This is a genomic window from Flammeovirga sp. AWQ4_249, from assembly GCF_056161045.1.
Map to the genome: position 1 here is coordinate 1 of NZ_JBSWYJ010000023.1, position 57,671 is coordinate 57,671.

The following is a 57,671-nucleotide window of genomic DNA, read 5'->3' on the forward strand; positions in this document are numbered from 1 at the left end:
TTGATCTCAAAAAATGGTTAGATAAACCTTTTGAAGATCCTCCGAAACCTAGGCCAATATATGTGCAAGGGGTTTTATTTTAAAATTGGATAATTATATACACTGACAATAGCTAAAACGAGCATTTTTTTGGGAAATGAAAACGTTTAGGACACTATTGGTTTTATATCTATTTTCGGCAGATTCCATTTGAAGCATAAAAACATAATCCTCTAATTTTATATATGCTTTTTCAGTAAGTTCTCTAAAAAACTGATCCCACTTTTGATTTGATTTACGTAACCTTATTAGATCATTTTTTGAACAAACTAACATTTCAACATCAGTGATAGCATGTATATTTTCCTTCGTTGGTTTTTCAGTAATAAAAGATGAAAAAGCATTTACAAAATAATTAGGAAAGGTTAAGCAATAAGTTATTTCTTCACCTTTTGCGGATAAAAAATAGTTTCTAATTATCCCAGTTTTGATAAAACCTGCTTTATAACAAATTTCACCTTGAGTGATAAAATGTTCATTCTTTTTTAGTTTTAGAAGTGTTAATATAGAATTAAACTCTTCAATTTCACTCTTTGCAAAACCCTCTGAAGAAAGATACTTTTTAATTTCTGAATTCATATTTAATCTAAAAAGAGTTAGCTTCTTAAGATCTTCTCCATCTTTTTTCCTTTTGTCAGTTCATCCACAAGCTTGTCTAAATACCTTACTTGTTGCGTTAAAGGATTTTCAATTTCTTGAACTTTATACCCACAGATTGATCCAGTAATTAGATTAGCATTCGGATTCAAAGTAGCCTCATTGAAAAAAACTTCAAAAGTAGATTTATTATCTAGATGAACTTGAATAGCTTTATCATCAAAACCTGTTAACCATTCTATCACCTCATATAATTCCTCTATTGTCCTCCCTTTCTTTTCTACTTTCGTGATATAATGTGGGTAGACAGAAGCAAAAGTCATTTCAGCTATTCTTTGATCATGTTCAGGAGTAGTTGTCGCCATAATAATGGTTATTTTAAAAGTTCATTGTGTAATATTACATTTTAAATTTAACTAAAAAGCTAACAATCACAACCTCCACATCCGTCGCAACCATCGCAACAACAACTGTCACAAGCACATTCAGAACAAGGTTCTAAAAAATTTAATCCTTGTAATTTTTCGAAAAAACCTTCTTTTCTACCTGGCTTATCACCATAGTAATTTAAACTTGAAATTGTCTTTGAATACCTGTTTAAAAGTATTGGTGAAATATTTAATAAAGTGAGATTATTTAATAGAGCCTGCTTAGCCGTATTTATTTCAGTTTGTAAATCTGTTTCACAAACTTTATTGCTCACTATAACAGGATTGAAATGATTCTCTATACTATCTTTTGCTAAATCAAGATGCATATCCATAAGGTAAACTAACTTACCTAAAGCATCACCTATATTTTTCATTGTATTTAATACTTCCTCAGACTGATGAATTAATTTAGCACCAAATTGAAAACATAAACCTGTTATATGAGCTGTAGGGGAATAATACTTTTCTAAAGGTAGATTTTTTTGTAATTCTAATTCATTGTTTAAAATTAATAATGAGTTGATTTTTTGCAGTGGAAAATCTAATTGAGATAGTTTATGCTTAGCCCTTTTAAAAGAGGATGTAAATAATAACTTACCACTCTTCCCCACATATTTTTTATATCCGGAATGATCATTAATTGTATCCTTAAACTTTACTTCAGTTAAAAATACATTTAATGATGAAGTGTAATAAAACACAGGGTGGATCATGTCTTTTTGAGGTAATGAAAAACAGGAATGATGTATTATTTTCTCATCCGTCGTACTTCTTGCTAAATCATTCAATAACGAAGACAGAAATACAACATCATTGTTTAAAAAAAATCGAGTAGATTGACCAAAAGTAGCTCCTATTGTTTTACAAGTTCCACAATAATTATAATGATGACTTTGAGTAGTTGTTGCTTTTTTACAGAGGTTTTGTTTGAGTAGTCCGAACATTTTTAGAATTAATTTAACTTGTAGTTTATCAAATCTATATTAAAAAGACCCTATTAGTTTATTATGTATAAGTTCAATTATAAAAGATATGTATTGATTATTGTTGAAATTTCAAAAGCATTATCTACAATCATGAAATGTCCACCACCTTCTACAAGATAGTTTGTTGATTTTCCGTGCAAGACTAAATCCTTATTTCCATTAATTTTAATTGCATTAATTACTTTTTCTTCATTATGCCAAGACAAAAGAGCATTAACAGCCCACTTTACAAAAGATAAATCAGTCTCAATAAGTATTTGTTTGAGTAATACATTTTTAGTTCTGAAAAGTAATTTAGCAATGGAGTAAGGAATAGAAAAGAAAGGAAGTGGTAAATATTGCAAAAAGTGAGTTTTACCCATTAAACGATAAAGAACAGGTAGTTCATTTGACAATTCAATAGTAGAGATAAGGAATGTCTTTTTAGGTTTTAAAAGTTTTGCTATTTCTACAGCGATCACACCTCCAAAACTGACTCCTATAATTATGAATTCTTCAGTCGTATCAATTACTTTAGAAAGTCTATACGCATAAGTTCTTAAACTTTCCTTTTTATGAGGAGAGATCCAAGCTAAGTCAACTTTTTCGCAATGAATATCCAAAGTCGAATATACTCTGAAGTCTGCTCCCAGTCCACTTATACAATATGCTTTCATCCTTATCTAATTTTCTCTTTTTTAAAGATAAGAAATTCACACTATACTAAAATTGATATACAGAATTACTTTTTAATATAAACTTCCTGCCAAGATGTTATTAAATCATTTTCATCAAACTTTAATAAAAGCATTGTTTCAAAAGTTTCCACAGACTTATCTAGACGAGTAATAGCCGGGTGCATGATGATAACCACACTATCATCGTTGCAAACATATTCTTGAACATTGTAATCTATTGCATCAATATTGGACTTAAAACCTACTAAATATTGAAGGTACACTTCATGATTCGCGTGGTACTCTCGACCGTTCACCTTCACCAAAAATTCGGGTGCAAAACAAATGGCTATATCATAAGATGTCAGCTTAGATGATGATATCAAATGTTTGATATTCCATGCTAGTAATTTCCTCGCAAGTAGTTCCTTTTTTTTCATTTTCAATGAGTTTAAAAAGCTAAATTATAGGGATGAAATTACGAAATAATCCAATAAGCTAGGTTTAATGAATCTTAAGAATCAATTATGCAATAAAAACAACAACACAAACAAATTAATATACTGAATATCAATATTTTAATGTGTATTTTAATTTAAATATAGAAAGACAATTACACAAATTATATACATAACACTCATTACCAATTAATTAATAATCAAATTGAAATAATATTTAAATACTAAATATTGATTTTTATTAATAAAAAAGTAACAAATAGTAGACTTTCATCATCAAAATGAAAATTTTGTATACTTAGATTTACGCGGAAATTTCTCAGTTAACTTTGATTATGGAAAATAAAACGCTTGTCAGAAAATATAATGTCCCAGGTCCTAGATACACAAGTTATCCAACTGTACCATATTGGGATAATGATCCAACAATAGAACAATGGAGTCAGCATGTTTCAGATGCTTTCAAAACGAGTAATTCTAAAGATGGAATTAGCGTTTATATCCATCTTCCATATTGTGAGAAATTATGCACTTTCTGTGGATGTAACAAAAGAATCACGATTAACCATAGTGTTGAAGATTCTTATATTGATGCTTTACTAAAAGAATGGCAAATGTACATTGCTATCTTTGGAGAAGAACGTCCACGTATCAAAGAAATTCACTTAGGTGGTGGAACACCTACTTTCTTTAGTCCAGAGAACCTTCAGCGTTTGATCAATGGAATATTTGAATTTGCAGACAAATGTGAAGATGCTGAATTAGGTTTTGAAGCAAATCCTGTAAATACAACTGATGAGCACTTAGAAGCCTTATTTGAAGTAGGATTTACTAGATTAAGTTTAGGTATACAAGATTTTGATCCAATCGTTCAAAAAGCAATTAATCGTGTCCAATCTTTTGAACAAGTTGAACACGTTACGAATAAAGCAAGAGAAATCGGTTATAGTTCTATCAACTTTGACTTGGTATTTGGTTTACCTTTCCAAAAATTGGACTGTGTAAAAGAGACTATTGAGAAATCAAATTCATTACGTCCTGACCGAATTGCGTATTATTCCTATGCTCATGTGCCTTGGACTGCTCCAGGCCAAAGAGGCTTTTCTGAAGAAGACCTTCCTTCAAATGAAGAAAAAAGAGCTTTGTATGAAATAGGAAAAGAGATGTTTGAAGAAGCTGGATATGTAGAAATTGGGATGGATCATTTTGCATTACCAACAGATCCTTTGGCAATTGCTACTTCTAAAAAAGCACTGCATAGAAATTTTATGGGCTATGCTCCTACTTATACACAATTAATGGTTGGTTTGGGATGTTCTTCAATTTCTGACTCATGGACTTCTTTTGCTCAAAATATCAAAAAAGTCGAAGAATATAAGGCTGTCGTGAATGAAGGAAAGTTACCTATCTATAGAGGACATATTCTTTCTGAAGAGGATTTATTAGTCAGAAAACACATATTAAATGTCATGTGTCATTTTGAAACTACATGGGATGAACAAACTGCTCATTTCCCATTATTCCAGACTTTAGGAGAAAAACTTGAAGAAATGATCAATGATAAGTTAGTCATTCTTGAACAGCATAAATTAGAAGTAACAGAAAAAGGACGTCCTTTTGTAAGAAATATATGTATGACTTTGGATGCTAGAATGCTAGATGCTAAACCACAATCTAGAATTTTCTCATCAACAATTTAATACATTGAATAAAACATAAAAAAAAAGAGGGTTGAAATGAATCAACCCTCTTTTTTTTGAATAAAATAATTATTCAGCAGCTTTCTCCTCTTTTACTTCTTCTTTCACTTCAGCTACTTTAGTTTCTTCTGTAACTTCCACTTCTTCAGCAACAGTTGAATCTGCTTCAACAACTGCAGTAGAATCTGGAGCAGTTACTTCTACCACTTCTTCTTTGACTACTTCCACTACTTCTTCAGATTTTACTTCTTCAGCAGCTTCATCTTTTTTTTCTTCTTGAGCGCACGCAATGAATGAAAATGCGGCAATACTAGCAATGATTAAATGTCTAATTTTCATAGTAATATTAGATAAGTTAGATTGAAAAGTTGTTGAGGTTCCTTCTTAAAATTTAGTTAAAAAATGTATGTCCTGAAAAGTTACTTATTTAATAAAACTTTTTTAAAAAAACTTCCTCACATTAGATTATAACAATTATTTCTCCGAATTTCACAAAGTATGGCAAGTGCACAGTGTTAGTAACTTCAGAGGATTACAAGTGCATTTATTTTAATTTATTTTAACAAATTATTTATGGATTCACTTACGCAAGTTGTATTAGGAGCTTCAATTGGAGAAGCTGTTTTAGGTAGAAAAATAGGGTTCAAAGCTGCTATTTTTGGAGCGATTGCTGGTACAATACCTGATTTAGATGTACTTGCTTCTCCATGGTTTGATGCAGTTGAAAAATTAATGTACCATAGAAGTATCACCCATTCCTTTCTATTTTGTTTATTAGCCTCTCCATTGTTTGGTTTCCTCTCCTATAAATGGCAAGGAAAAAATGGTGACACTTGGAAAGATTGGACATTACTTTATTTTTTAGGTTTCCTTACTCATGCTTTATTAGATACTTGTACAACTTGGGGTACTCAATTGTTATTTCCTTTTACACCTTACGGATATGCCACATACACAGTTTTTGTAGTTGACCCACATTATACATTACCTTTTATGATATTGTTGATCTTTGCTTTATTCCAACCTAAAAACTCAAAGAAAAGACAAATATTGAATTACTGTGGTTTGGGGATAAGCACGCTTTATTTAGCGTTAGGATTTATATTACAAGACAAGGCAAATACTGTATTTAAAGAAAATATTGCAGATGAAAATATTGAGTATTCTGATTTTATAACAAAACCTACACCTTTAAACATCTGGCTTTGGGCAACTACTTTTGAAACCAAAGAAGGTTATTACACTGGTTTTTATTCTATTTTTGATGAAGATAAAAAGGTTGACTTTATCTATTATCCTCATCATCATGAGCTATTAGATGAGTTGCCTCAAGAACCTAAAATTGAGAAGCTTAAATACATTACAAAAGGTTTTTACACCGTAGATAAGAAAGATGGTGATTACATTATTAACGATCTTCGCTTTGGTACTTTTGATGGATGGAGAGGTAAAGAACAAGGAAAGTTTGTTTTTGAATACCATATCTCACAAAAAGAAGATGGTTCATTAGAATATACAGAACAGAATTACCGTTTTAAACCCACTAATGATTACCTAAAAGCCTATTTTAAAAGAGTTTTAGGACATAAATAAAACTTTAAGACAATTTGTCAGTTTATACCTTATAGTATAATAGTTGTTTAAACAGATAAAAGTGTCAAACAAAAAAATATACTATGAATAGCAGATTTTTAATTTTCCTTGGTATAGCTTTCGCAATCTTATTGGCGATCGATTTATATGCTTTCAAAGGAATACGTCTAATTACTGAGAATAGTAAAAACATTGTCAAACAAATTTCAACTATATTATTTTGGTTAGAAAGTGCAGGTATTTACATAGCATTAGGCTGGATGGTTTTAAACAGTGATAAGTTTAGAGACCCAGCCTTTACCAATACAATATTCACAATTAATGCCTTTATTTTAATGTCTTTAGCTACAAAATTGGTATTCAATATATTCCATGGTGCTGATGACATTACTTTTGCAATCAATAAGATGATTCACTTTTTTATTGGAGAAAAAGATAAAATAAACCCTAGTGGCACACCTATTTCAAGAACTAAGTTTTTGACATTTGTCGGAGCTGGATTAGCAACAATTCCTCTTGGAGCTTTTGCTTATGGATTAACAAAAGGACGATTTAACTTTAGGGTAATCAAAAAAACTTTGGCCTTTGATAACCTTCCTGATGCTTTTGATGGGTTAAAAGTGATTCATATTTCAGATATTCATATTGGGAGTTTTCCTAAGGGGCACGATTCTGTAGCAAAAGCAGTAAAAATGATTAATGACAGAGAACCTGATGTGATCTTTTTCACAGGTGATCTCGTCAATAATTATGCTTCAGAAACAGATGGATGGGTCGAAGTATTTAAACAATTGAAAGCTAAAAAAGGGATGTATTCAATATTAGGTAATCATGATTATGGTGATTATGTACAATGGAATTCGGCTACTGAAAAAATTCAAAACTTAGATACTGTCAAGCAAAGAAATCGTGATATGGGCTTTGACTTGTTGTTGAATGAAAATAGGACTTTAGAGATAGACGGAGAAAAAATTGGTATTGTAGGTGTCGAAAACTGGGGCTTAAAGCCTTTCCCTCAACTTGGAGATATTCAAAAAGCAAATGAGGGATTAGATGAAATTCCATTTAAAATCCTATTATCTCATGACCCTTCACATTGGGATGAACAAGTCTTAGATCATAAAGATATGGACTTAACTTTATCAGGTCATACGCATGGTATGCAATTTGGCATTGAGATTCCAGGTATTAAATGGAGTCCTGTTCAATATAAATATCCAAGATGGGCAGGTCTTTATGAAAAAGGAAAACAAAAACTTTATGTCAATCGTGGTTTTGGATACCATGCATACGCTGGTCGTATAGGAATGGATCCAGAAATCACTGAAATAACATTAAAAAAAGAAGCAAATGCTTAATTCTAAAGGTCACTTTTGTACGAAGGTGACCTTTATTATTTAATAAACCTCAACACAGGTAAACAACAACGAATGTCATCAGTGAATTGAAATAGAACTCTCTACTTTTGTGCAGTTTGTAGATACTTTAATTATTATCATGGATTCTATTTCAGGCAAAACAAAATATTTATTAGGCATTCAACATGTACTTGCCATGTTTGGTGCTACCGTTCTCGTTCCATTCCTTACTGGTTTAAACCCTGTATTAGCATTATTCGCAGCTGGTATAGGAACGTTGATATTTCATCAGGTTACCAATAAAATAGTCCCCGTTTTTCTTGGCTCATCGTTCGCATTCATTGGAGCAATTAGCTTAGTCTTAAAAAGTGAAGGATTGGGAGCTGTAAAAGCTGGTATTATTGGTGCAGGATTGGTTTATGTTCTAATGTCTTTTATCATAAAAACATTTGGTGTAAAAAGAGTTCAATCCTTCTTTCCTCCAATTGTCATTGGACCTACAATAATGGTAATCGGACTTCGACTTAGCCCAGTTGCTTTAAATATGGCGGGTTACAAAGACGGAGCTTTTGACAATCAAAGTCTTCTAATTTCTCTCTCAGTTATTGTAACTATGGTAATTTCTTCAATGTTGAAAAATTCTTTCTTCAGATTAATGCCCATATTGATTTCTGTAACTGTAGGTTATGGAGTTGCAGCATTAATGGGAGTTGTCGATTACACTGCTATTTATAATGCCAATTGGATCGGTTTTTCAAGTACTACTATTGATGAAATTTTAACTATCCCTCAATTTACATTGTCAGGATTTTTTGCAATTGCCCCTATTGCCCTTGTTGTTTTCATAGAACATATTGGAGATATTACTACCAATGGTGCTGTTGTAGGAAAGAACTTTTTCAAAAATCCTGGTATTCATAAAACGATGTTAGGTGATGGGTTAGCAACGATAGTAGCAGGTTTGATTGGTGGTCCAGCTAATACTACTTACGGGGAAAATACTGGAGTATTAGCCGTTACAAAAGTCTATGATCCAGCTGTTATTAGAATAGCTGCTGTATTTGCTATTGCTTTAAGTTTAATCGGAAAAGTAGGTGCAGTCCTGCAAACTATACCTGTTCCCGTTATGGGCGGAATATCAATTATTTTATTTGGGATGATTGCTGCTGTGGGAGTAAGAACATTAATTTCTGCCAAATTGGATTTTGGGCATTCAAGAAATTTAATCATTGCAGCATTGATATTTGTCCTTGGAATTGGAATTAAAGAGGTTACAATCTACAATTCTATTGCAGTTTCAGGATTAACAATTGCAGCATTAGGAGGCGTAATATTAAATAAACTCTTACCAAAAGACATTTAATCATTAAGATTTCATATTAAAACAGATATATCATTTCGATATTCATAAATAAAATATCCATCCTTGTATTTTGATAATAAAAGGATGGATATTTTGTTAAAACACAGATTATAAAGTGTTTATATTTAGAAATATTTAAATAAATGTAAATAATTTATTACATTAAAGACACAATATTATCTATCTCTCTTGCTAAATAAATCAATTATGCGATTACTAACTTTAATTGTTACTTTAACTATCAGTACTTTGTTATGTCAAGCTCAATCATCAACAGAATCTTACAAAGAAATTTCAGTAGATGAATTTGACGACTATTCTGCGTTTGTTGACTCTCCTCCTCCGCATATTATGGGTAGAGGAAGTAAAAGTGATTCCCTTTCAACTTCAAATTTAGTCTATGACTATTATGAGGCGCATGATCAATACTATGCGATTGAAAGTTGGGCTGACTACTATTATTGGCTTTCAAAAAAGTACACTTACTTATTCAACAAACCAGAGATTTTTGAACATTTTTATCAGATGAAAGACAATGTACAAATGATTAAGTATCTCTCATACAACTTTTCTGTATGGCACTTTCCTTCATCAATAAAAATCAAACCACATGAGGCGTTAGCTTCTCATGAGAATCGTTTCTCAATCTCTTATCATATTATCAAAAGTAATGATGATATTGAGTACATGTTTGGGCAACTCCAACTTAAAAAGAAACGTTTCGAAGCACTGAGTAAAAACTAGTTAAAAGACCATTGCTTTGATGTTTGGATCATTTAGACGAATCCTAATCCATTCTTCAGCTTTGAGTATCAATGCTTTCCCCTGTTTTGTTTTTGGATTGATTGTATTATCAAATTTCAAAAGTAAAACAGGTTTTTTTTTGACCATTAGGCTATCTCCTTTCCAAGATTGAACTTTAATTTCTGAAATCGAATACTTCTGAACTTGAGGGAATTGGAATTTTAATTCTTTTGAGATCTGTTGTAATGGTAATGTATCGGCCTGAGCTTTTGTAAGATTATAAATACGTTTTTCCAATAACTTTATCTTTAGATCTTTATCTCGAATAATTTCATCATTTTTCGTATAAATATCTTTGAGTAATTTTAAATGAAGGTCATTACTATATTTCTCAAACTTTTCATTGATATCAAAATCTTGCCCACCCTGTTGATGAATTCTCACTTCTGTACTTTGTGTCAGAGGTATCATTTCATCAGATTTAGAATTTAATCCATACCTTGGAATCATTTCATTTAAGAATACTGCTTGATTTTCAGTGATAGGTTCACCGATGTAATAAAGATCGATTACTGATAATGTATCATTAAAAGTGATCCTTGAGGTTACCAATTCACTATTTTCGAAATGCGTGTTATCTGCTATGAAATTTTCAACTGCAATTTTGAAACGTGTTTCTTGAATTACATTCCAAAAGATAACAGCACTAGGAGTTACTATAACGATTAGAAAAGCAATTAATAGCCCTCTATATTTTTTATAGCGATTGCGGTCAATGAACGTTTTCACAGGGAATTTCAAAAATTTAACCACCATAAAAGTGGAAAGACTAATGAAAACTGAATTGATAAAAAATAAGTAAAAAGCACCAAAGAAATAATTATAGTTTCCACTCGCTAATCCATACCCTGCTGTACATAACGGTGGCATTAGGGCTGTTGCAATTGCTACACCAGGAATTACATTACTTTTCTCTTTTCTCGAACCTGCAATAATCCCAGATAAACCACCTAGAAAAGCAACAAAAACATCAAGTATAGTAGGCTTAGTTCTCGCTAGTAATTCTGATTGTTCAAGATTAATAGGAGTCAACGCAAAATATAAAGTCGACGTTGCTAAACTGATAAAAACAGCTATTCCTAAGTTTTTTAAAGCTCGTTTCATCATGTCCACATCTTGGATGCCAATAGCTGTCCCAATACCTAAAATTGGCCCCATTAACGGTGAGATAAGCATGGCTCCAATAATAATCGCAGTAGAGTTTGAATTTAGTCCAATTGAGGCAATAAAAATTGAAAAAATTAAAATCCAGGCTGCATGTCCTTTGAAACTTATATCTTTTCGGATTCCTTCAATTGTCGCTTCAGGGTCAGATCCTTCACGAATACTCAATGTAGTTATTGCTAAACGTTTGAAGGATGTAAATAAATGTCTATTATTTTTATTGTTTTCACTCATAAGAGATGAACTTTGGTTAATCGCAATTAGAATTAGTGTTTTAAAACTTTATGTTTTGGGTAAAAATAGAGAGTTAGTCCACTTTAATAGATAAAGATAAAGTATAATACATATAAAAAATGGCTTTTTAAACATTTCATTATAAGGTAATTAATAAAATGATATTCCTTCTAAGAATTTCAGTTATTATTCTTTATTCTAATGACGATGTTTAGTATATTCCATGATTACTCAATCTTTTTCACCCAAAAAACAACACTTATGAAAAAAACATATACAAATGGAGATATCACAGTAGTTTGGGAACCTGATAAATGTACTCATTCTACAAAATGTTTTAACAGCTTACCTAATGTATTTGATCCACAAAAACGTCCTTGGGTCAATATGGAAGGAGGTACTACAGAAGATATTATTTTTACAGTAAAAAACTGCCCTTCACAAGCTTTGTCATTAAAAATTGAAGAAGATGCACCTCCTAATTCTGACGCATCTAATGTTACTGACACCGAAATCACCGTTTTACCAAATGGCCCTGTCTTAGTAAAAGGTAAAATGAAAATGACTTTAGCAGGAAAAACTAAAAACTTGGAACAGGAACAAATCGCTTTATGTAGATGTGGGGCATCAAACAATAAACCATATTGTGATGGAAGCCATGCAAATATTGACTTCACTGCTCCATAAAATAAAGCGCTCAACATTGATCACCACTCTTGATCATCAATGTAAAATCCAATTATTAACACTTGTTTAAATGTCTATAATATCTTACATTTGTGGGATTAAATAGCAGTATTAGCCTAGTTCTTCTATAAATAGCCTGAAAAGAAGGAAAACTACAATTCCTTTAAATCTTTATATTTATACACTCTAGCAACATCTATTCTGTATTATAGACTGATTAATAAACCTCATTATGGCCAATATCAAAAGCCTAACTTTAGAAAACTTCAGAGTTTTCAAAGACCGTACTACTTTTACATTTTCACCTTTGAATGTATTGACAGGTACAAACAGTAGTGGAAAAAGCTCACTGTTTAAAGCCTTGTTATTACTTCAAGATAATGGTATCAAAAATAGATTGGAAGAGCTCGACTTTAGAGGTCCTTACCATAACCTTGGTAACATTTCAAAGGCTAGAAATCACGATACGGATGAGAATAAACCAATCAAATTTACTTTAGAATTTGCTCCACAACCTGGTAATGCTCCTTTTAAAAGATTTGAGCTTGGGCAAAGAAGTATTTCAATTGCATATGCAGATTTGGAAAATGTAGAAAGTTTTCAAGACTTATTACAGATTCCAAACTGGAAAAACTGGATGTATTTTCTTCGTGGAGAATTGGTCCACAGAGCACAATTAATGATTCGTCATATTCAAAAATTGACAAGAAATAAAGAGATAGAAAGTACAGAAGAGGTAAAAAAATTACTGCATAAATTATTACATATCGCTTTTGAAGAAAGAATTACGGAAGGAAACATTGAGTCTCTTTTTGAATTGGCTTCAAAAATCATTTATAGAATTGAAGAATTAGAAATTCCTTTTGATGAAGGAATTAAGATACCCAATAATTTATCAGGTGCATTCTTTGCAGATCTTATCAAAAAAGCTTGGTACGAAAAACATCGTGAGCATGAATTAAGAGGTATCAAAAAACTGAAACATCTCACAGAAGCAAAGGTCACTCCTACTCGTAGTGAACAAGAAACGAAATTACATAATGATCGTTGGAAGGAAGTAATTGAAAAAAATGACATTACGGACGTTGAAGAATTACGTTCTGCTTTAGTCTCTTGGCTAGAAATGGATATTCCAATGTCATCTTTGGTAAAAGATATTTTAAATATCAGCTCAAAAGATATTGTGTATACATTCAAACCTGTTGGATTAAATACCACGGAAAGGTTATTTCTAGAATTACATTACGATAGTAAAGAAGGAAAACTTTGTCATATTGAACTGGCTTACAGCGAGCGCTTTACTGGTAAGAAAAAATTAATCTACACTCCACTTAGTAATGGTAGTTTACATTATGTAGGTAGTGAAAATGGCAATAGTTATTTGTTAGCTGCTGGACATAGAGGAGATTATATTAAAACAGACGGTGAGATTCCTGTATTTACAAGTTTCTTTGATCTTCAAAACCTATATGAATATGGAGCAGGCTTTAATACAGATGCTCCAGTTGAGAAAGTCTTTGCCATCAATAAAGATAAATTAAAGAAAGAATTAGGCATTAAGGATGAAAATCTAATTAATGCTATTGCAGAGATCACGCATAAAAAAGTCCTGTTATTGTTAGGCTCTAGAATGAATGCCTATATGACAGAACATCAATCTAAAATCAAAAAAATCAATAATTTCAAAAAGAATGATTTGGTTCGTCTTCTTGCGGAAAGAAAAGAAGATGGAAGTGGTTTTAAGATGGCATCAATTGGTTTCTTATTAAGAGATACTCCTCTTTTGGACAATGAAGATCGAAAGTTATTAGAATTAAATCCTGCTTACAATTCATTAGAAGAATTGGATCGTCTTCCTGAACTACCATTGACTAGTGAGCAATATGCAAAGCTTTTTGAGGTAAATATCGATAAAGTATTACAAAGTGGCTTCTTGAAAATGCTGGAAGATGGAGTAAAAGGAATTAAACATGTTTTCAAATCGTGTGGAAAACTTTTCAACTTTGGTCTATTAGAAGCACAAAGAGGTAGTACGAAGAGAATTTTATTACATACGGAAGGAAATGTATTAAGTGATCTTCTTTTTGAATTTGGAAAAAATGCTGATGAGAAAGCTAAAGAGTTTGTCAGACGATGGATCCAAGAATTTGAAATAGGACACGATATTCAAATCAATTCTGTAAAAGGAATTGCCTCCGATGTTATCATTACAAATAAAAAAGGGCAAGCTTTAGATCTTGCTGATTTAGGATATGGTATTTCTCAACTCTTACCTATTCTATTGAAAATTGCCCTTAATGATCATCGTTCTTTATTGATTGAAGAACCGGAGACAAATCTTCACCCTAGATTACAATCTAAACTAGCAGATTTAATCATTGATGCTTCATTGAGGTATCAAACTGACTTTTTAATTGAAACACACTCTGAATACCTAATCAGAAAACTACAGTATTGGACGGCAAAAAGAAAAATCACGCCTTACCAATCTAAAATATACTACTTATACAACCCAGAGCGAGTACCAGAAGGAAAATCTCAAGTGGCATTATTAAATATCCTAAAAGATGGAGAATTGGATAATGAATTTGGAGAGGGCTTCTTCGATGAAGCGGATAATATAGCGATTGAGCTTTTCCACTTAAAACAATTCTAGATACTCTGCTACTTTAATCATTCAAGACTATGGAACGTATTACAACATACGCGAATATAAATTCTCTTACTGAGTTCTTCAGAAAGCGACCGTCTCTAGAAGATGAGTTGGACGATATGGAATGGAGTAGAACTTGGTTAGATTTTTACTCATTTTTAAACAAACAGGCTGACTTGCGTTTGGATGTAGATCCTACGCAATTGTCTCAGATGAGTAAGACAAACCCTTACATTAAGAAGATGTTGAAAAATGCTTCTTCTGGTGGATCTTCTTTACGTTGTGAGGCGGAAGCTTTTGATCAACTTGAAGATGTAAGTAAGAAAACAATGCCTCAGACGATGTTCTTTTTAGATAAAAGTAGCTCTGAATGTGAGGAAATTGAAAAGAAATATGGACTAATGACATTGAATCCTAATCGTGTGAGAGCTAAAGCAGGATTTATGTTTAATTGGTCACTTTATAATGTCACAAAAGACAGAGGAGCGGTAAAACGTTTCGAAAAATGGAGTCAATTAGAACGTTTTAGACATCCACACAATTCAATGGTGATTATTGATAATTATCTTTTGAAAGATCTGGGTGAAATGGATGAAAACTTAATTCCCATGCTGGATGCATTATTACCAGAAGAATTAGAGGTTACTTTCCAATTGACATTAATCTCTGTGGACTTAAGAGATAAGCCTTCTTCAATGAAAAAATATATTGAATGGGAGTTGAATAAAAAGTTAAAACGTCCTTATCAAATTGATGTTTGTGTGATTCAAACAGAGAGTAATAAGAACCATGACCGTAATATTTTCACAAACTATTTGTGGATGCACTCTGGTCACTCATTTACGTATTTGAGAAGGCAACAGGTGAGTAAAAATACAAACTTAATGCTTTTCCCAATCTTTTATCAACAGAAAGATTTCCAATCGTATTATGAAGAAGAACCAACCTCTACTGAAAGTAAAAGTTCAGTTTGGGAAGCTGTACATCAACGCTTAAGAGAAGCACGTTACATTATTAAAACTGCTCAAAATTCTGGTGGAATTGGCGGAGAACTTACCAATTCTATTCTAGTCGGAAATAAGACAACTACAAAGTCATATCATATTTAAAAAAAATGTCACTTCTCAGTAATTTGAAAAGTGACATTTTTTTATGATTAAACTAAGCATCTGATTTCTCAAAAATTTTACGTTGTCGCCTTCTTGTAGATTCTGTTCTAGCTTCCTCAATTCTCTTTTTCTCTTCTAAAGAACAAGGATAGTCAAATAAACAATATTGTTTCACTTGTTCAACGACCACTTGAGGGACCATAACTTCCCATTCATTACTACCTGATTTGATTAATTCAAGTACTTTATCGGAGATGATATTAAGGTTATCCTTGTTACAATCTTTAAGATCTTCAATTTTTCCATTGTCTACCATTGCTTGGAAAAGTGCTTTTTGTGCTTCTCCTAGATGAATAGATTTACTTGTCATTAAATCATCATCACTTGCTCCTTCATGAATATGGTCTCTTTTTAGTGACGGATAAACATAAAGTTTAATATTACGACCAAATAAGAAACCGAACGCTTCTAATATTCCTCCTTTAAGGTGACTATAATATTCAGGGTTGAAGATATATTCTAAGTTGTAAATACCTACCGCTACACCAATTTTCTTACCTCTTGTAAAGCGAGATAAGTAGTTCGTTAAACGGTAATATTCTTGGTATTTTGAGATCATTACAGTGTAACCTAGAGAGCAAAGCATATCTACACGATCTAAGAAATCTTTCTCATCTTTCTTTCGATCTTCAGAAATCCTTAAGTTTTCTAAAGTTAACTCGGCTACTGTTACAATATTATTTTCATCTACCTCAGGATCATTCTTGAAGTGATCAAAAGAGCGTTCCATCATATCGATATTTACCTTTGTAATAGGTCTAAATCGACCTCTAAGAACAAGGATGTTCTTTTTGTAAAGGAAATCTTGAGGTAATGCAACTTGTCCATCAGGGCCGAACATTGTCGTTTTAGCTAGACCGTTTTTCACCAATAATAAACTCAACAGTCTATTATCAACATCTAAGAAATCTGGGCCACTTACACGTGCATAATTCACGATGATTTTGTGAATACTTAGACCATCCATTAAAGAACTTAAGAATTCGTCAACATCATCTGTTTTATAGAAACAAGCATAAATTAAGTTAACACCCAAAGTACCTATTGTTTCTTGCTGTAAAAGTGGATCATTATCTTTTAACTCAACATGTAATACAACTTCATTAGGTGCTGTATTCGGAGTTTTTTGAAATCTAATACCTAACCAACCGTGACCTTGATTAGTTCTGTTAAAGTTGATTTGTTCAACCGTATCAGCAAAAGCGAAGAATCTTGTTTCATCTTTTCGTTTTGGAAGACGCTCACCAAGTAAACGATATTCCTTTTTCAACATTCTTTCTACTCTACTTTGGCAAACGTAACGACCACCAGGTTCAGGACCATAGATTGCATCTGAAAAAGACATATCATAAGCAGAGATTGTCTTTGCAATAGTACCTGATGCTGCACCGGCTTTGAAAAAGTTAGCAGCAACATCTTGTCCTGCTCCAATTTCAGCTAAAGATCCATAAACGGATGGATCTAGATTAATTTTCAGCGCTTTCTCTTTTGTGGTTAATGTGTTGAAATGCATAATGAATTACAGTAATTCTACTTGCTGATTTTATGTTTAAAGTGTTTTTTTCTTTTCGAAAAGTGTAAATAAATTACAGTACAAAAGTAAATGAATACTTTAAATTACCTATGATTCCATTGGATTTAATGTAAAATTTACACCAAATAAATTTAAACAAATATTCGACCATTTATTTAAATATTTACCTTACAGAAATAACGTAAACAGATTAAATATTGTTTTAATATTTTGTTTAAAATCCTCCATGCATTTTTCGTAATACCCATTCTGCAATGAGTACTAATAACAATAGGCTCAAAATCCAATAGTTAGAACCTAACTCTTTATATTTTTCTTCGGAATGAATCCTCTGTGGTGATTTTTTATCCAATAATGGCTGTGGAAAACTACTCATTGAAGCTTGATCATAAAATTCTCCACCTGTTTTATCAGCTACGCCTCTTAAGAGTGAAAAATTTGCTGTTGGGTTTAAGGCTTCTAACTCCATTGCTCTCACCACAAAATTTCCAGAAGAATATTCTTTTTTACCATCCAATTCAGTGGAAGCAACATATTTATATGAACCTTCTTCCAAATCTGTAATGTGATATTTAAAATAAGGTGAAGAGTTGAGGTAGGTGTAAGACATCTTTTCACCATTTTCATTAGTAATTACCAAATCAATAGTCTGTCCATAAATAGATTCGTAGATATCATTGTAAACTTCTGTTTCAATGACCACATCTTCGATATCAGAATATTCAGCAGTAGTTGTATTGACTCTAAAACGTCGTTTATCTGTCTTTGTAGATAAATATTGAATGATCTTACTAATCATATCATCTACGGCCATTTCTTCTGATTGTAAAAGACCTTCTTGTAATCTCCATTTCCATAGACCTGTTCCGACGAAAACAGCTTCTTTTACTCCTGCTACCTCTCCCATCATCACCAAAGGTTTAGAAGATTTCACGCTACCAATTTGTTGATTTGCCAATACTTTACCGGCATTGATTTTATATTCACCAAAAGGCACTTCAATGGGAGCCATTTTATGAATCAATTCTTTCTTTTCCTTAGGGAAAGTAAACAGAGTGAATTTATCCTCAAAAGCTGCTGTTACTTTATCTTTTTGTCCTCTATAACCTTGAATTGTCAATAGAGAATTCATTTTATTAAAAGTATTAATATTTGTGTTATCTCCGATAATATACCAGAAAGGCATATTTTCTTTCTTTAGCTTTTGTAAAAAAAGTGCTGCATTTCTTTTGACATTTGGAAATTGATGAAGAATCACTAAGTCATACTTTGCTTTCTTATCATACCCTTTTCCGTCTTTCATTTTAAGACCAGGAATATAGATATGCAATTCATAGTTTTTGTTTTTCTCTACAGCAGAACGAATTGTTTTAATATCAGGGTGTGGTGCATTTGCGATCAACAACACTTTTTCTTTTCCTTCAATTACTTCTACATAAACAGACTTAGAATTGTTTTCCTTAGAGAATTCACCATCCAAAGGTTTTACATTTACAGAATATTTTTGATAACCATTTTTCTTGGCTTCTACTAAAAACTCTATCTGTTCAAATCCTTTTTCATTGCTAATTTTATATCTTTTTCTTTCCAGGATCTTTCCACGATTCACTAATTCTACTTCTACTTCTTTTCCTAAAAAGCCCTCATTGACAATTTCTGCTAGAATAGGGAATTTATTCCCCATATAAGCTACACGGTTGGTATAAAGATCTTTGACTTGAAGATCAATTTGAGGAATTGTATCCCCAATACCCAAGGTATAGATAGGCACAACTGAAGGTAAGTACAATGGAGAAAAACCTTGATTGAAAATACCGTCAGACACCAATGTGATGGCAGCTAGATTTTCATGTTCATTTAATTCTTCTAGTCGTTGAATAGACTTACTTAGGTTTGTTACTTTATAGTTAAAATCCAAAGAAGCTAGATCTTCACTTTCAACCTGCTCACCATCAATAGTATAGAATTTTGTTTTATAACCTTGGTCTTCTAATTTTTCTGCAGATGCGATAACTTCACTTAAAGATGCATTCAATTTTTCTTTAGGAATTGTTGCAGTCATTGATTCAGAATTATCAATGATATAGGATACGATCGGTTTTTCGAAATAGCGTTCAATACTTTTGAACATTGGATCAAGTAATAAGAACATTATGATCATCAACGCAGAGAAACGAAGAACAATCAATATTCTATTAATGTTTACTGTCCAAACTTGTTTTTTTGTATAAAGCAGATAGGTGGCACCTGCACAAAGCAGAATACTAAAAAACATCCACCACCAAGAGTATTCTATATAAAGTCCATTCATGGATTAAAAATTGTCTATCGAGTTAAGTAGTAATCAGATGACTCTGATAAAGGGTCTAATTTTCACTATTAAAAGTTAAAGTCTATGAAGTAGTAAAGCAATTAAAAGCTAGATTAATTTTATTAATCTTCAGTATTTTTTATTGGATGGATGTTTTTGACGATTTCTATGAGTTGGATCTACTTTATATTTTTCATGATCATGAAAATGAATTTCACGACATATGTAACAATAAAGGCAACGATCATTCCTTGAAAGAAATAAGCATATTTTGGTTCTTCTTGGATGACAAACATTACAAAGTAAAAGAATGGTATATATCCAATCACGAAAAATGTGAAGAACTTCAGTTCTCTAAGAATTAACTCTTTCATTATTTTTTTCTTTTCTTTTTACCTCTAGATTTTTTTGATGGAGAAGCTTTTTTGTCTTCTTCCGATTCTTCTTCCTCTCCCTTTTTGTTGATAAGCTGCAAACCTAAAAAACAAATTCCTGACAAAGTGAACAACCAATAACTTGCGGCAATGCCCACCATAAAAGATTGGTGTACCCCAATAATGAAAAAGGCAGCACCAAGTGCTACCAATATAGATTTTATCATTTTTCTTTTTTATTGCTTTATTTATTCAGGGTCAGCATAACCATCAATATCCTGGATATAATATTCTTCAGGGTTGTTTTGATTTGCTCTTAGACCTCTACCATAAATAATTTCTGTCTCAGTTGTCATTTTCACTTTTGCATCCGTAAAAATGTCACCAGATTCTTTATTGAAATGTAAAGTATCTGTTTCTAACTTTTGACCTTTTTGATAATCATCCAATACAACATTTCCATAAACAGTATATAAAGTACTGTCAGCTGTATAGATCGCACTATCTGCTACTAAATGTGATTCCTCCTTGCCATCTTCTTTCGAAAATGTTACAATATCAATTCCTTGAGGGTATCTCTCATTCCCGTTTTTATAACGCATTTGTACTTTTGCTTTCAAACGGTTTGAAGGAACTGCTTCTTCAGTATGTAAAGTTTCAATATTATAGGCAGTAAAATCTGGAACATCAGTTCCCATTTCAATTTTTTTCGCCTCTTTTTTCGTACGTGTTTTCTTTGTGCTACATGCAAAAAATGTAACTGAAGCAAGTGCGAATATGAATATCTTCTTAATCATCTTAATGTCTTAATTATTAGTCAACAACTCTTGACTTTACAAAAATATACAAATCATTGATCTTTAGGTGTAGATTAACAGTATTTTAGATTTCTATTAGTTTCTACGATCAATTGTGTGAATTTCTACCTTATTTTGATAGGAAGTAATGAAAATAAATTGCTGTATCGAAGAATCGTAGAACATTTTCACTTCTCTATTATTAATAAATGGTTTTTCTACAAAAGCTTTTCCATTTAAATAATAAATATACGTTTTCTTTGCTTTAGGGAATGTAATACAAATTAACTCTGCATCAATTCCAAAATCGAAATATTGTCCTATCGCTTTTTCTTCTTCTTCAAAACGATGTTTGAAAACTACTTTACCTGAACTATTTCTTACTTGAACTTTACCATAGATTTGCTCCATGACCATCCAAGATCTACTCCTTGCCTCATCTTTTAGTAAATCAAAAGATCTTCCATGTGCACGGTCACCTAATTTATCCCTTCGTAATACTTGCCCTTTACCATTCACTTGAACAATATCTCCAATACTTGTAATGAAGGTAATTTTTGATTTTTCAAGTGTGGCATCTTCTGTGACAAAAAGTTGAGGAGATACTGACTCCCTAAATAGCATTGGAAACCCTTTGGCATATTCTCCTTTTTCTGTAAAGACAATCAACTTACCTTTTTTAGATAAAGTAACCACATAATTTTTTCCATTAGACTGGAACGTTTGTGGCTCTAATGCTAGTCTTTCTAATGTTTTTTGAGGTTGCCACAAACCTTGAAGTTTACCTTTACGATCTAGACCATAGATATTTCCTAAAGTGTCAACAGACAACAATACGCCATCAGTATTTTGAATTAAATCACTACTGCCTCTTAGGTGCCAAGGTAACCATTTCGTAAATTCAACTTGAGAATAAATTGGAAGATCTACAGGGTACCCTTCTAAGTAGCTATCTTCTCTATTAATATGTAAAACCTTATTATTCTGCGTTAAGAATAAAGAAGGTGAATTTTGGTTCATTGGCCAAACTACAACAGGATCAGCTTTAATCACAGAATCAAATTCATGATAAAATACCGTATCTCCTTTAAGATTGTAACCTTCAACTATATGTTCTTTATCAATAATTAATACTCCTTCTTCTTTCCCCAACATATCTTTTAAGATAATCGGTGATTTTGCAAGATTTACACCCATTTCCAAGGATAAAATCTTTTTAGTTGTCTTGGGTTTATCATCTCTAAACTTTCCAACGAAAAGTGTATTGATTTCAAACGTACCTTTGTTTAAAGCCCAAACTTGATAGTTTAAACCAAGTATTAATTGTTTATGTTTTTCTAGATAACTTGCATGACTTTTAGAAAGTGCATGTGTCATTCCTACCCAAGATGCTTCAGTATTGAAAACTATATTTCCTTCTGATGGATTATCTTGTAATGATTTTATCAAGACATTATATCTTTTTTGAGAAGTCCATCTTCTTTTAATAAGCCAATCTTTTAACCATTGAGTTAGTGTAGGAAGGTCACCTGATACCATCATATAATTATTAACCCTTACCACATAAGAATACTTTTGAGGATCATTAAAGTGAACACCTGCTAAAGCACCAGATAGATTACCTGTAGGAAAGCCATAGATTGTAAATCCTTTTAAACCGATAAGTTTAACTTTATCAATTGATTTTTCTTCTGTACTTTTTCTAAGATCTTCAAGAACTACATCAAACTCAACCGTATTTTTTAAACCAAATCCATACAGATGTTTCCATTTACTTCCATCAACATTGATGAATGTCGCTTTTAAAACATCACCATTGATTTGATCAACTAATTCGCCTACATCAAAACCATTCTTTTTGAAAGTACGAATAGCACTACCTGATTTTTCATCACCAATAGCTTCTGAGTAGTCTAAAGACAAAGCTGCAAACTCAGTGAAGTTATCTGTATACCATTGCTCAAAGAAAGAGACATCATCTGTCATTAATTTATAAACAGATGTATTCTCACTTTTTAAAGAGGGTTGTATTTTATGGTAAAAGGAATCTGAAGGAACTCTATTGGTACTTTGTACTGAAAGTTCATTTTTATTTTCCTCCACTTTTTCGACCATCATTCCATCAGAATAATTTTCAATAGAAGGAAATGGATTTTCTGTACCAAGATCAGTAAGTCTATTAAACCAATGATACACTGAAGATGGTCTAATCCACATTTTTAAACCATCAGGTAGAGTTACTTTGTCATTTAATGGTGACAATTCTTGATCTAGCGTTCCAAAATAGAAGTTATCATAAAATTTTTCTCCATTATTTCTGATTGCTTCTTCAATCCAGAGTGCATCCGTAGATGCTACCAAAAAGTTTCGAATTTTAGCAATACTAAGTTGTTCATTTCCGAAAGAAAATTCGTGTACCTCTACCCCTTTGTATTCCCTTGTATATTGTTTTTCATCAAGAAATGCTAATTCTGAAAAGGGGTCTAAATATACCCTTTCGTCCATTGGAAGATAAACAGACATAGAAAATGATTTACTTCCAGTTGCATTTATAGAAAGGTATACGTTATCCTTGACACCAAGTAGTGAATTTTGTGTTGCTGAATCCAGCAAAATTAATAAATCACTCATGGTATTCATTGCATTATTCCCTCCTTCAAGGTCTTTTAATGCATTGATAAATTCTGAAGAATCAAGGTAAGATTGGAGCTTTTCTGGATGTTTCATCTCTATTAATGTGATGGACTCACTAGAGACAACATGCCATATATCTGTTTCGTAGGATTTTTTTCTTGCGGAATCAATAAAGTAAAAACCAATAAACAGAAAAAGGATGGCTAGTACTTGTGTGATGACTAGCTTGTTTGTATCTGATAATCTAATTTTATCCACTGAATTATAGGATTATCATAAAAAAATGGGATTCAAAAAAAGTAGGTTACCCTTTACTTTTGATATTCATTTGGTCAAGTAGTTCTTCTAAGATTCTGTTATAAAGAGAATCTGAAGCTGTACGTTTTGTTACTGCTTTACTTGCATGTACTACAGTACTATGATCTCTACCACCAAATTGATTACCAATTGTTTTAAGAGGCTCTTTTGTATATTCTTTAGAGAAATACATTGCAATTTGTCTTGCTTGAGCAATATCTTTCTTACGTGTTTTAGATTTCAATTCTTCTACAGAAATACCAAAATACTCTGACACGATCTGTTGAATGAAATCAATCGTAATTTCTTTTTCAGTATTTCTTACAATATTCAATAAGGCATTTTTAGCCATATCCAAATCAATTTCCTTTTGCATTAAGGAAGCGTTTGCTAATAAAGAAACTAATGTTCCCTCAAGCTCTCTGATATTGGAATCAATATTATAAGATAAATACTCCACTACATCATCAGGTACATTCACACCTTCAGCCATTAGTTTTTGTTTCACAATGGCAATTCTTGTCTCAAAATCAGGTTTTTGAATATCTGCAGTCAATCCCCATTTAAATCGAGACAATAAACGATCAGTCAAACCTTCCAAACTTCTCGGTGGTCTATCTGTCGTCATGATGATCTGTTTACCGTTTTGATGTAATCGGTTAAATATATGGAAGAAGTTCTCTTGAGTCTTTTCCTTTTTTGCTAAGAATTGAATATCGTCCACAATTAAAACATCTACTTGCAGGTAGTAGTTTGTAAACTGCTGAACGTTATTATTTCTTAGTGCTTCAATAAACTGAGTTGTAAATTGTTCGGAAGTAACGTAAAGAACGAACTTACTAGCATCATTTCTTTTGACTTCATTTCCTACTGCTTGTGCAAGGTGTGTCTTGCCTAAACCAACACCACCATATACTACAAGCGGGTTAAAAGCCGTTTCACCTGGACGCCGTGCAATCGCAATACTTGCTGAACGTGCCAAGCGGTTACAATCTCCCTCAATAAACGTTTCGAAAGTGTAAGTTGGGTTCAAATATGAATCTCTATACGAACTTTCTTGAGCATTAGGTACTCTAAAATGATCCACAAATCCAGCTGGATTCTCGTTACCCATATTCATATACGGGCGAGGTTGTTCCTCTGGATTGTTTTTTGGAGCAGAAGAGGACCTATATTGCGGCATCTGCTGCGATTGACTCTTTCTGTATTGAGGAGGATTTTGGTAACGATTACTTTGGGTAGCCCCTAGGTTATCGTTTTTATTTTCATTCGGGTTATTGAAAGAGGGATTCACTTGAGGGTTCTCTCTCCAACCTTGCGGATTGTTTTTTGGAAGCGGATCATTTTCAGGCTCTCCCATAGGAGAAGGCGACTGAGGTTTCACCGAATTAGCACCAAATGTATCTTCATTCATAGGATTACGAGAAGGTTCATTCAAATCTCTCGAATCATTATGACCATACATTCCATCCTGTTGTTGATTAGGATTAGAAGGATATGGAGGTACATTAGGATTTTGGTTTTGCATAGAGTTAACAGGTTCCTGATTTACCGGGTTATTCGGATAATGAGGAGGCTGTTGTTGAGAAGGTTGCTGTGGAGGATATCCACCAGCATTATTGCCATATTGTTGTTGGTTTGGATGATTTAAATTAGGGTTTTGTTGTTGGCCATATGGATCATTATTATAATTATTCCCATAAGGATCATACCCTTGATTGTTAGGATTAGGTTGTTGTGGTTGTTGTCTTCTTTGTACTGTAAAAGGGGCATTCTTAGGTCTTCTAGAGACCATAATTGAATATTCTAATTTACCATTAGGACCTAATACAGCATCAATCGCTTTTTTAAGAACATGTACATAATATTCTTCTAGCCATTCGTAAAAGAAAGGGCTAGGTACTGCAATTGTAAGGACATTATTTTCCAGTTTAACGGGTTTTATTGGTAAAAACCACGTATGAAAACTCTGCGTAGAGATTTCATTCTTAATAATGTTTAGACATTCACGCCAAACTGTAACACAATCCTTAATCATCCAATTTTTCTCTTTATCAATACGAGAAAATCACTTCTCTTTTTAGATACTGAAATACTTCCGCTAAAATAAACCAAATGTTACAGATTAAGCGTAGGTAGTAACATTAATTTAGAATATTTTATTAATTATGGAGTATATCAATAACGCAAAAAATTCTCAAAACATTTCAATTTGCTTCAAGAAGTTTGACAAAAAAAGGTCCAAACCTACAATCATATAGGTTTGAACCTTTTTATCTTCAATAAACCTACTTACTATTCAGCAGTTGGGATTACTGAGATATAAGATCTTCCTAGTCTCTTTTTCTTGAACTCAACAGTTCCGTCAACTAGTGCAAATAAAGTGTGATCTTTTCCCATTCCTACGTTAAGACCTGGGTGGTGAGTAGTACCACGTTGTCTAACAAGGATATTACCAGCTTTAGCTGCTGATCCACCGAAAATTTTCACACCAAGTCGTTTACTTTCCGACTCTCTACCGTTTCTCGAGCTACCAGCTCCTTTTTTGTGTGCCATGTCTTTTTATCGTTATGGATTCGATTTCTAAAATCAATTAGTTAGAGATTCCTTCGATAAGAACCTTTGTGAAGTGTTGTCTATGACCATTCTTCACTCTGTATCCTTTTCTTCTCTTCTTTTTGAAGACGATAACTTTTTCGCCTTTCACGTGACCAAGTACTTTACCTGTCACTTTAGCACCTTCTACAGTTGGTGCTCCTACTGATACGTTGTCAGCGTTATCAACAAGAAGAACTTTATCAAACTCAACTGCTGCACCCTCTTCAGAGTCTAACTTATGAGTATAGATATATTTATTTTCTTCTACTTTGAATTGCTGTCCTGCTATTTCTACAATTGCGTACATTGTCTCTTCGATATTGTTTTTACCTCGAAATGCCTGCAAATGTAACTCTATTATTTGAAACAGACAAGCATTTACCCACTAAAACATTGAAATAGAATCCTTAAAGAGTTTTAATAAGCGTTTTTCAAGCATTTTTTTTTCAAAATTGCTTTTCATAAACATTTCTTAAGAATTTTTTTCGTTAATAAATGAATGAAACCTTCTATAATTTAATAAGCTACAAGCATTCCTAATCCTTTAACGTAAGTTCTGAGAAAAAAAGCTCGATCATTCCGTTAATAATTTCGTATAATTGTAATAAACCTAGTTTTAGCGAGGAGTAAAATAACTTTTTATTACAACAGAACTCATTGCGTTAATCCATTATAATCAGACAGTTAGAATAATTATCGTTAGGTAATATGAAAAATCAAAAAGGGAACAAGGACACAAAAATTACAGACGTTTTCAAGGAAACAAAAGATATTAGTACTAAGAAGAAAAAGTTTCAACTAATCAGAAGAGATAATTTTGGTAATATTCTTTTTCTGAAGAGAATGATCATTGGTGGACTTGCTGCTTTAACTTACCCAAGATTAAAGCTCCACAATAATCTTCAAGTAGAAGGAATGGAAGTTTTAAAAGACTTACCAAAGAATAATGTATTATTCGTTTCTAATCATCAGACTTATTATACTGATGTAATTTCTTTTTATCACATTTTTGCTAGCGCAAAATGGGGTTTCAAAAAAGGAGTTGCACCGCTTCCTATATACATGTTGAGTCCGAGAGTGAATACATATTATGTAGCAGCTGAGGAAACAATGAAACAAAGTGGATTGATTCCAAAAATCTTTTCACTTGCTGGAGCCGTTACTGTAAAAAGATCTTGGAGAGCACAAGGTAAGGATGTGAAAAGAGGAGCAGATATCTCAGCGCCTTTGAAAATCAAAAAAGCTTTAGATCAAGGTTGGTTGGTAACTTTCCCTCAAGGAACAACTAGTCCGTATGCACCTGTACGAAAAGGTACCGGTAATATTATCAAGAGTTATAATCCAGTAGTTGTACCTATTGTCATCGATGGTTTTAGAAGAGCTTTTGATAAAAAAGGATTATTCTTTAAGAAAAGAGGTACGAAATTGAAAGTGAAAATCAAAGAACCTATTCAATTCTCGAACGATGCTTCTGTAGATGAAATTGTATCTACGATTACAAATGCAATTGGTCAAAATCCAGATGATAAACCAAATTTCAAAAGTGATCAAAAAGATAGCTAAGAATATATTTTAGTAAAACAATACTATTCCAAGAAGGGATTGTATAACTTTCATGTTATGCAATCCCTTTTTTTATTCTTCAAATTCAATCTCTATAAATTGTATTAATTCACTAAATTCCAATACGTTATAAACAACTAATTATATCCAATTAAAATTATTTCAACCTTTTATGATTTTAATCGTTTATTATATTACATTTGTACAGACCGGTCGGTTTGTTGATTAAGATTAAACAATGAAGAAAGATACTAAATCACATATTATAGAAGTAGCACTTCAATTATTTGCAAAGGAAGGCATGGAAAAAGTGTCTTTAAATCAAGTCATAAAAGCTTCTGGATTGTCAAAAGGTGCTGTTTATCATCATTTTTCTAGTAAAAAAGAATTGATGATTGCTTCTGTTATTTCTTTTTGGGGAAATATGTCAAATGAGATTTTATCTGCTCCAATAGAACAAATGCCTTTGAAAGATGCCTTACAAATGATTATTCAACAGTTTCAACAATTCTTTGACAATCATGATAATCAAGAAGATAATTTTTTCGATTTATACATTAGTATGCTTGCTTTTGTACGCGATGAAAAAGAAGTGCTTGATGTATCAAAAGGTTACTTTAATACCTTCAATCAGAAAATCCAACAATCAATCATGAATGATCAAGAAAGAGGAGTTTTAAACAAGGATTTATCTCCTATAACTTCTGCTTTACTGATTATTTCCTGTGCTGAAGGTCATGGTCTACTTTCATTTACACATATATATGAGGAGCCGATCAAAAAAATGGAACAAATATTCAATCAGATATATAATTCATTATTAAAATAGATATGAAAACAATGAAAACTTTATTCGTTGCACTATTAGGTGTAATGTTTTCAACACAATTATTTGCGCAAGAAAGTGCCTCCGAGATTATTGCTAAAATGCAAGAACAACAAAGAGGACAAAGTAGCTATATTAACATGACAATGAAAGTTATCCGACCGGATTGGACAAGGACAATGCAAATGAAGTCTTGGTCTAAAGGTACAGATGACTTTTTTTTAGTTTTAATTACATCACCTGCAAAAGATAAAGGATCGGCATCTTTAAAAAGGTATAAAGAAATGTGGTCTTGGACTCCAAGCATTGAGAGAACTATTAAAATTTCTCCTTCAATGATGTCACAGGCATGGATGGGATCTGATTTTACCAATGATGATTTAATGAAAGGTGCCTCTGTTGTAAAAGATTACAGCCATAAATTATTAGGTAAAGAAACAGTCAATGGTCATGAATGTTACAAAATAGAAATGATTCCTCACGAAGATGCTGCAGTTGTTTGGGGTAAAGTTTTGGTTTGGGTAACTACGGATGGTATTTATAATCAAATGAAGGTAGAAAACTTTGATGAGGATATGTATTTGGTCAATACCTTGAATTGCTTTGATGTAAAAGAAATGGGTGGTAGAAAAATGCCATCAAGAATGGAGATGGTTCCAGCAGACGAAGAAGGAAAGAAAACGGTGATGATCTATAATGATGCAAAATTCAACCAAAAGATCAACGAGAATTTCTTCACTCAGAAAAACATGAAAAGAGTTCGATAATTTAACGTACTAATTAACTACAATGATTACTAAAATCGCTTGGCGAAATCTTTGGAGAAGCAAACGTAGAACAATTACGAGTATTTCTTCGATTTTCTTCGCTGTTATCTTAGCAATTTTGATGCGTTCTCTACAAGAAGGGTCTTATGGGCAAATGATTGATACCGCTGCCCGATTCTATATGGGATATGCTCAAGTGCATCAACAAGGATTTTGGAATGACAAATCAATCAACAAATTGATGGAAGATTCCAAAGCAACTAGAGATGAGATATTATCAGATGAAAATGTTTCCGGTACTTTTGGTCGCTTAGAAACATATGCAATGGCAGCTACAGATACACTAACAAAAGGTGTTATGGTTGTTGGAACAGAACCTCAAGGAGAAGATCAATTAAGTAACCTTTCTTCCAAAATGGTAAAAGGAACTTATTTATCAGAAGACAGTAAAAATATCATTATTGGCGAAGGTTTAGCCAACTACTTAGGTATTACCGTCAATGATACGCTCGCACTTTTAGGTCAAGGTTATCATGGTGCAAGTGCAGCAGAACTATTCAAAATCCAAGGAATAATTAAGCATCCTAACCCACAAATGAACAATCAAGTCATCTATATGACTTTGCCTACAGTTCAGTATTTTGTATCTGCACCAAATATGTTGAATGCTTACATTCTAAACGTTAAGGATACTCGAAAAATATATCAAACTGTAACTGCTTTAAGAACAAAGCTGGATGACAAAAAATATGAAGTCATGAGTTGGGATGAATTATCACCTGAGATGGTCAATTTGATTGATACAGATAGAGAAGGTGGAAAATTGATGATCTACATCTTATATATCGTCATTGCCTTCGGTATTTTCAGTACTATCCTCATGATGACAATTGAAAGAGAACGAGAATTTGGAATTCTGACTGCAGTTGGGATGGTCAAAAGAAAAATTTACAGTATGCTCCTTCAAGAATCTTTATTTATTGGATTAATAGGGATAATAACTTCAATTATCGCAGGTTTACCTATCTTATTGTATATGGAAAACCACCCAATACATATTACCGGAGCAAAAGGTGATGCAATGGCTAAAATGGGTATGGAACCGATCTTGAGATTTACAGCAAGCTTTGATATCATTTGGCCACAAGCATTATTGATGGCATTTATCATGATCATTTGTACTATTTATCCGATGGTTCATGTAGCAAGATTAAAAACAGTTGAAGCAATTCACTCTTAAACATTTAAAACAATGATGATTACAAAAATATCGTGGCGAAATGTTTGGAGAAACAAAATGAGAAGTGGTATTCTCATCGCTTCAATTGCTGTTGGTCTTCTTGGTGGAATATTCACTATGGCGCTTATCAACGGCATGATGGAATCGAAGATTAAGGAATCTTTGATCACAGATCTAGCACATGTACAAATTCATGAGAAAGGATTTGAAGTCAACAATAGTTTTAAAGATTCTATCCGAAACTATGAAGCTATAGTCAAAATAGCAGAAAATGATTCCTTGACAAAAGGATGTTCACCAAGAGTTATTATTAATGGTATGGCTTCATCTGCCAACGATAGTCAAGGCATTAAGATTATTGGTATGGATCCAAATAAAGAAAAGGATGTAACGGAAATTCAAAACTTCCTTATAGAAGGTGATTATTTTAAGGGAAAAAGAAAAAATCAAATCGTTATCGGGCAAAGTTTAGCGAAAAAATTGAAGGTGAAAATTCGCTCTAAAATTGTAATCGCTTATATGGGACCTAATAATGAAATGGTAAATACCGCCTATAGAGTAGCAGGAATTTTTGCTACTAGTTCTCCTGATTTCGATAAAACAGTTGCCTATACACAATCAAAAGATATGTGGAGAAATGCAGGACAAAAATTCATTCATGAAATAGCAATGACCTCTATCGAAGGTGGTTCAAGTCCAGAAGGATTAAGAAATCTTCTTAAAAAAGAAATTCAAAAGAAAGATCTAAATATTCAAACTTGGAGAGAAATTCAACCTGAGTTAAGTACGCTAGCAGAAACAGGTAATACAAATAGTTACATTATTTTAGGTATTATTCTCTTCGCTTTAGGGTTTGGGATATTAAATTCAATGACAATGGCAATTTGGGAAAGATCTAGAGAGTTAGGTGTATTAATGGCTGTAGGTTTAAATAGAGCCAAGGTCTTTTTGATGATTGTATTAGAGACCATTTATATTTCCTTGATTGGCGGTTTGGTTGGTGCTCTTTTATCTGTTGGGTTGATTGAATATTATGGCGTTCATGGTCTTAAATATTCAGAAAGTGCAATTGCAGGATTCAACAATATTGTATATCCAATTATGCCAGATTCCTTCACTACTTTATTCTTAATGATATTATTTACTGCAATAGTTTCGGCATTGCCTCCGGCATTTAGGGCGATTCGATTAAACCCTGCCGAAGCGGTAAGATATAAAGGATAATCTAACCAATATGCAGCAATGCAAACTCTATTTCCTAATTAAAAAAATACTAAGATGATCAAGATAAAAGACTTAGTCAAAACATATAACGCAGATACAATTCCAGTGCACGCATTGAATCACGTGGAGTTAGAAATAAAAGAAGGAGAATTTACAGCTGTTGTAGGTCCCTCTGGATGTGGTAAAACTACATTTCTGAATATACTTGGTGGATTAGATACCCCAACGATGGGTAAAGTATTAATCGATGGAACAGATTTACATAATCGCTCTTCTGCTGATATGATCACATACAGAAGAGATAATATTGGTTTTGTTTTTCAAGATTATTCTTTAATGCCAGTATTAACAGCTGAGGAAAATGTTGAATTCATTATGGAGCTTCAAGGTAAACCAAAAGCAGAAAGAGCCAAACGTTCAAAGGAACTTTTGGAAGCAGTGGGTATCGGAGACAAAGGCAAACAGTTTCCCACGAAACTTTCGGGTGGTCAACAACAACGTGTGGCTGTCGCAAGAGCTTTAGCGTCAAAACCAAAATTGATTTTAGCAGATGAACCAACAGCCAATTTAGATTCAAAAGCTACTTCAGATCTTTTGGACATCATGCGTCACCTCAATGAAAAAGAAAATATCACTTTTGTAATTGCCACTCACGATCAACGTGTCATGGACAGAGCCAAAAGAGTGATTCAATTTGATGATGGTAAAATTATTGATGCCAAATAAATAACTACTTCCCACGGCTTCGGTCGTGGGTTTGGATAACTATTCCTACTCCTTTTTATTAAAATGAAAAAAAGCTTACTACCTTTTTTACTTTTACTACCAACCTTACTATTTGCACAAGAAGAAGAGCAAAAGACCAGCAAGTTCAAAGAAAATTTTGTCGCTAGTGGGTATTTAAAATACATGCAAACTGTCAATCTACCTGAAAATGTAGAAGATGAATGGTTGATTGATAATTTATTCCATAATCGACTCAATTTTAAATATTATGCTTCTGATAAAATTACAGTCGCACTTGAAGGAAGAAATCGCTTAATTTATGGTGCTAGCCCTTCCCTTTCCTCTGAGTTAGGTATTGATTATCCAGCACAGTTTGCTAGTCAAGACCAATATGCTTTTAATATGTCTTACAATTGGGCAGAGGGAAATTCATATGTTCTAAATTCTCAAATTGATCGATTCTATTTTGATTATTCATCTGGTGATTGGCAAGTTCGAGTTGGTCGTCAACGTATCAATTGGGGGGTAACAATGGTTTGGAACCCGAATGATTTATTTAATACTTATTCTTTCTTTGATTTTGATTATGAGGAAAGACCTGGTGCTGACGCCATTTTAATTCGTAACTATTTAGGCCCTGTTAGTTCTATTGAAGTCGTTTTTTCCCCCTCCAATGAATTTGAATATTACAATGTGGCAGCACTTTATAAGACGAATTTATGGCAATATGATTTTCAATTTCTAGCAGGTTATGTTAGAGAAAATTACAATTTAGGTTGGGGTTGGGAAGGTCAAATTGGAGGAGCTGGTTTTAAAGGAGAAGGTACTTTCTTTTATCCAGATTATGCAGGAGAAGACCCATCTGTAGTGATGGATATTTCACTAGATTACACTTTCACAAATTCTTTGTATCTTCATACCGAAACAATTTATAACAGTGCAGGTGCTACTTCTCCCGTTGGAGCTATAGATCCTACAATGCCATTGACTCCAAAAACACTAAGTATTGGTCGATTTGCATTTTTCAATGAAGTCCAATATCAACTTACTCCTCTTACAAGATTAGGAGTAAATAGTATAGTCAATAGTAATGATGGTTCTTATTACATCGGTGGAAATGCAACGACCTCCTTAAGTGATAATTTTGAGATTTTAGTCTTCGGAATGTTCTTTTTTGGAGATGAAGACTCTCAATATGGTCAAGGGGGATCTCAAATCAATTGGCGATTAAAATGGAGCTTTTAAATAAACTGAACAACTTTACATTAAAAATTTCTTCTTATTTTCCTGAGGAAAAATCATTGCTTAAAATATTCACAAGTCTATTTTCACTCTTAATAGCTTTTCTATTAATCTTTGATTTTATTCTTCCTCGAGCTAATGATTACATCTATGTATATGATCAAGAATATGTTGGGGAAACAAGTTTATTATTGAGAACTGAGAGATCTGCAGATTTTATTATTGATGTAAAAGAAGGCAATTACTATCAAACTAATTTTATTGGAAGTGAGTTTTTTATATTCAAAACGCTACTATTTGGTCGTATTGATCCCATAATCATGTATAGTGAGGATGTACAATATAACGTTATTTATAACTTGAGAACTACTTATTTCATTACTCCCATCCTTACTATTTTATTTAGTCTATGTTTACTTTATAATAAATATGATGATGAAGATGGAGTTTTTGATGCTGTTTTATTTTCTTGTTTAATCATCACTCACATTTTTAGCTTTCTGTTTATGGTCAATACTATGTTTATGTATCGTGGTGAAGAACAATTTTAATTTGATTTCGTATTATAAAAAATAAGCAAGCTAATCAAATACTAAATTATGCAACTATTACAAAAAGTACTCTACCCTATTCTATTATTTTTGAAGGCAATACCTCCACAAAAATCAAAGCGGAAAGTAATTTTTGCATTGACAATTATCTTTGTCACTTTGTTAACTATTTTTGATTTTCTTTTACCTAGAGAAACAATCACTACTAGAGTGTATGATCAACAGACCTTAGATTATGGCGGAAATGAAGTATTACTTTGGTCAGATTATACAGCGTCTTTTAGTATAGATATGGGTGATTCAGCATATGTTTTATCAGATAAGGAGTTGTTTGTATTTCGAACAAAACTTTTAAAACGTATTGATCCTGTAGTTATGCTAAATGAAGACATGATTTTTCCAGTAGTATATACAATCAGATCTTCTTATTTCATGTTTCCAATAGGACTTATCTTACTATGTCTCTTTTTGATTTTTAATAGGTTTGATAAAACTGAAGAAGGATTAGTTGATCCATTTTGTTTTTTATTCATTTTCTTGTTGACAGTAGCTAATTTTGCTATGTACTTTAATCCTTTTCTCCAGTTTTATTTTGGTAAATCACATTATTGGTAAATCACTTTAAAAATTTTTTAATGCTTTTAAATCAGTTGTTATTAAGTGATCTGTAAAATGAATTAATTCATTTATGTTTATTTCTCTGATCTTACTTATATTAATTTTTAATTGGGATAAAGTATGGTACAGTTCAGGAATATCAATTTCCTCTTCAGTTCCATAGACAGCATCGATAGTGTGACCATTTCTTGTAACAACTCCTTTTATAAAAAAGTAATGTTGATCGTTCATATTGATAATCGGTTATTAATAGTGATAAACCCTCACTTTAATACACTTAAATGGGGTTTACTTTAGTATAGTAAAATTGTGAAGTTTGTATAAAATTCATCTATAAAGACAAAGGTCATCAATGTTTGTAAATACATCAATGACCTTTATTATGACAATTAGATGTTCATCATTAGTATTAAATAAAATTGATATTACTAATTAGATTAAAATCTAACCCTGTGTCAGTTTCTATGATTTGATATTGGTCTAAAATCTCATCACCTACAACAATGAGTTTATTGCCATTAACTATGACATCAAAGCCAATTTTACTAATTGAAGTAACAAATTGTGTTTCACCATTAGGGTAGTTATAATCAAAAACTTTAATCTCGTCACCATCACAAATAATGACGTAGTTTTTATACAACCCTAGTCCTTTTGGTGAAGCCAAACCACGCGTTGAAAGCAAAATTGGTTTTTCAGGTTCTTTAATATTGTAAATATCCAATTGATTAACTCCACTATTTCCACATGATGCATTCGCATGTAAGGTTACAAAAGCTAAGCTATCATTGGCGACAACAGGATCACATGATCTTCTGAAATGTTGAACCGAAGACAATTGTGTTGGTGAATCAGGAGTTTCTAGATCATAAATATACATACCTAGATTAGATCCAATAAATAAATAATTCTTGTAATTGAATAACGTCTCAATATTAAATCCTACTGGAACATTGTTGACCAAAACAGGTTTTGAAGCTTCTGAAATCAGAAACACTTTCAAATTACTATTGTCGACACCGTATAAATAATCTCCAACTATAGTAAATGCGGCATAAGAACCTCCTTGACCCGTATTTTGATTATTGACAGGATCACCTTCACCATTTTCACAGCTCAATAAAATGGAAGTGAAAAGTATTAAAATCAGAATTTTTAGATTTTTCATGTTTGGTTTAATTTTTAGTTAGTCTTCTCTTCTTACCCATTCAATGATGATCTCATCCTCTTTTAAATCATGTGTCCAACCATTAGGCGATACTTTTTGGTTAAATACATTCTTTAATCTTTTTGAAGTAATATAACTATCAAAAGAAAGGTCATGAGTGATAGAGATTAAATCTGTAGCTTGAATGATATAAAAAACATTGTTTTTAATAGAGATATCCGTAGCTCCAGGAGCGCTTAAAAACTTAATTTTAACTGGATCTTGAGGATTTGAGTTATCATAAACATGAAAACCTTTATTTTTTTCTCCTACATATAATAAGTTACCAAAAATGTAGATTTTACCTGGATTAACGACGGGCTGAGGGTTTCCCATTCCTACTTCTGATTCAAAAGTAGACCTACTCATAATCACGGGTGTATAGTCTGGATCTTCGATAGGTCTTAAAAAACCAATACAGGATTGTGCCATAAAGGCAATTAACCCAATTAAAATAAAACGATACATAATAATAGTTTTACGTCTAGTTAAGTTTGAATAGATTGAAGTGTTATAATTCTTATCAAGAATAGTTATTATGAAATAGATTTTATAACAGCATGATATACAATAGGCCTTTTGCTTTATCATTAATATGACAATTTAATTTGTAAAAAAGTAGTCAACTTTAATTAGTATATGGAGTTTGAAGGATTTAATTTCATTTCATTTATTTGGTGAATAATGGTTTAAATAATAATAAAATTAACAAATGAAGTTTAGTAAGATTTCCATTTAACTAAAGAAATATAGTATCATTGTATAGTGTTACTGCATAAATAAAATACTTTCACTATCATTTTTCATTTATATCTACATCAATCATGAAAATACTTATTATTGAAAATGAACTAAGTTCAGCAAATCAATTGGCAAAGTTGATTAAGCAGTACGATTCCGCTTTGGAAATCGTAGACATCTTAACTAATGTTGCTGACAGTATCGAATGGTTTTCTAATAAAAAAAATAAGGTAGACCTTATTTTTCAAAGTCCAATTTTAAGTGATGGAGATTGTTTTGGTATCTTCAAAACATTGCTTACTACTTATCCTGTAATCTTTACATTAGATGCTAGTAATGCTATCAATGAAAAATATCGTATGAATAATATCGACTATATCTTAAGAGATTATTCTTACGCTAGTGTACAAAAAGTATTAGAGAAGTACTCGAAATTCACGAATCTTCATAAAACGGTTACTTTCCCAACAATGGATGAAGTAATTATGGATCGCTTCAAAAAAATTATTGAAAGCGTTGTGATTTCAGTGGATGGACTTTTTAAGACAATAAATACCAGAGATATCGCTTATATTCAACAAGTAGAAGGTGCAACATTCCTTCATTTATTTGATGGAGAAAAGCTACCTATAGATAGAGATATTGCTACTTTAGAAGTACAATTAGATCAAGTTCAATTTTACAGAGTAAATCCAGATTACATTATTAATAGTAAATCGATTGCAGCTGTAAATCCTATTGAAGACAATCACCTTTCTATTAAAATGTCAGTACAGTCACTTGATGCCTTACAAATCAGTGAGGATAAAGTTGCTCATTTTAAAGAATGGATGGATCAATAATACTTTAATTTAAAAGAAAAATACACCAACTAATGCACCCATTGTAATTAAAGCAATTGGATGTATTTTTTTATCATATAATTTAACGACAACACCACAAATCAAGAATAATACAATAGATTTCCAATACACAATTGTATAGTTTTCTTCAAAAAACGTAGCCTCCGCAATTTTCCAACCGGCAAATAATATAAGTGCTATGGTGACTGGTTTTATCCCAAAAAAGAAAGCTTGTTTATACTTATTCTGTTTTAAACGTTTTAATATTTCTGACAGGGCAACAATACAAACAACAGAGGGAGTGGCTAAACCAGAAGTCGCAAAAACACCACCTAATAAAGCCCCAAATGTTCCACCTACATGCATTCCTACATCATTACCAACATAGGTTGCAGAGTTTACTGCAATCGCTCCAGGTGTCATTTGTGCTAAGGATAATACATTAAAAAATTCGTCTGCAGTCATCCAACCTTCTTTTTGAAACTCTACTACAAAAAGAGGTACCATAGCTAATCCTCCACCAAAACTAAAGAAGCCAATTTTAGCAAAAATAAGATATAAATCCAGGTAAGTATGAAGTAATGGAAATGATAAAGGCGTCATCTTATTTTAATAACTTTTTTAGTTGTTGAGGAAAGAAAGAATACAAGCCAAGTCCTATTAAGGCACCAATGATTATTAATAAAATAGGATGGATATTAAAGATAAATAACAAGAGACAAGCCATTAGGAAAATACCTAATCCGAATTTATCCGTCACACTTCCTTTGAACATTTTATACACTGAGTGTCCTATTAAAGCTACGATAACTGCTCTTGCTCCCATGAAAGCTTTTTGGGCTAATGGGTGATCAAAACTATGAGAAAATAAGTGATATATAGTTGTGATCACTAAATAAGATGGTGCTATCACACCTGTAGAAGTGAGTAAACCTCCTAGAAAACCTTTTTCTCTATACCCAACAAATGTTGCGGCATTGATGGCAATAGTTCCTGGAGTCATTTGTGCAATTGACATGATTTCGAGAAGTTCATCATTTGTCAACCACTTTCGTTTGTCTATTAATTCTTTTTCGAGCAAAGGAATCATGGCATATCCTCCACCAAAAGTAAATAGTCCAATTTTAAAAAAGCTATAAAATAACTTGAAGTAAATCATGGGATTCTTATTCAGTAGTTTTCGCAATTTTATAAATTAGACTATTAAATGAAACGATTCCTGTCGTTTATTATGTGTATAATCGTTAAAAGATTGATAAATCAGTAATGGTTGTAAATTCTTCTAAGAAACGCATTCCCATATAAGAATTTCCCTTTGCATTTAATCTTGGGCTCCAAACGCCAATACTTAATCCTCTAGGTAAAATAGCACCAATACCACCACCTACACCTGACTTCCCTGCCAATCCTACTCTAAAAGCAAATTCACCAGATTCATCATAAAATCCACAAGAAAGCATGATTGCATTCATACGTTTAACTTGACTCCTAGATAGATTAACACCATCGTATGAAAAAGGAGTATCTGTATTTGCAAAAGCATTAAAGGCTTGAGCTAACTCCTTACAACTCATTGCTAGAGAACATTGATGATAATAGAAATCCAAGACCTCTTCAACATCATTTTGAATATTACCAAAGGATTTCAACATATTGATATGAGCAGCATTTCTATAGCCTGTGGCCGCTTCAGAAATCGCTACTTTATTATCATAATGGACTTCATCATCTCCCACAAGAGTTCTCACATAATGTAAAAAGTCTTTCTTGGGGTGTTTCAAATAAGTACATAAAATATCAGAGACGACAATTGCCCCTGGATTTATAAATGGATTTCTTGGAACCCCCTTTTCATATTCTAATTGGACAATTGAATTAAAAGCAGTGCCAGATGCTTCTACTCCTACTCTTTTCCAAAGTGAAGGTCCTAAGAAAGATAATGCCATTGATAAAGTGAAGGCCTTTGAGATACTTTGAATAGAAAACTTTTCAAGAGCGTCACCACATGAAAAACCGTCACCGTCAGTAGTATGAAGATAAATCCCTAATTTTTTTGGTGGAACTTTAGCCAATTCAGGAATGTAGCTAGCTACGACTCCTTTATCTTCTTCAAAAAGTAATTGGTTATAAATATCATTAATGATTTTCTGGTAATCTTTATCTCTATGCATAAGTTAATACGTTATTCTAGATCGATTAAGAAGTTACATAGAAAACTTGTTTAAGTTTATAACTCAAAAGCCTTATTTAATTAAAAATCAATATTTTAGTCTTTAAATAAAATTATTTCTTTGATAAAGAGAACTCCTAAATTTGATATCCTACTACTAGTATATCGTCAATTTGATCCCTTAATCCATCATAATTTTTCCAATCCAAAAATTCTTTTTCTAGGGTTTTATATTTTGTTATAGGTTCTTCTTTTTGCGTTGTTTTTTGAAGTTTTTCATAAAAACCTTTTGGCATAAGTTTTCTATTTCTAGGACCTCCAATCTGATCTTTATAACCATCAGAGAATTGAAATAAGAATGAGTTTTGATTAATCTCTACAACTTGAGTCTTAAAGTTAGGTTTTGAATTCTCACCAATTGAAAATCGATCTCCTTTGATTACTTGCATTTCATTATTTTGATCAATAATCACTAATGGTGATTTCGCTCCTGAATATAAAATTTTTGTTTTATCTGTACTATCTAATGAAAAAGTGACTATTGATAAATCCATACCATCATTCAAGGATGATGGATTTTTATATAGTTTTAAAAATGCATTGTTTAATGCTTTTAAAATAGCAGCAGGGTCAGTTATTTTATTTTCTTTGATGATTTGGTTTAATAAAGAAGTACCCAACATGGATAAAAGTGCACCTGGAACACCATGACCAGTACAATCAGCAACGATTATAAATTGAAGGTTGTCAACTCTATCAACCCATAGAAAATCCCCACTTACTACATCTTTAGGTTGATTGAAATAAAAAAAACCTAATCTTTCTAAGCTTAGTGATTGATTATTTTGGATTGTTAATTGTACTCTTGATGCATTATTTAAACTAGCAATATATTGTTGATTTCTATATTCTAGTTGATCTCTTTGTTCTTCGATATAATTCCTCTGATTGATAATTTCCTCATTTTGAGATTCGATCTCTTCTTTCGTCACTAACAGTTCATTATTCTTGATTAATAAAGCATTACTGATTCTATCTGAATTATCTTTCTCCAGCTCTAACTGGTATTTACTTATAAATTCATTTTTCATATCTCTAAACCTAAAAAAGGCAAGAATAGAAACTGCAATCATCATTGTGATAAGATTGGGCAAGTCAACTAATAAATCAGTTAGATTAAATAGAACCGCTTTTTTGTAAATAAAAAAGAAGAAAAGAAAAAAGCTTCCCCAAATAATAAGTAGAGTAGTTTTAATATGAGGTATATTATAGAGAAACATACATAGATGAATAATCGAAGCTGCCAATAATGCTACTTTAAAAAGAGGACTTCCCAATACATTTATAGTAATTCCATAAATCATAAATAAAGCAGCAATTGCTTCTATTTCATATACTATAATCAACTGGTGCCAAAAGTGTTGTCTTATTTTCTTTACAGATAAAAGTAATTTAAAAAGAACAACACAAATAAGAGGAAGACGATAATATACAAAATGAGAATGTTCTCGGATATAGATATCTGAATATACAAAGTAACAAAGTACAAAGAGTAAGCAAACTGCTGAACCAAGAAGAAAACTCTCTGCTTTTTTAATTCTATATTTCCGAAAAAGGTTTTTTATATTATCGTCCATTTTGAAAGAAGTCAAATTCATATATTCTTAAGAATTCATGATTGAATCAACATCAATAATTTGCTCCTTTCCAAGAAAGGCTCTTTGCCTCAATGTTACATCCAATTCTTCCGAAAAATCAGCTGGAGCATAACTATTATCAGGATGAATAGTAGTCAGTAGCCCCATATTCATTAATGTCTGCGATAATAATTGACTGCAGAAGAAAGTTCCATCCGTACTTTTTTCTCCATCATATCTTCCCTTTTTAAAATTAAGCATTTCATTTATCAAAGGATCAGGAAAAGTCGCATCATGAACACTCTTAATTGTCATCTTCAAATGATTAAACATTTCTTCATTCCTTTCGGTATAAAGTGAACGAATAGCAAACTTTGAATCATCTTTATGAGCATAATTCACTTGCATTCTTTCTTTAAAATTTACAAGCATTGGACCCGTTTTAGAAGTCTTTAAAATTACATCTTTTACGGGTGAATCGATATTAGATTCCCAAAGTAATAACGGATTTCCTTCTATCTCTAAACCAATGTCGTTAGGACGAACAAGCATTGCAGAATGAGACCAAGTAGAACCCTCTAAAAATTCTGTAAGTTTGCTTATTAAGAAATCTCCATGCATCAAGACAATGTCTCCAGTCTTTGCAGTAGCCTCAACTTCTTCGTAAGAGACTGTTCTTCTTTTCAATAGTAATGACATAAAATATAGTTTGTTTTTTATAAAAAATGAGAAATCTAAATTCCGATACAGTATTTGTTTACCTTATCAATTGTCTCCTGAGGAGTTTTACCTTGATCCATTTCGTCAACTGCAAAAGATAGTGTTTTAATAATATTATCGGCGTGTTCTTTGGTTATAATCAAAGGAGGTTCAATTCGTATTACTTCAGTATTTACACCAAAGAAACCTACATAAACTCCCATTTCTACACATCTGTAAGCCAATACTTTTGCTCTAATATCCATTTCAGAAATATCGACTTCTACACCTATCATTAAGCCTCTTCCTCTAATTTCATTTATAAATGAATACTCTGATATCTTACTTTTTAATCCCATAATTAAATAATCTCCAATTGCAGAAGCGTTTTTGATTACATCATGACTTTCGATATAATTAATAGTAGCATTGGCAGCAGCTGCTGAAGGGTTGTGACCTCCAAAAGTAAAAATATGTTGACCAGCCTCTAGTGTTTCAATCATCTCTTTTCTTCCTATCACAGCAGAAATTGGAGCATACCCTCCCCCTAAACTCTTTGCAGAAATTACTACATCAGGTATAACATCTTCATGTTCTATTGCCCACCATTTTCCAGTTCTACCCATACCAGATTGAACTTCATCTACAGCTAGCACAGCATTATATTTAGTAGTTAATAAGGATAACTTTTTAATAAAATCTTTTACTGGGATTTGAACACCTGCATCTCCTTGTATTGCTTCAAGAATAACTCCTCCTACTTTTTTTTCTTTGAAGAGTTTTTCAATAAACATAAGAACTTGTTCCAGTTCATAACCTTTAGTCGGAAAAGGTACTTCAAAAAAATTAGTATTATCAGGATAAATTCCGTTGTTCAGTCTTCCATAATGAGAGGCCTGCTCAGATAACCCTGTAGAACCATGATAGTCATTTTTAAAATGTAACACACCCTGTATTCCTGTGTATTTTCTCATTATTTTGATTGCACCACCACTAGCATCAGACCCAGAGAGTCCAAACATTACTCTTTTTTCAAATTTACCTGGAGTAATTTCGATTAATTTTTCTGCTAGGTTTAATGCTTGACTATTGGGAGAATAAGTAAAACAAGTGTGCTGTATTGACTTTGCTTCCTGAAAGTATTGTTCCGCAATATTCCCTTGATTATAACCAATTACAGTTACTGATGCTCCGCATAAACAATCTAGGTAAATATTTCCATCAACATCTTTTACATACACTCCATCACCCTCATCTAAGGTAATTCCATAAAGTCCTATATAATTCGTTGTAGCAATGTTTTCTTTTAATTTTTTTAAATGTAGAAGAGATTGTTCCCCCGGAGGAGACACACTTACAAAAGTGGAAAGTAGTTTCATAATCTTGTTAGTTATTAAAAAGTAGTTTTAATATCCTGTTAAGATATTATATAATAATTTCTTATTGAAATCCTTAAGCTATTTAAGTATTAGAATATTGAAAAAACATGTTGAATATTTTATTAAAATATGAAATAAATAAGTTTTTGAGTTATGTAATATTAACTATTAAAGAATTTTCAGTAATTTACGATCAGAACTAGAGTTTTACCTCTTAAATAACATATAGTGTCAAAAAAGTTACAGACGTAAAACACAACTTCTCAATCAATTATATTCACAAATTAACCAAACATGACTTACACAAATGTCATTAAATCAGTACTCCTAGGGGGTGCTCTTTTATTTGGAGGTTGTAATGCCTCTGAAATGAGTACGGGTGATTCTGCATTTCCGTACAAAACAGTTAAAAATGATCCTTTAAACACTAGGATTTACACATTGGACAACGGATTAAAGGTGTATTTATCAGAATACAAAGATGCTCCAAGAATCCAAACGTACATTGCAGTAAAAGCTGGTGGTAAAAATGACCCTGCAACATCAACTGGTTTAGCTCACTACTTAGAGCATATCATGTTTAAAGGTACTTCTCAATTTGGTACTTTAGATTGGGCTCAGGAATCTGTTTATTTAGACAGTATTGAGAATATGTTCGAGCATTACAGAACATTGACTGACCCTCAAGAGAGAACTGACTATTATGCAAAAATTGATCAAGTATCAAATGATGCCTCTAAATTCTCAATTGCCAATGAATATGATCGTATGATCGGTATGATTGGTGCTAAAGGTACAAATGCCTACACTACTGAAGATCGTACTGTTTATGTAAATGATATTCCAGCAAACGAACTTAATCGTTGGTTAGAAATCGAATCTGATCGTTTCAAAGAAATTATTCCTCGTCTTTTCCATACAGAATTAGAAGCTGTTTATGAGGAAAAAAACAGAGCGTTGGACAATGATCAACGTAAAGTTTTTGAAGCAATGTTTACTTCATTGTTCCCTAATCACCCTTATGGAACACAAACAGTAATTGGTACTATTGATCACTTAAAGAATCCTTCGATTACGGAGATCAAAAAGTATTTCAATAAATATTACAGGCCTAACAATGTTGCGATTTGTTTGAGTGGAGATTTAGATCCGGACAAAACAATCGAACTAATCAATAAATACTTCGGTTCTTGGGAGCCAGGAGATATTCCAGAATTTAAATATGCTGAAGAAAAGCCTATCACTGCTCCTATCAAGAAGGAAGTTTTTGGCCCTCAAACAGGAATGGTATTCATGGGATACAGAATGCCTGGTTTGAAAACAAACTCTAGAGACCTATTAAAAGAGCAACTTTGTGATATGATCCTTGCTAATAGTAGTGCAGGATTAATTGACCTTGATTTAAATCAACAGCAAAAAGTATTGAATGCAAGTAGCTTTGTCTATCCATTCAATGATTATACAGTACATACTTTATATGCTATTCCAAGACAAGGACAAACATTAGAGGAAGCGCAAGCTTTACTAATTGGTGAGATTGATAAATTGAAATCAGGTGATTTCGAAGATTGGTTAATTGATGCAATTGTCAATGACTTCAAAAAATCAGAAATCAGAAAGTTAGAAAGCAACAATGCTCGTGCTGATGCCTTTGTTCAAGCCTTCACAAGAAATATTCCTTGGGAAAATTACATCGATGATATCGAGGAAATGCAGACGATTACAAAAGAGGAAATTGTAGCTTTCGCTAATGAAAATTACAATGATAACTATGTAGTTGTTTACAAACGTTCTGGCGAAGATCCTAATAAGCAAAAAGTTGATAAACCTTCTATTACTAAAGTTGAATTAAACAGAGGTAAGAAATCTGAATTCTTCAAGAACATTGAAGGACAAGAAGTTGAAGCTTTAAATCCATTATTCTTAGACTATGCAAAAGACATTCAAGAGTCTAAAATGAATAGTGATATTACTGTTCGTTACAAGAATAATGTTGAAAATGATTTATTCGAGTTATACTATATCATCAATGTAGGTAAAGACACAGACCCTACATTAAGTACTGCTATCCAATACTTAGAATATCTTGGTACTGATAAAATGACTTCAGCACAAATCAAACAAGAATTTTACAAGTTAGGTGCTGGATTTAGTGTAAATACTTCTTCTGATCAAGTATATGTTTCATTAAATGGACTTACAGAAAATATGGTTCCTGCAATGAAGCTATTTGAAGACTTATTGAACAATGCGAAAGCCGACGAATCTGTTCTTCAAAACATGATTGCTAACAAGAAGAAAGGTAGAGATGATACAAAGAAAAATAAAGGTGCTATCTTATTCACTGGTTTAATGAATTATGGTTTATATGGTAACAATAACCCTGTAACAAATGATTTATCAAACCAAGAATTAGATCTAATTAAGCCTGAAGATTTAATCTCTAGAATTCATAAGTTGACAAAAATGGAGCATAGAGTATTATACTATGGTCCTGAGTCATTAAATGATGTTGTAGCAACTTTAAATGCTGAGCACAAAGTACCTGAAACATTACAGCCGGTTCCAACTGCAAGAGAATTCTATATCAAAGATGTAGAGCAACCTAAAGTATATTGGTCTCATTACGATATGGTTCAAGCTGAGGTTATTTTCTTAGCAAAAGGTCAAAAATACGACCCTAAACGTATTGCTGCAGCGACTTTATTCAACGAGTACTTTGGTGGTAGTATGAACGCTATTGTATTCCAAGAAATGCGTGAAGCACAAGGTTTAGCGTACTCTGTATTTAGTAGATATGGTGTTGCTTCAGAAAAAGATAAAAACGATTATACTTTAGCATATATCGGTACACAATCTGATAAGTTAACAGAAGCAATGGCAGGAATGAAAAATCTATTAGAGAATCCTCCTAAAAATGATCAATCATTCGAAGCTGCTAAAAAAGCTATCTTAAGTAAATTGGAAAGTGAGCGTATCACAAAAAGCCGTGTTTTATTTAACTATGAAACTGCTTTGAAAAAAGGTAACGATCATGATGTTCGTAAAGATGTTTACACTGCGATCAAAACAATGACTATGGATGATGTAATGAAATTCCACGCTGACTTTATCAAAGGAAAGAATTACAATGTTTGTGTTGTTGGTGACCGTTCTAAATTAGATATGGAAACACTTGCAAAATATGGTGAAGTACAAGAACTATCTCTTAATGATTTATTTGGCTATGATAATAAGCCAAGAGTATCACAAGAAGTAAAATAATTGTAATTTTCAAAGAAAGAAGGTCATTCTAGCTATAGAATGGCCTTTTTTTATGTTAATGGGTATGAAGCTATTGAACTATTTACGTTCTAATAAGTACCTATTCCTTAATCATTGTTTGATAATATTTATAATAAGCAATATCTTTATTATCTAATTATTGAATTAACTCTAATATGAAACCTGGCAAATATCTATTAAGTATTCTTCTGAGTATCTTCTTTGCTCATACAACATTTGCAGAAACTACCGTTACTTTACCTAGCTCATTTGAATTAATGGGATCTAATGTGGTAATCACAAAAGGTGGTATGAGTAAGATCATGGTGAAATACAACAGCTTAACAAGATCACAAAAACATTACGATATCCTTTTAGAGAGGTGTAACACTTATTTCCCATATATCGCTAGAGAATTACAAACTAGAGGTGTTCCTGAAGAATTTAAATTTTTAGCACTTCAAGAGTCTCTGTTGGATGGCAATGCCATTTCAAATGCTAAACCTCCAGCTGTTGGTTTTTGGCAATTCAAAGATTTTACAGCAAAAGAAAGAGGGATGGTTATCAATAGAAATATTGATGAACGAAAAAATGTTGTAGCGGCAAGCATTGGTGCAGCAGATTACCTTTCAAAAAATCATTATTACTTAGGAAACTGGTTTTATGCTATGATTTCTTATCATGATGGACTTGGAGGAGCTAAAAAGTATATTAAACAAAATCGTTTAAATTACTATTCTAATGTTACGATCACTGATAAAACACACCCTTATGTAATTCACTATTTAGCGCACTATTTTGCCTTTAAGGATCAAGTTGGAAAAGATAAAAATCATACTGTATTGATAGAATTACCAACTAATGGATATTCTTTATCTCAAGTTTCTAAATTTACAGGGCAACCATTAACTATTTTATCTAATAATAATATTTGGTTATCAGGAAGCTACATTCCGGAGGATAAAGTTTATTCAGTAATGATTGAAGCCAAGCCTAATGAAATTAATCAAATGGTAGCGAAGTTGTCTCCTTATGCTAAAACTAGAAAAACAAGAGCACCAAGAGCAATGTTCCAATTCTATGCTGATAGTATCAAAGATGATTATCCTTTTGTAGTATTCAAAGCAACTGAGAAAGAGGATCAAAAATATGAATTTGCAAGAATTAATGGTGTTGATGCTGTGATCATAAAGAAAGAAATGACGCAAAAGGAATTAGTTTCAGCTTTAGGAAAAGAGACAATATCGAAAGGTAAATTAAAGAAGTATAATTATATCAAAGGCAAAGATACATTAATCAAGGATCGACATTATTATATCTCTCCTTTACCTTCTTCCATTCCTGTTTCTTATCATATTATGCAACAAGATGAAACATTAGATTATATCGCTATTAAATATGGCATTGATCTAAAAGCATTGATGAAAATTAATGATGTATCAAATGATGATGAAGTTAAAGTAGGTGACAAAATCTACTTTAATTAAATCTTAGTTACTACAAATAAAGGCTGTCTCTTAACTATAAGGGACAGCCTTTTTCATCAATGAAGATTATTAATCATTTAGATTGTAAGACTTTGATAACATTTTCTGTTTAGTTACTTCTAATTGGGCAAGCATTAGTTTGTCTAAGTAACTTGTCTTTTTTTGTGGCTTCATTGAAGAGTCTTCTGTTTTTACTTTAGCCATTGACTGCTTCATGTTGATACAATTGATAGTTTTCGTAACGTTAATTCACTGTGTTTATGCAAACTATAGATTAATCTACAAAAATCAAAAAGAAAATTGGGTGAACGTATCAAGAATACGTTGTATCAAAAGATCTTTGTGATACTTTTTATTAATTAAAAAGATTATCCGCAGAAAAGTCATACCTCATAGGTGTGACTTTTTATATTAATCTAGCGTTTAAGAGTAATTAAAATAAGAAATCCACAATTAACATTCCATCCTTTTTCAAGATCCATTTATCATCTATTCTTCATACTAAGAAAATACCCAAATAATATTTGTGCTGTTCTTTTGTAACATCAACAATTTTTCAATTAAAGCACAATGAAACATCTTATTAAACTATTCATTTTAACTCTTTTAGTTAATTACTCTTCTCACATCTATGCTCAAAATGCTTCACTTTCAGGAGTAATAGTAGATGAAAACGACTTGCCTCTTATAGGTGCTACTGTACGTGTAATCGATCATGAACATTTAGGAACATTAACAAATGCATCTGGTAATTTCATATTAGTAAATATTCCATCTGGTCAACAAGAAATCGAAATTTCATATCTAGGTTTTGAAACTTATTCTACTAAACTAGATTTGAAAGAAAATGAGCAAGCTAATTTACAAGTTATCAAAATGAAAGGCAGTATCATCTTAGGTGATGAAGTTGTTATCCTTGGAACGAACTTACAAGGTCAAGCAAAAGCTTTAGGCCAACAAAAAAATGCAAATAACATTGTAAATGTTATCAGTGCAGATCAAGTAGGTAAATTTCCAGATTCTAATGTTGGAGATGCTCTAAAACGTGTACCCGGAATCACTATGCAGTATGATCAAGGAGAGGCAAGATTTGGCTTGATTAGAGGAACTTCTCCTGATTTGAGTTCTATAACAATAAATGGTGAAAGAGTCCCTTCTGCGGAGGGGGAAACAAGAGCTGTTCAGTTAGACCTTATCCCTGCTGATATGGTACAATCAATAGAAGTTTCTAAAACATTGACTCCTGATATGGATGCTGATGCTATTGGAGGTTCAGCTAACTTAGTTTTAAGATCCGCTCCGAATAACCTTAGAATATCAGGAACATTAGGCACAGGTTATAATTTTTTATCTGAAAAACCAATGCTGAATGGAGCTGTCGTAATTGGTAATCGATTCTTTAATGACAAATTAGGCGTAATTGTTAGTGGATCATATTTTGATCATAAATTAGGTTCTCACAATATTGAAGCAGAATGGGATAATGAAGATAATCCTGAAATGACTGATTATCAAATCAGAACTTATGATGTAGATCGTATTAGAAGAAGTCTTTCAACAACATTAGATTATCAACTAGGTACTAATTCTAAAATTTATATTAGCGGTATTTATAATCATAGAGATGATAAAGAAAATAGATATAGACTTCGTTATAAAGATATTGAATCAAATGGTGATGGTACTTATTCTGCTGAAATTAGAAGACAAACAAAAGGAGGAATTGACAACAACAATGTTCAAAATACTCGTTTAGAAGATCAAAGAACTTATAATGTAACTCTAGGTGGTGAACATTTAATATCAAACCGTTTCAAATTAGATTGGTCAGGTACTCTTGCAAAAGCATCTGAAGAGAGACCTAATGAGAGATATATAAGTTGGAGACAAAAAGATGTTGTCTTAACACAAGACCTTTCTAACCCTGAAAAACCTTTTATAGCTGACAACGGTGCCGGAGAACAATATGGAAGTTTTGATTTAAAGGAGATAACTGAAGAATTCCAATACACAGAAGAAATTGATCAAAATGCAAAAATCAATTTGGAAATTCCTTTAAACAATACAAAAAACAAAAGTATCATTAAAATTGGTGCTAGATATAGAGGAAAGGAAAAAATGAGGGAAAATAGCTACTCAGAATTCGCTCCAATCAATGATAATGAAAATAACTTCGGAGTGATGACTGATCAACCACTAAAAGACCAAACAAGAGATCCTTTTTTAGCAGGTAATCAATATAAATCTGGAAGTTTTACAAATCCAACTGCTTTAGGCAAATATGCATTAAACAATACCTCTCTTTTTGAAGAAAGTGATTTACCAGAGGAATATTTAGGAGGTAATTACACAGCAAAAGAACAAATTACTGCTGGATATGCAATGATAAAGCAAAGTTTAGGAACAAAATGGTTTTTCATAGCTGGAGCTCGATTAGAACATACACAAGTAGATTATAAAGGGTATCAAGTAGAATTTGATGAAGAAGGAGATTTTGATCCAAATGCCACTTCAACTATTGAAGATACTCATAGTTATACTAATATTCTTCCATCAATTCAAGCTAGATATAACATTGATGAAAATACAATCATTAGAGCTGCTTGGACAAATACTTTGGCTAGACCTCGTTACTTTGATTTAGTTCCTTACAGACAAATAAGCAGAGAAGACAATGAATTATCAGAAGGAAATCCAGACTTGAACCCTACTACTTCTATGAATTTAGATCTAATGGGTGAGCATTACTTCCAATCTGTGGGTATTATTTCAGCAGGTATCTTTCATAAATCACTTAATGATTTTATTTACAACTATCAAGCTAGGAACTATGTAGATCCGGTAAGTGGAAATATTTACGATCGCTACTCTCAACCAAGAAATGGAGCTAAAGCAACTTTGACTGGTGTAGAATTCGCTTTCCAACGTCAATTAGATTTCCTTCCAGGTGTTTTAAAAGGTTTAGGGATTTACACAAATTATACTTACACAAAATCTCAAATACAAGATTTAGGAATCGAAGAACGAGAAAATGAAGAGTTAGCTTTACCTGGAACGGCACCTCACACAATCAACGGGTCATTATCTTTTGATTCGAAAAAAGTAAGCTTTAGAATATCATTAAATTACACTGCAGCTTACTTGGATGAATTAGGTGATGAAGCTTTTAAGGATAGATATTATGATCAACAATTATTCTTAGATGCTAATGCTTCTTATGTATTTAATGAAAAACTAAGATTATATGTAGAAGCAAATAACTTATTAAATACTCCTTTGAGATATTATCAAGGAAGTTCACAATATACTATGCAATCTGAATACTACAACGCAAGAGTGCAATTAGGATTGAAATTCGATCTTTCAAAATAAGCTAAATTCCACAACAAATATCTAAGTCTCGAGAGGTACAATTTTTAAAATTGTATCTCTTTTTTTTGCTTTTCACTTTTTCATTAAAGAACTCTAAAAATTAATAATTATCTTAGGCAAAATTGAATTATTACTATCTTGCAAACTTCTTAGAAGATTTTTTTATTGGGGACTAGATGTTATTAAGTAAACTAGAAATAAAAGGCTTTAAAAGCTTTGGAGAAAAAGTAACGCTAAACTTTGACAAAGGAATTACAGCTGTCGTTGGTCCAAACGGTAGTGGAAAATCCAATGTTGTAGATGCGATACGCTGGGTACTTGGCGAACAAAGTACAAAAGCACTGCGTTCTGAAAAAATGGACAACATCATCTTTAATGGTACTAAAAGTAGAAGACCATTGCAGATGGCGGAGGTTTATCTCACGTTTATTAATAACAAAAATCTTCTTCCCACAGAATATACTGAAGTTACTATTGGGCGTCGTTTTTACCGTTCTGGTGAAGGTGAGTACTCTCTAAATGGTGTTCCATGTCGTCTAAAAGATATTCATGGACTTTTCTTAGATACTGGTATTGGTTCGGATAGTTATGCAATCATCGAATTAAAAATGATTGATGAAATCCTAAACGATACTCAAAATGCTAGACGTACACTTTTTGAAGAAGCAGCTGGTATTTCTAAGTTCAAAAAAAGCAAGAAAGAAACCCTCAAAAAATTAAAAGATACTGACGCTGACTTGGAAAGGGTTGATGATTTACTTTTCGAAGTAGAGAAAAACATGCGTTCACTAGAACGACAAGCCAAGCAAGCTCAAAGATATATCAAGTTGAAAAAGACTTATAAAGAGTCGAGTATTCAACTTGCCCTTAAAAAGGTAGATTCTCAAGCCAAGGAATTGAATGAATTGGCAGACACAATGACGGCAAAAAATGAAGACCGTAATACTACAATCAAAACGATTGAGGAATTAGAAGCTTCTATTGCAAAAGAAAAGAAAGAATCTATTGATAAAGAAACACTCTTTGCTTCTCGCCAAAAAACTTTGAATGAACACATCCTAAAGATGCGTCAAATTGAAAGTGAAAAGAGAATTAAAGGAGAAAGAAAACGTTTTCTTGAGGAAAAAAGACAAACGTTAGAAACACAATCTACTCTCGACCGTGAAGCCGTAGCTCTTGCTCAACAAGGTATAGAAGGTTTACAAGTTCAGTTAGGTTCCATCGAAAGAATGGTCAATGAAACGGAAGCAGAATTAACGGCAACACAAAGAGAGAGAGATACACAAACGACAAAATCTGATGAACTTGAAGTACAAACTAAAGAGTTTGAGCAACAAGTAAAGAATAAACAATCAATCATTTTCCAATTAAAACAAAAAGTAGAAATCAATGAAGTTCAACTTTCTGCTTTAAAACAAGAATTGGAACGTGCTCATGTGGAGTCATCAGAAAAATCTTCAAGTTTAGAAGAATTTGATACTCAATTTGCTTCTTTAGAAGGTGAGCGATTGAGTGCCAATATGCAGTTTGAAGAGGTGAAAGAAAAAAATGATCTTCATCAGCAAAAAATTCAAACATGTAGAGAGGAATTAGAAACAATTAAAGACCGATCTTCAGAAATCTATCGTTCTCTTGATGCTAAAAGAAACGAACATGCCTTGACTAAATCTTTGGTTGATAATCTAGAAGGTTACCCTGAGGCGATTAAGTTTTTAAAGCAAGAGACTGATTGGGCAAAAGAGGCTCCAATGCTTTCGGATACATTACACTGTGATGAAGATTACCGAGTAGCAATTGAAGGCTACCTTGCTCCTTATTTGAATTACTTTGTTTTAGAAAATGAAGATGAAGCTTGGCGTGCCGTTAATTTATTAGAAGAAATGAAAAAGGGTAAAGCCAATTTCTTACTTCTTGATAAATTTCAAGGCTACTCTCCTTCTCCACGTAAAGCGATTGAAGATGCAATTCCTGCTATTGATGTAGTTGATTTTGATGATAAATATGGTTCTCTAATTACTTATCTATTAGACGGTGTTTATATCGTTCAACGCAATCAAAATAACTTACCTAAAAATGATAGTGTTATTTTGGTAACCAAAAATGGTAAAGCAATTCGTCGTAAATCTGCGATAACTGGAGGCTCTATTGGTTCTTTTGAAGGTAAATCTTTAGGTCGTATTAGACATTTAGAAAACCTGACGGAAGAAATTAAAACGTTAGAAAAAGAAGCAGAAGATATCCATATTCAAAAGGTGGAAAAGCAGGCGCTTCATAAAGAATTAATTCAAATTAATTTCCAGCATGAACTAGAAACTGCTCAACATACGCTACAAGTTGTTACACAAGAATTGATCAAAATTAAAACGCAAAAAGAAGAATTTGCGAAGTTCTTGGAAGCTAGTGCAAACAAAAGAGAAGAAATTCTAGAACGTATTGGTGATGCTGAAGTAGCCATCAGTGAAGGTAAACCTCAATTGGAAGATGAAAGCTATGCCTTAGAATATATGGTAGAGCAATTGGAGGAAATGCAAGAAAACCTTACGATTGAAAAAGAGAAAAAGACAGAGTTATCGAGTAAATACAACCAACTTCATATCACTTTCCTTCAACAAGAAAACCAATTCAATAGCTTACAAAAAGAAATTGATTTCAAAGATGAAGAGCTGGTAAAAGCTCAAAATCGTATTGATCAAAATATAGAAGAAATAGAGAAAGTTGAGAATGATTTGATGAGATCTGATTCTATGGATGAAGAAGGTGATCAACAATTACAACAACTTGAAATTGAAAAGCAAAATATAGAAAAAGGTGTTCTTGAAGCTGAACAAGCTTATCAAGATGCCAAAGATTTGATTTCTGATACTGAAGTTGATATCAAACTTAAGCAAGTTCATAAAGAAGAGATTGATCAAGAATTACTGAAAGCAAATGAGAGAATCAATGCATTGAGATTATCATTGACATCAGTAAAAGAAAAGATCGCTGTAGAATTTGAAGTGGATATCGAACAAATGCTTCTCTTTAAACCTGAAACGCCAGTATTGGATGAAGAAGGAAATGAAATCAAAAAAGAGGAAGAAGAGAATCCTTATGCTGATATGGATCTTTTGGAACTTGAAAGAGTATCAGAAGAATCAAAGCGTAAGCTAAATTCATTAGGAGCAATCAATCATACTGCTATTGATGCATTTAATGAAATTAAAGAAAGAAACTCATTTATACTCAGTCAAAGAGAAGATTTAAATAAAGCGAAGGAGCAATTACTTCAAACAATTGAAGACATTGATAATGTAGCTCAAGATAAGTTCATGAAAGCCTTTGTACAGATTCGTGAGAACTTTATGGAGGTATTTAGATCATTATTTACTGACGAAGACAACTGTGATCTTCGATTAGCTGATGATAGTGATCCATTGAATGCTAAAATTGAAATCTTGGCACAACCAAAAGGTAAACGTCCATTGACGATTAATCAGTTGTCAGGTGGTGAAAAAACACTCACAGCAACTGCTTTACTTTTTGCCATTTACCTTATTAAACCTGCTCCTTTCTGTATTTTTGATGAGGTTGATGCGCCATTAGATGACGCCAATGTGGATAAATTCAATAGAATTATCAATAAGTTCTCTTCTAACTCTCAATTTATCATCGTAACACACAACAAGAGAACTATGGCAAGTACAGATGTGATCTATGGTGTAACTATGATTGAGCAAGGTGTAACTACAGTTGTGCCAGTGGATATTAGGGATAGTCCTACATTGGATGCATTCACATCGAAATAGTCTCAGAATGAACATGTTACAATATTGATGTACATTACGTTCATTAACGAACATTTACATATCACTTAAATAAAAGGTAATTAACTCATAAACAGTTGATTACCTTTTATTTTATCATTTTTGAATAGAATAGATTGTTGTTTATCTAACTCTCATAAATCTATAAAAATGAAATACCGAGTCATTGCACTATCGTTTTTTTTATTCTCATTTACGCTACTTTCGTTCATTCCTGTTGACACTGATACTCTATTACCCAAAAGATCAAAAAATAAAAAGCAGGACAAAACAAGAAAAGGTGACAAATTAACCAAGGAATCAGATTGGCTATTTTATGCTGAAACAGCAAAGTATTACCTAGATAATGAGCAAAGTATAGAAGAAGTACTAGAGCTCATAGATCACAGTTTAGATCTACAAGTCAATGCTACAAACCTTGAAATCAAAGGAGATTATTATAGAAAAATTGGTGATCTACATACAGCTTTTGAACATTATCAAAAGGCTATACAATTATGTGTATTCGATATCAGTAAGAAATTCCAATTGAAAACTCTTCAAAATAAAGCACTGAATACCACAAAGTTGATTAAAAGAAAAAAAGAAATTGGCTTATAAAAACTGAACCTTACCATTTAGAATGGTAAGGTCCTTTATACGATTTTCATCAGTAGTTTTGCCAGAATGAGGAAAAAATATCCGACTAAGTCAAAAAAATCTTCATAAAAGACAATATATCCTTCGAAGTATTACAAATATAGGCAAGTATTAATAAATATCAATACCTCTCCAAAACATTAACAAATAAATCTTAAAAATAATTCGTTTTGATGCTTAGTTAGCAGAAAAACGCCTGATTCTTTACCCATTTTAAAGCAAAAAAAGACTCAATATCATCGTTGATATTGAGTCTCATTTATTAAGAATTAAACTAAGGTTTAATTTTGACTACTCTTTATAGCTTCAATTAATTTAGGAACTACTTCAAAAGCATCTCCTACTACACCATAATCTGCAGCCTTAAAGAAAGGTGCTTCAGGATCTTTATTGATGGCGACAATTACTTTAGATGAGTTTACCCCTGCCAAATGTTGGATTGCACCAGAAATACCAACAGCAATATACAATTGAGGAGCTACTTTAATACCTGTTTGTCCTACATGTTCATGATGTGGACGCCAATCCATATCTGAAACTGGCTTAGAACATGCTGTAGCTGCACCTAATGTAGAAGCTAGGTCTTCAATCATTTGCCAATTTTCAGGACCTTTCATACCTCTACCTGCTGAAACAACTAAATCTGCTTCAGGTAGTAAGATATCTCCTTCTTGCTTGTGAACACCAACTCTTTTCACCCCAAAATCAGCCTCATCAAATGCTACAGAAATTTCTTCTACTGACGCATCAGATCCCGACTCTTCTAAAGGAACGACATTTTTAGTTACTGTAAGTACTTTCTTTCCTTCAGGTACTTCAACATAGGCAAAAGCTTTACCAGTGAAAACACCTCTTTTTACAGTAAATCCATTGGATGTATCAGGTAATTCTTGAACGTTTGCGACAACACTCGCTCCCATTTTGATTGCTACTCTTGCTGCAACAGCATCAACCAAAGAAGAACGTGACATTATTACAGTTTCTGAACCTGCTTGGTCAGCTGCTTCAGCAATTAATTTTGCTGTTGCTGAAATCACACCATCATTTAATCGCTCATCAGAACAATGTAAAACTTTTGAGGCACCGTATTTACCAACACTAGCCAATTCCGAAGTATCAATACTTCCCATAGCTACTGCTGTAACTTCCCCTAATTTTGAACCATAAGCGACTGCTTCCAATGAAGACTTCTTGATAGCTCCATTATCCGCTTCTATAAATACTAATATTAACATTT

The 57,671-nt window shown here is 32.3% G+C and carries 49 protein-coding genes and 2 pseudogenes; 23 read left to right on the forward strand and 28 right to left on the reverse strand.

All coding sequences use genetic code 11. The features are described from left to right. Nucleotides 1-93: 93 nt before the first annotated feature. From ACXAHM_RS16485 to ACXAHM_RS16505, 5 genes are all read right to left on the reverse strand, one after another. A complete protein-coding gene (locus ACXAHM_RS16485) occupies nucleotides 94-618 on the reverse strand; it encodes a Crp/Fnr family transcriptional regulator (protein ID WP_474961903.1) in 525 nt (174 codons plus the stop codon). A 17-nt stretch (nucleotides 619-635) separates the two neighbouring features. Next, nucleotides 636-1,001 (reverse strand): DUF2200 domain-containing protein, encoded by a 366-nt coding sequence (locus tag ACXAHM_RS16490; RefSeq protein ID WP_474961905.1) that lies wholly within the window; start codon nucleotides 999-1,001, stop codon nucleotides 636-638. Nucleotides 1,002-1,060: 59 nt separating this feature from the next. Beyond that, entirely contained in the window at nucleotides 1,061-2,011 is a 951-nt protein-coding gene (locus ACXAHM_RS16495) for a DUF5685 family protein (protein WP_474961907.1), read from the reverse strand. Between the two features lie 77 nt (nucleotides 2,012-2,088). Further along, complete coding sequence (locus tag ACXAHM_RS16500; protein WP_474961909.1) at nucleotides 2,089-2,709, reverse strand: alpha/beta hydrolase; 621 nt, start codon at nucleotides 2,707-2,709, stop codon at nucleotides 2,089-2,091. Nucleotides 2,710-2,774: 65 nt separating this feature from the next. Further along, complete coding sequence (locus ACXAHM_RS16505; RefSeq protein ID WP_474961911.1) at nucleotides 2,775-3,149, reverse strand: hypothetical protein; 375 nt, start codon at nucleotides 3,147-3,149, stop codon at nucleotides 2,775-2,777. Between the two features lie 353 nt (nucleotides 3,150-3,502). Here ACXAHM_RS16505 and hemN point away from each other — a divergent pair, with 353 nt between their 5' ends. Further along, the gene (hemN, locus tag ACXAHM_RS16510) at nucleotides 3,503-4,867 is read left to right on the forward strand and encodes an oxygen-independent coproporphyrinogen III oxidase (RefSeq protein ID WP_474961913.1); all 1,365 of its coding nucleotides are present in this window, start codon (nucleotides 3,503-3,505) and stop codon (nucleotides 4,865-4,867) included. A gap of 69 nt (nucleotides 4,868-4,936) precedes the next feature. On the opposite strand, the gene ACXAHM_RS16515 is transcribed toward hemN, so the two are convergent. Further along, nucleotides 4,937-5,206, reverse strand: coding sequence for a hypothetical protein (locus ACXAHM_RS16515; protein WP_474961915.1), 270 nt, complete (start codon nucleotides 5,204-5,206; stop codon nucleotides 4,937-4,939). A 234-nt stretch (nucleotides 5,207-5,440) separates the two neighbouring features. Here ACXAHM_RS16515 and ACXAHM_RS16520 point away from each other — a divergent pair, with 234 nt between their 5' ends. From ACXAHM_RS16520 to ACXAHM_RS16535, 4 genes are all read left to right on the forward strand, one after another. Then, complete coding sequence (locus ACXAHM_RS16520; RefSeq protein WP_474961917.1) at nucleotides 5,441-6,460, forward strand: metal-dependent hydrolase; 1,020 nt, start codon at nucleotides 5,441-5,443, stop codon at nucleotides 6,458-6,460. An 83-nt stretch (nucleotides 6,461-6,543) separates the two neighbouring features. Then, nucleotides 6,544-7,818, forward strand: a complete 1,275-nt coding sequence (locus ACXAHM_RS16525) for a metallophosphoesterase (RefSeq protein ID WP_474961919.1) — start codon at nucleotides 6,544-6,546, stop codon at nucleotides 7,816-7,818. Between the two features lie 139 nt (nucleotides 7,819-7,957). After that, entirely contained in the window at nucleotides 7,958-9,181 is a 1,224-nt protein-coding gene (locus tag ACXAHM_RS16530; RefSeq protein ID WP_474961922.1) for a uracil-xanthine permease family protein, read from the forward strand. A 207-nt stretch (nucleotides 9,182-9,388) separates the two neighbouring features. Beyond that, nucleotides 9,389-9,925, forward strand: coding sequence for a hypothetical protein (locus ACXAHM_RS16535; RefSeq protein WP_474961924.1), 537 nt, complete (start codon nucleotides 9,389-9,391; stop codon nucleotides 9,923-9,925). On the opposite strand, the gene ACXAHM_RS16540 is transcribed toward ACXAHM_RS16535, so the two are convergent. Continuing rightward, nucleotides 9,926-11,383, reverse strand: coding sequence for a DUF389 domain-containing protein (locus ACXAHM_RS16540; protein WP_474961926.1), 1,458 nt, complete (start codon nucleotides 11,381-11,383; stop codon nucleotides 9,926-9,928). 261 nt (nucleotides 11,384-11,644) lie between these two features. Between ACXAHM_RS16540 and ACXAHM_RS16545 the strand changes: the two genes are divergently transcribed. From ACXAHM_RS16545 to ACXAHM_RS16555, 3 genes are all read left to right on the forward strand, one after another. Further along, the gene (locus ACXAHM_RS16545; RefSeq protein ID WP_474961928.1) at nucleotides 11,645-12,070 is read left to right on the forward strand and encodes a (4Fe-4S)-binding protein; all 426 of its coding nucleotides are present in this window, start codon (nucleotides 11,645-11,647) and stop codon (nucleotides 12,068-12,070) included. 232 nt (nucleotides 12,071-12,302) lie between these two features. Beyond that, complete coding sequence (locus tag ACXAHM_RS16550; protein ID WP_474961930.1) at nucleotides 12,303-14,726, forward strand: AAA family ATPase; 2,424 nt, start codon at nucleotides 12,303-12,305, stop codon at nucleotides 14,724-14,726. 29 nt (nucleotides 14,727-14,755) lie between these two features. Next, nucleotides 14,756-15,832 carry a hypothetical protein gene (locus ACXAHM_RS16555; RefSeq protein ID WP_474961932.1) on the forward strand — a complete coding sequence of 359 codons (1,077 nt, stop codon included), beginning with the start codon at nucleotides 14,756-14,758 and terminating at the stop codon, nucleotides 15,830-15,832. 52 nt (nucleotides 15,833-15,884) lie between these two features. Here the strand turns inward: ACXAHM_RS16555 and ACXAHM_RS16560 are convergent, their stop codons facing one another. The 10 genes and pseudogenes from ACXAHM_RS16560 to rplU all read right to left on the reverse strand — a co-directional run bounded on the left by ACXAHM_RS16560 (nucleotide 15,885) and on the right by rplU (nucleotide 26,744). Next, nucleotides 15,885-17,405, reverse strand: a complete 1,521-nt coding sequence (locus ACXAHM_RS16560) for a TonB-dependent receptor (RefSeq protein WP_474961934.1) — start codon at nucleotides 17,403-17,405, stop codon at nucleotides 15,885-15,887. 235 nt (nucleotides 17,406-17,640) lie between these two features. Next, nucleotides 17,641-19,737: a VWA domain-containing protein gene (locus ACXAHM_RS16565; protein ID WP_474961936.1), complete on the reverse strand. Its 2,097-nt coding sequence runs from the start codon at nucleotides 19,735-19,737 to the stop codon at nucleotides 17,641-17,643. A 179-nt stretch (nucleotides 19,738-19,916) separates the two neighbouring features. Continuing rightward, nucleotides 19,917-20,111 carry a hypothetical protein gene (locus ACXAHM_RS16570; RefSeq protein ID WP_474961938.1) on the reverse strand — a complete coding sequence of 65 codons (195 nt, stop codon included), beginning with the start codon at nucleotides 20,109-20,111 and terminating at the stop codon, nucleotides 19,917-19,919. Continuing rightward, nucleotides 20,111-20,338 (reverse strand): hypothetical protein, encoded by a 228-nt coding sequence (locus tag ACXAHM_RS16575; RefSeq protein ID WP_474961940.1) that lies wholly within the window; start codon nucleotides 20,336-20,338, stop codon nucleotides 20,111-20,113. Before ACXAHM_RS16575 ends, ACXAHM_RS16570 begins: the two co-directional genes overlap by 1 nt. 21 nt (nucleotides 20,339-20,359) lie before the next feature. After that, the gene (gene lptC / locus ACXAHM_RS16580; RefSeq protein WP_474961942.1) at nucleotides 20,360-20,908 is read right to left on the reverse strand and encodes an LPS export ABC transporter periplasmic protein LptC; all 549 of its coding nucleotides are present in this window, start codon (nucleotides 20,906-20,908) and stop codon (nucleotides 20,360-20,362) included. Between the two features lie 96 nt (nucleotides 20,909-21,004). Next, nucleotides 21,005-23,800 (reverse strand): hypothetical protein, encoded by a 2,796-nt coding sequence (locus ACXAHM_RS16585; RefSeq protein WP_474961944.1) that lies wholly within the window; start codon nucleotides 23,798-23,800, stop codon nucleotides 21,005-21,007. Between the two features lie 46 nt (nucleotides 23,801-23,846). After that, a pseudogene (gene dnaA, locus ACXAHM_RS16590) lies at nucleotides 23,847-24,941 on the reverse strand (chromosomal replication initiator protein DnaA); the annotation flags it as partial. A 795-nt stretch (nucleotides 24,942-25,736) separates the two neighbouring features. Beyond that, nucleotides 25,737-25,877: pseudogene (locus ACXAHM_RS16595) on the reverse strand (DnaA N-terminal domain-containing protein); the annotation flags it as partial. A 257-nt stretch (nucleotides 25,878-26,134) separates the two neighbouring features. Further along, nucleotides 26,135-26,395, reverse strand: a complete 261-nt coding sequence (gene rpmA, locus ACXAHM_RS16600) for a 50S ribosomal protein L27 (protein WP_474961946.1) — start codon at nucleotides 26,393-26,395, stop codon at nucleotides 26,135-26,137. A 37-nt stretch (nucleotides 26,396-26,432) separates the two neighbouring features. Continuing rightward, nucleotides 26,433-26,744: a 50S ribosomal protein L21 gene (rplU, locus tag ACXAHM_RS16605; RefSeq protein WP_044201388.1), complete on the reverse strand. Its 312-nt coding sequence runs from the start codon at nucleotides 26,742-26,744 to the stop codon at nucleotides 26,433-26,435. A 401-nt stretch (nucleotides 26,745-27,145) separates the two neighbouring features. Between rplU and ACXAHM_RS16610 the strand changes: the two genes are divergently transcribed. The 9 genes from ACXAHM_RS16610 to ACXAHM_RS16650 all read left to right on the forward strand — a co-directional run bounded on the left by ACXAHM_RS16610 (nucleotide 27,146) and on the right by ACXAHM_RS16650 (nucleotide 35,191). Next, a complete protein-coding gene (locus ACXAHM_RS16610) occupies nucleotides 27,146-28,000 on the forward strand; it encodes a lysophospholipid acyltransferase family protein (RefSeq protein WP_474961950.1) in 855 nt (284 codons plus the stop codon). A gap of 238 nt (nucleotides 28,001-28,238) precedes the next feature. After that, the gene (locus tag ACXAHM_RS16615) at nucleotides 28,239-28,829 is read left to right on the forward strand and encodes a TetR/AcrR family transcriptional regulator (protein WP_474961952.1); all 591 of its coding nucleotides are present in this window, start codon (nucleotides 28,239-28,241) and stop codon (nucleotides 28,827-28,829) included. A gap of 11 nt (nucleotides 28,830-28,840) precedes the next feature. Continuing rightward, nucleotides 28,841-29,593, forward strand: coding sequence for an outer membrane lipoprotein-sorting protein (locus tag ACXAHM_RS16620; RefSeq protein ID WP_474961954.1), 753 nt, complete (start codon nucleotides 28,841-28,843; stop codon nucleotides 29,591-29,593). 22 nt (nucleotides 29,594-29,615) lie between these two features. Then, nucleotides 29,616-30,833, forward strand: coding sequence for an ABC transporter permease (locus tag ACXAHM_RS16625; protein WP_474961956.1), 1,218 nt, complete (start codon nucleotides 29,616-29,618; stop codon nucleotides 30,831-30,833). 12 nt (nucleotides 30,834-30,845) lie between these two features. Beyond that, the gene (locus ACXAHM_RS16630; RefSeq protein ID WP_474961958.1) at nucleotides 30,846-32,057 is read left to right on the forward strand and encodes an FtsX-like permease family protein; all 1,212 of its coding nucleotides are present in this window, start codon (nucleotides 30,846-30,848) and stop codon (nucleotides 32,055-32,057) included. A 54-nt stretch (nucleotides 32,058-32,111) separates the two neighbouring features. Next, nucleotides 32,112-32,783, forward strand: a complete 672-nt coding sequence (locus tag ACXAHM_RS16635; RefSeq protein ID WP_474961961.1) for an ABC transporter ATP-binding protein — start codon at nucleotides 32,112-32,114, stop codon at nucleotides 32,781-32,783. 63 nt (nucleotides 32,784-32,846) lie between these two features. Beyond that, nucleotides 32,847-34,028 carry a hypothetical protein gene (locus ACXAHM_RS16640; RefSeq protein ID WP_474961963.1) on the forward strand — a complete coding sequence of 394 codons (1,182 nt, stop codon included), beginning with the start codon at nucleotides 32,847-32,849 and terminating at the stop codon, nucleotides 34,026-34,028. Further along, entirely contained in the window at nucleotides 34,016-34,576 is a 561-nt protein-coding gene (locus ACXAHM_RS16645; RefSeq protein ID WP_474961966.1) for a hypothetical protein, read from the forward strand. The genes ACXAHM_RS16640 and ACXAHM_RS16645 overlap by 13 nt, the downstream gene beginning before the upstream one ends. 48 nt (nucleotides 34,577-34,624) lie before the next feature. Continuing rightward, a complete protein-coding gene (locus ACXAHM_RS16650) occupies nucleotides 34,625-35,191 on the forward strand; it encodes a hypothetical protein (protein WP_474961968.1) in 567 nt (188 codons plus the stop codon). Nucleotides 35,192-35,197: 6 nt separating this feature from the next. Here ACXAHM_RS16650 and ACXAHM_RS16655 read toward each other — a convergent pair whose 3' ends face one another. The 3 genes from ACXAHM_RS16655 to ACXAHM_RS16665 all read right to left on the reverse strand — a co-directional run bounded on the left by ACXAHM_RS16655 (nucleotide 35,198) and on the right by ACXAHM_RS16665 (nucleotide 36,869). Continuing rightward, nucleotides 35,198-35,425 carry a hypothetical protein gene (locus ACXAHM_RS16655; RefSeq protein ID WP_474961971.1) on the reverse strand — a complete coding sequence of 76 codons (228 nt, stop codon included), beginning with the start codon at nucleotides 35,423-35,425 and terminating at the stop codon, nucleotides 35,198-35,200. A gap of 178 nt (nucleotides 35,426-35,603) precedes the next feature. Then, entirely contained in the window at nucleotides 35,604-36,362 is a 759-nt protein-coding gene (locus ACXAHM_RS16660; RefSeq protein ID WP_474961974.1) for an LVIVD repeat-containing protein, read from the reverse strand. 18 nt (nucleotides 36,363-36,380) lie between these two features. Beyond that, on the reverse strand, nucleotides 36,381-36,869 hold the full coding sequence (locus ACXAHM_RS16665; protein WP_474961978.1) for a hypothetical protein: 489 nt from the start codon (nucleotides 36,867-36,869) through the stop codon (nucleotides 36,381-36,383). A gap of 356 nt (nucleotides 36,870-37,225) precedes the next feature. On the opposite strand from ACXAHM_RS16665, the gene ACXAHM_RS16670 reads away from it, so the two are divergent. Continuing rightward, on the forward strand, nucleotides 37,226-37,984 hold the full coding sequence (locus ACXAHM_RS16670; protein ID WP_474961981.1) for a LytR/AlgR family response regulator transcription factor: 759 nt from the start codon (nucleotides 37,226-37,228) through the stop codon (nucleotides 37,982-37,984). A 9-nt stretch (nucleotides 37,985-37,993) separates the two neighbouring features. Here ACXAHM_RS16670 and ACXAHM_RS16675 read toward each other — a convergent pair whose 3' ends face one another. From ACXAHM_RS16675 to ACXAHM_RS16700, 6 genes are all read right to left on the reverse strand, one after another. Next, entirely contained in the window at nucleotides 37,994-38,587 is a 594-nt protein-coding gene (locus tag ACXAHM_RS16675) for a chromate transporter (protein ID WP_474961983.1), read from the reverse strand. Nucleotide 38,588: 1 nt separating this feature from the next. Then, nucleotides 38,589-39,143, reverse strand: a complete 555-nt coding sequence (locus ACXAHM_RS16680; RefSeq protein WP_474961987.1) for a chromate transporter — start codon at nucleotides 39,141-39,143, stop codon at nucleotides 38,589-38,591. Between the two features lie 85 nt (nucleotides 39,144-39,228). Next, on the reverse strand, nucleotides 39,229-40,155 hold the full coding sequence (locus ACXAHM_RS16685; RefSeq protein ID WP_474961991.1) for a glutaminase: 927 nt from the start codon (nucleotides 40,153-40,155) through the stop codon (nucleotides 39,229-39,231). Between the two features lie 136 nt (nucleotides 40,156-40,291). Next, on the reverse strand, nucleotides 40,292-41,791 hold the full coding sequence (locus ACXAHM_RS16690; protein ID WP_474961995.1) for a PP2C family protein-serine/threonine phosphatase: 1,500 nt from the start codon (nucleotides 41,789-41,791) through the stop codon (nucleotides 40,292-40,294). A 27-nt stretch (nucleotides 41,792-41,818) separates the two neighbouring features. Next, nucleotides 41,819-42,490, reverse strand: coding sequence for a hypothetical protein (locus ACXAHM_RS16695; RefSeq protein ID WP_474961997.1), 672 nt, complete (start codon nucleotides 42,488-42,490; stop codon nucleotides 41,819-41,821). Between the two features lie 35 nt (nucleotides 42,491-42,525). After that, on the reverse strand, nucleotides 42,526-43,869 hold the full coding sequence (locus tag ACXAHM_RS16700) for an aspartate aminotransferase family protein (RefSeq protein ID WP_474961999.1): 1,344 nt from the start codon (nucleotides 43,867-43,869) through the stop codon (nucleotides 42,526-42,528). Nucleotides 43,870-44,163: 294 nt separating this feature from the next. Between ACXAHM_RS16700 and ACXAHM_RS16705 the strand changes: the two genes are divergently transcribed. Then, nucleotides 44,164-47,133: a M16 family metallopeptidase gene (locus ACXAHM_RS16705; protein WP_474962001.1), complete on the forward strand. Its 2,970-nt coding sequence runs from the start codon at nucleotides 44,164-44,166 to the stop codon at nucleotides 47,131-47,133. A gap of 176 nt (nucleotides 47,134-47,309) precedes the next feature. After that, a complete protein-coding gene (locus ACXAHM_RS16710) occupies nucleotides 47,310-48,620 on the forward strand; it encodes a lytic transglycosylase domain-containing protein (protein ID WP_474962003.1) in 1,311 nt (436 codons plus the stop codon). A 69-nt stretch (nucleotides 48,621-48,689) separates the two neighbouring features. On the opposite strand, the gene ACXAHM_RS16715 is transcribed toward ACXAHM_RS16710, so the two are convergent. After that, nucleotides 48,690-48,824: a hypothetical protein gene (locus ACXAHM_RS16715; RefSeq protein ID WP_474962007.1), complete on the reverse strand. Its 135-nt coding sequence runs from the start codon at nucleotides 48,822-48,824 to the stop codon at nucleotides 48,690-48,692. 366 nt (nucleotides 48,825-49,190) lie between these two features. On the opposite strand from ACXAHM_RS16715, the gene ACXAHM_RS16720 reads away from it, so the two are divergent. From ACXAHM_RS16720 to ACXAHM_RS16730, 3 genes are all read left to right on the forward strand, one after another. Further along, the gene (locus ACXAHM_RS16720; protein ID WP_474962009.1) at nucleotides 49,191-51,992 is read left to right on the forward strand and encodes a TonB-dependent receptor; all 2,802 of its coding nucleotides are present in this window, start codon (nucleotides 49,191-49,193) and stop codon (nucleotides 51,990-51,992) included. Nucleotides 51,993-52,168: 176 nt separating this feature from the next. Continuing rightward, complete coding sequence (gene smc, locus ACXAHM_RS16725) at nucleotides 52,169-55,777, forward strand: chromosome segregation protein SMC (RefSeq protein ID WP_474962012.1); 3,609 nt, start codon at nucleotides 52,169-52,171, stop codon at nucleotides 55,775-55,777. A gap of 168 nt (nucleotides 55,778-55,945) precedes the next feature. After that, nucleotides 55,946-56,395: a hypothetical protein gene (locus ACXAHM_RS16730; protein ID WP_474962014.1), complete on the forward strand. Its 450-nt coding sequence runs from the start codon at nucleotides 55,946-55,948 to the stop codon at nucleotides 56,393-56,395. Between the two features lie 320 nt (nucleotides 56,396-56,715). Here ACXAHM_RS16730 and ACXAHM_RS16735 read toward each other — a convergent pair whose 3' ends face one another. Further along, on the reverse strand, nucleotides 56,716-57,669 hold the full coding sequence (locus ACXAHM_RS16735) for an electron transfer flavoprotein subunit alpha/FixB family protein (RefSeq protein WP_474962017.1): 954 nt from the start codon (nucleotides 57,667-57,669) through the stop codon (nucleotides 56,716-56,718). Nucleotides 57,670-57,671: the final 2 nt, after the last annotated feature.

Excerpts from the sequence above, each read along its gene's own strand:
- ACXAHM_RS16675 (WP_474961983.1), bottom strand. The coding sequence starts at position 38,587 with ATGACGCCTTTATCATTTCCATTACTTCATACTTACCTGGATTTATAT.
- ACXAHM_RS16515 (WP_474961915.1), bottom strand. The coding sequence starts at position 5,206 with ATGAAAATTAGACATTTAATCATTGCTAGTATTGCCGCATTTTCATTC.
- rplU (WP_044201388.1), bottom strand. The coding sequence starts at position 26,744 with ATGTACGCAATTGTAGAAATAGCAGGACAGCAATTCAAAGTAGAAGAA.
- ACXAHM_RS16560 (WP_474961934.1), bottom strand. The coding sequence starts at position 17,405 with ATGCATTTCAACACATTAACCACAAAAGAGAAAGCGCTGAAAATTAAT.
- ACXAHM_RS16715 (WP_474962007.1), bottom strand. The coding sequence starts at position 48,824 with ATGGCTAAAGTAAAAACAGAAGACTCTTCAATGAAGCCACAAAAAAAG.
- ACXAHM_RS16735 (WP_474962017.1), bottom strand. The coding sequence starts at position 57,669 with ATGTTAATATTAGTATTTATAGAAGCGGATAATGGAGCTATCAAGAAG.
- ACXAHM_RS16615 (WP_474961952.1), top strand. The coding sequence starts at position 28,239 with ATGAAGAAAGATACTAAATCACATATTATAGAAGTAGCACTTCAATTA.
- ACXAHM_RS16660 (WP_474961974.1), bottom strand. The coding sequence starts at position 36,362 with ATGAAAAATCTAAAAATTCTGATTTTAATACTTTTCACTTCCATTTTA.
- ACXAHM_RS16540 (WP_474961926.1), bottom strand. The coding sequence starts at position 11,383 with ATGAGTGAAAACAATAAAAATAATAGACATTTATTTACATCCTTCAAA.
- ACXAHM_RS16575 (WP_474961940.1), bottom strand. The coding sequence starts at position 20,338 with ATGATAAAATCTATATTGGTAGCACTTGGTGCTGCCTTTTTCATTATT.
- ACXAHM_RS16535 (WP_474961924.1), top strand. The coding sequence starts at position 9,389 with ATGCGATTACTAACTTTAATTGTTACTTTAACTATCAGTACTTTGTTA.
- ACXAHM_RS16530 (WP_474961922.1), top strand. The coding sequence starts at position 7,958 with ATGGATTCTATTTCAGGCAAAACAAAATATTTATTAGGCATTCAACAT.
- ACXAHM_RS16690 (WP_474961995.1), bottom strand. The coding sequence starts at position 41,791 with ATGGACGATAATATAAAAAACCTTTTTCGGAAATATAGAATTAAAAAA.
- ACXAHM_RS16635 (WP_474961961.1), top strand. The coding sequence starts at position 32,112 with ATGATCAAGATAAAAGACTTAGTCAAAACATATAACGCAGATACAATT.
- ACXAHM_RS16550 (WP_474961930.1), top strand. The coding sequence starts at position 12,303 with ATGGCCAATATCAAAAGCCTAACTTTAGAAAACTTCAGAGTTTTCAAA.
- ACXAHM_RS16655 (WP_474961971.1), bottom strand. The coding sequence starts at position 35,425 with ATGAACGATCAACATTACTTTTTTATAAAAGGAGTTGTTACAAGAAAT.
- smc (WP_474962012.1), top strand. The coding sequence starts at position 52,169 with ATGTTATTAAGTAAACTAGAAATAAAAGGCTTTAAAAGCTTTGGAGAA.
- ACXAHM_RS16505 (WP_474961911.1), bottom strand. The coding sequence starts at position 3,149 with ATGAAAAAAAAGGAACTACTTGCGAGGAAATTACTAGCATGGAATATC.
- ACXAHM_RS16545 (WP_474961928.1), top strand. The coding sequence starts at position 11,645 with ATGAAAAAAACATATACAAATGGAGATATCACAGTAGTTTGGGAACCT.
- ACXAHM_RS16490 (WP_474961905.1), bottom strand. The coding sequence starts at position 1,001 with ATGGCGACAACTACTCCTGAACATGATCAAAGAATAGCTGAAATGACT.
- ACXAHM_RS16610 (WP_474961950.1), top strand. The coding sequence starts at position 27,146 with ATGAAAAATCAAAAAGGGAACAAGGACACAAAAATTACAGACGTTTTC.
- ACXAHM_RS16570 (WP_474961938.1), bottom strand. The coding sequence starts at position 20,111 with ATGAAAGAGTTAATTCTTAGAGAACTGAAGTTCTTCACATTTTTCGTG.
- ACXAHM_RS16640 (WP_474961963.1), top strand. The coding sequence starts at position 32,847 with ATGAAAAAAAGCTTACTACCTTTTTTACTTTTACTACCAACCTTACTA.
- ACXAHM_RS16695 (WP_474961997.1), bottom strand. The coding sequence starts at position 42,490 with ATGTCATTACTATTGAAAAGAAGAACAGTCTCTTACGAAGAAGTTGAG.
- ACXAHM_RS16520 (WP_474961917.1), top strand. The coding sequence starts at position 5,441 with ATGGATTCACTTACGCAAGTTGTATTAGGAGCTTCAATTGGAGAAGCT.
- ACXAHM_RS16685 (WP_474961991.1), bottom strand. The coding sequence starts at position 40,155 with ATGCATAGAGATAAAGATTACCAGAAAATCATTAATGATATTTATAAC.
- ACXAHM_RS16485 (WP_474961903.1), bottom strand. The coding sequence starts at position 618 with ATGAATTCAGAAATTAAAAAGTATCTTTCTTCAGAGGGTTTTGCAAAG.
- ACXAHM_RS16720 (WP_474962009.1), top strand. The coding sequence starts at position 49,191 with ATGAAACATCTTATTAAACTATTCATTTTAACTCTTTTAGTTAATTAC.
- ACXAHM_RS16730 (WP_474962014.1), top strand. The coding sequence starts at position 55,946 with ATGAAATACCGAGTCATTGCACTATCGTTTTTTTTATTCTCATTTACG.
- ACXAHM_RS16625 (WP_474961956.1), top strand. The coding sequence starts at position 29,616 with ATGATTACTAAAATCGCTTGGCGAAATCTTTGGAGAAGCAAACGTAGA.
- ACXAHM_RS16630 (WP_474961958.1), top strand. The coding sequence starts at position 30,846 with ATGATGATTACAAAAATATCGTGGCGAAATGTTTGGAGAAACAAAATG.
- rpmA (WP_474961946.1), bottom strand. The coding sequence starts at position 26,395 with ATGGCACACAAAAAAGGAGCTGGTAGCTCGAGAAACGGTAGAGAGTCG.
- ACXAHM_RS16700 (WP_474961999.1), bottom strand. The coding sequence starts at position 43,869 with ATGAAACTACTTTCCACTTTTGTAAGTGTGTCTCCTCCGGGGGAACAA.
- lptC (WP_474961942.1), bottom strand. The coding sequence starts at position 20,908 with ATGATTAAGAAGATATTCATATTCGCACTTGCTTCAGTTACATTTTTT.
- ACXAHM_RS16710 (WP_474962003.1), top strand. The coding sequence starts at position 47,310 with ATGAAACCTGGCAAATATCTATTAAGTATTCTTCTGAGTATCTTCTTT.
- ACXAHM_RS16665 (WP_474961978.1), bottom strand. The coding sequence starts at position 36,869 with ATGTATCGTTTTATTTTAATTGGGTTAATTGCCTTTATGGCACAATCC.
- hemN (WP_474961913.1), top strand. The coding sequence starts at position 3,503 with ATGGAAAATAAAACGCTTGTCAGAAAATATAATGTCCCAGGTCCTAGA.
- ACXAHM_RS16705 (WP_474962001.1), top strand. The coding sequence starts at position 44,164 with ATGACTTACACAAATGTCATTAAATCAGTACTCCTAGGGGGTGCTCTT.
- ACXAHM_RS16620 (WP_474961954.1), top strand. The coding sequence starts at position 28,841 with ATGAAAACTTTATTCGTTGCACTATTAGGTGTAATGTTTTCAACACAA.
- ACXAHM_RS16495 (WP_474961907.1), bottom strand. The coding sequence starts at position 2,011 with ATGTTCGGACTACTCAAACAAAACCTCTGTAAAAAAGCAACAACTACT.
- ACXAHM_RS16565 (WP_474961936.1), bottom strand. The coding sequence starts at position 19,737 with ATGAATGGACTTTATATAGAATACTCTTGGTGGTGGATGTTTTTTAGT.
- ACXAHM_RS16680 (WP_474961987.1), bottom strand. The coding sequence starts at position 39,143 with ATGATTTACTTCAAGTTATTTTATAGCTTTTTTAAAATTGGACTATTT.
- ACXAHM_RS16525 (WP_474961919.1), top strand. The coding sequence starts at position 6,544 with ATGAATAGCAGATTTTTAATTTTCCTTGGTATAGCTTTCGCAATCTTA.
- ACXAHM_RS16670 (WP_474961981.1), top strand. The coding sequence starts at position 37,226 with ATGAAAATACTTATTATTGAAAATGAACTAAGTTCAGCAAATCAATTG.
- ACXAHM_RS16555 (WP_474961932.1), top strand. The coding sequence starts at position 14,756 with ATGGAACGTATTACAACATACGCGAATATAAATTCTCTTACTGAGTTC.
- ACXAHM_RS16645 (WP_474961966.1), top strand. The coding sequence starts at position 34,016 with ATGGAGCTTTTAAATAAACTGAACAACTTTACATTAAAAATTTCTTCT.
- ACXAHM_RS16500 (WP_474961909.1), bottom strand. The coding sequence starts at position 2,709 with ATGAAAGCATATTGTATAAGTGGACTGGGAGCAGACTTCAGAGTATAT.
- ACXAHM_RS16650 (WP_474961968.1), top strand. The coding sequence starts at position 34,625 with ATGCAACTATTACAAAAAGTACTCTACCCTATTCTATTATTTTTGAAG.